This is a genomic window from Collinsella aerofaciens (assembly GCF_015548375.1).
Lineage (GTDB): Bacteria > Actinomycetota > Coriobacteriia > Coriobacteriales > Coriobacteriaceae > Collinsella > Collinsella aerofaciens_AB.
This window is the reverse complement of sequence record NZ_JADMWW010000007.1, coordinates 1-57,671: the sequence shown is the minus strand read 5'-3', so window position 1 is coordinate 57,671 and position 57,671 is coordinate 1. Positions and strand designations below refer to the sequence as shown.

Below are 57,671 nucleotides of genomic sequence, written 5' to 3'. Positions count from 1 at the left end.
GATCGAGTTTTTGATCGGCCGCCTGCTCGACAACTACCTGCTTAACTTTGGCGTGCGCGACATGGTCGCCGAGGCGCTCGACGACATGGGCTTTGACCTGTCCGTCATTGAGAACCAGGAGCCCGATCCGGCACTGGGCAACGGTGGCCTGGGCCGTCTGGCCGCGTGCTTCCTGGATTCCATGGCAGCCGAGGGCATTGCCGGCTACGGCAACGGCATGCGCTACCGCTACGGCCTGTTTAAGCAGGAGATTGTCAACGGCAGCCAGGTCGAGGCCACCGACGAGTGCCTCACCCACGGCTATCCCTGGGAGGTCCGCCGTCAGGACAAGGCCGTGACCATTAAGTTTGGTGGCCACGTCGAGGGCTTTGAGGAGAACGGCCGCACGTTCTACCGCACGGTGGACACGCAGGATATCCTGGCCGTCCCTTATGACATCCCCGTCGTGGGCTATGCCGGCGAGACCGTCAACAAGCTGCGCGTATGGGCTGCCGAGCCGGTCGAGGAGCACTTCGACCTTGAGGCCTTCAACCGCGGCGACTATGCCCTGGCCGATGCCGAGCGCGCCGAGGCCGAGGCCATCAGCGCCATCCTCTACCCCAACGACGCCGGCGAGCACGGCCGTCTGCTGCGTCTGAAGCAGGAGTACCTGTTTGTATCGGCCGGCATCTACAGCCTGCTCGACACCTTTGAGAAGGAGCACGACGCGAACTGGGAGCTGTTGCCGCAGTTTGTGGCCATCCACACCAACGATACCCACCCCGCCATGTGCGGCCCCGAGCTCATGCGCATCCTCATCGATGAGAAGAAGCTCGAGTGGGATGACGCCTGGAACATCGTGACGCAGGTCGTGAGCTACACCAACCACACCATCCTGCCCGAGGCCCTGGAGAAATGGCCCATCGGCACATTCTCCAAGCTCCTCCCCCGCGTGTACCAGATCATCGACGAGATCAGCCGTCGTTGGCATGAGTCGTTCGACACCACGCAGGAGGGCTGGCAGGAGCGCCTGCGCCAGACCGCCATCCTGTGGGACGGCGAGATTCGCATGGCCAACCTGTCCGTGATCTGCAGCCACAGCGTCAACGGCGTGGCTAAGATCCACTCCGACATCATCAAGAACATCGTGCTCAAGGACTTCTATGCCCTTACGCCCGAGAAGTTCAACAACAAGACCAACGGCATCTCGCACCGTCGCTTCTTTGCCGAGGCCAACCCCACCTATGCCAAGCTCGTGACCGAGGCCATTGGCGATGGCTGGCTCAAGGACGCCTTTGAGCTGGAGAAGCTCAAGGAGTTTAAGGACGACACCGAGTTCCTGAAGGCCGTGGGCGCCTCCAAGCGCGCCAACAAGGAGCGTCTGGCCGCCTACGTTAAGGCCGAGACCGGTCTGGTCATCGACCCCAACACCGTCTTCGACGTTCAGGTGAAGCGCTTCCACGCCTACAAGCGCCAACTCATGAACATCATGAAGGTGATGGACATCTACAACCGTCGCATCGCCGATCCCAATTTCCACGTGACGCCGACGACCTTCATCTTTAGCGGCAAGGCTGCCTCGAGCTACACCTTTGCCAAGGAGACCATCCGCCTCATCAACTCCGTCGCCGAGGTCATCAACAACGATGCCCGCGTCAACGAGGTCATGAAGGTCTGCTTTATCCCCAACTTCCGCGTGAGCAACGCCCAGCTCATCTACCCCGCCGCCGAGATCTCTGAGCAGATTTCGACCGCCGGTAAGGAGGCCTCGGGCACGTCCAACATGAAGCTCATGATGAACGGTGCCATTACGCTGGGCACCCTCGACGGCGCTAACATCGAGATCGCCGACCTGGCCGGCCGCGAGAACGAGGCCATCTTTGGTCTGACCGCCCCCGAGGTCGAGCAGCTCTGGGCATCGAACAGCTACTTTGCGTGGGATACCCTCAACGGCGACCGTGAGCGTCTGGGCCGCGTGATGGACGAGCTCAAGGACAACACCTTTGCGGGTCTTTCGGGCAACTTCGAGAGCATCTACAACGAGCTCATGAACAACAACGACCCCGACCTGGTCATGGCAGACTTCCGTAGCTACGTGGATGCGTGGGAGAAACTCACGGGCAGCTATGGCGACCAGGAGACCTGGAACCGCAAGGCCCTGCTCAACACCGCCTCGAGCGGCTGGTTCTCGAGCGACCGCACCATTCGCGAGTACCGCGACGAGATCTGGCACGCGTAAAGGCGCGCGAGCTCCCCTTTGCCAGCACGGCATTAGCGACGGGCGTGACGTTACGCCGCGCCCGTCGCTAATGGGTTTAGGAACATCGATGACAGAAGGAGAAATCGATGAGTAAGAAAGAATGCATCGCGATGCTCCTCGCAGGAGGACAGGGCAGCCGATTGGGGGCACTCACCCAAAAGATCGCTAAGCCGGCGGTTAGCTTTGGTGGCAAGTTCCGCATTATCGACTTTTCGCTCTCCAACTGCTCAAACTCGGGCATCGACACGGTGGGCGTTCTGACGCAGTATCGCCCCTACCTGCTGCATGCCTACGTGGGCTCCGGCGAGGCGTGGGATCTGGACAGCCGCGACGGCGGCGTGTCGATCCTGCCGCCGTACGAGACGCAGACCGGCGGCGCCTGGTATGCGGGCACGGCCGACGCCATTACGCAGAACCTCGACTACATCAAGGCCAACGACCCCAAGTACGTCCTGATTCTTTCGGGCGATCACCTGTATCGCATGGACTACCGCAAGATGCTCAAGACGCACATTGAGAACAACGCCGACCTCACGGTGAGCGTTATGCCCGTGCCGTGGGAGGAGGCCAGCCGCTTTGGCATCCTGACCACCGACCCCGAGGACGGCCGCATCACCAAGTTCACCGAGAAGCCCGATAAGCCCGATTCGAATCTCGCGTCCATGGGCATCTACATCTTCTCGGCAGACGTGCTGATCGAGGCGCTCGAGGAAGACGCTCTGGACCAGCGCTCGAGCCACGACTTTGGTAAGGACATCATCCCCAAGCTGCTCGGCGAGGGCAAGCGCCTGTACAGCTACGAGTTCCACGGCTTTTGGAAGGACGTTGGCACCATCGCCAGCTTCCACGAGACCTCGATGGACCTGCTGGGCAACAACCCCGAGTTCGATCTGTTCGACAAGCACTTCCCCATCATGTCCAACATCACCACGCGTCCGCCGCACTACATTGGCCCGGACGGCCGCCTGGACGACTGCCTGGTCTCCAACGGCTGCAAGATCTACGGCACCGCGCGCCACTCGATCCTTTCGACCGATGTCATCATCGAGGAGCGCGCTGTGGTCGAGGACTCCGTGCTGCTGCCGGGTGCGCACGTTAAGAGCGGTGCGCACATCTGCCGCGCTATTTTGGGCGAGAACTCCACGGTCGAAGAGGGCGTGAAGCTCGGCTCTGTCGATACCACCAAGGATACGGCCGTCGTTGGAAATGACGTCGTTATCGGGAAGGGGGAATGATCCGATGATCAATCGCAAGGCCATCGGTTATATCACCGCTAACTACTCTTCGACCTACGGCAGCGTGCTGCTCATGGACCGCCCCATCGCGTCCGTTCCGTTTTTGGGCCGCTACCGCCTGATCGACTTCCCGCTGTCCAACATGATGAATGCCGGCATTAAGACCGTCGGCGTCGTCATGCCGGGCAATTACCGCTCGCTGATCGACCACGTGGGTTCGGGCAAGGACTGGGGCCTGGACCGCAAGAAGGGCGGCCTGTTCATGGTGCCCGGCAACGCGTATGGCACCACCAAGGGCGGCATGCGCTTCCTGCTGCGCGACATCATCTCCAACAAGACGCTGTTCCAGCGCTCGGACAAGCCCTATGTCGTGATGATGGGCACCAACATCATCTTTAATATGGACCTCAACACCATCATCGACGCGCACGAGAACTCCGGCGCGCAGATGACCGTGGTGTACTGCAAGGCCACGCGCAACGTCGATGACGAGACCAAGCTGCAGATCAACGAGAACGGCCGCCTGACGGGCGTGAGCGCCGGCGTCGTGTACGGCGACAATGCCTCCATGGATTGCTGCATCGTCAACCGCGAGACGCTGCTCGAGATCATCGATCACTACCAGGCCGTCGACTATCTGGACCTGCTCGAGGCACTCCAGGGAGACTTTGGCAACATCGACGTGTGCAGCTACGAGTACAAGGGCGAGGTCGTGGGCGTGTTTAGCGAGAAGTCGCTGTATCGCCGCAGCATGGACCTACTCGACCAGACCGTGGCCGACCAGCTCTTTGACCCCGAGCGCCCGATTCTGACCAAGGCTCACGACGTACCGCCTTCGCGCTACGCGACCGGCGGCCACGCCTGCAACTCGATCATCTCGGCCGGCTGTATCATCAAGGGCACCGTGCGCAACTCGATCCTGTCGCGCGGCGTCGTGGTCGAGGAGGGCGCCTCGGTGACCAACTCGATCATCAACCAGAGCTGCATCATCAAGAGCGGTGCCCGCGTTGAGAACGCCATCCTGGACAAGAACAACGTGGTGCCCGTCAACACCGAGCTTCGCGGCACGCCCGAGAACATCCTGGTGCTGGGCAAGGCTCCGTTAACTTCCGATACCACCATCGTTCGTTAACGTTGGCACCGCAACATCGCTCGTAACATGTAGAATAGCCGCCCGGTTCGCGCCAGGCGGCTATTCTCGAATTGCAACATGGGAGACAATATGGCTGATTCCAGCAAAAAGATGCAGATCGTGTTTGCCTCGGCCGAGTGCGCACCGTTTGTTAAGACCGGTGGCCTGGGTGACGTGGCGGGGTCGCTGCCTGCGGCGCTCGTGCGCGCCGGCGCCGAAGTCATCGTGATGGTGCCCAAGTACGCCACCATCAAGGACGAGTACAAGGCGCAGATGGAGCACTTCTCCGACTTTTACGTGAGCCTGGGCTGGCGCAATGAGTACTGCGGACTCGAGAAGCTCGAGCACGACGGCGTCACCTATATGTTTATCGACAACGAGCGCTACTTTGCGCGCGACTATCCGTACGGCTTCTTTGACGACGGCGAGCGCTTTGCGTTCTTCTCCAAGGCCATTACCGAGAGCCTGCAGCACCTGCCGGCCGGCTTTGAGTGCGACATCCTGCACTGCAACGACTGGCAGACGGCGCTGGCGCCCGTGTTTTTGCGCGAGTTCTACCAAGGCCTGCCGCTGTATGACCGCGTCAAGACCGTGTTCTCGATCCACAACGTGGCGTTCCAGGGCCAGTTTAGCGACACCGTGATGGAGGACATCCTGGGTGTGGCGCATATTCCGGCGGCCGCCTCGCAGCTGCGTTGCGACGCCTGCAGCATTAACTACATGCTGGGCGCCCTGCGCTATGCCGACGCCATCACTACGGTGAGCCCCACCTATGCCAACGAGATCCAGACGCCCGAGTTTGGCGAGGGCCTGGACGGCGTGCTGCGCGAGCGCTCCTATGCGCTGCAGGGCATCCTCAACGGCATTGACGTGGCAGGCTTTGACCCGGCGACCGACAAGCGCATTGCCGCCAACTACACCGTGGAGAACCGTTCCGGCAAGGCTGTGTGTAAGGCCAAGCTGCAGGAGGAGCTGGGTCTCGAGGTTCGCGACGACCGCCCGCTTATGGTGATGGTCACGCGCCTGACGCGCCAGAAAGGCATGGACCTGGTCATGTACGCGCTCGACCGCATCCTGGCTGGCGGCGTTCAGGTGGCCGTGCTGGGCACCGGCGACCGCGACTACGAGGACGGCCTGCGCTATTTCCAGGACAAGTACCCCGGCACCATGGCCGCGCGCATCGAGTTCGATCCGGCGCTGTCGCAGCGCATGTACGCTGCCGCCGACATGTTCCTGATGCCTTCGAAGTTTGAGCCCTGTGGCCTGTCGCAGATCATCGCCATGCGCTACGGTACCCTGCCCATCGTGCGCGAGACCGGCGGTCTGAAGGACACTGTGATCCCGTACAACGAGTTTACCGGCGAGGGCACGGGCTTCTCGTTTAGCAACTTTAACGGCGACGAGATGGGCGATGCGGTATTCCGCGCGGCACGCTTGTTCTGGGATAACCGCGACGCCTGGAACCAGCTGGTCACGCAGGCCATGAGCCAGGACTTTAGCTGGACGCGCTCGGCCGATAAGTATCTGGACCTGTACTTCTTTATGCATCCGGAGATTGAGAGGCCGGCGGCTGTTGTCGACGAGCCTGTGGTTGTGGCCGAGCCTGAGCCCAAGGCCGAGCCGGTTGTTGAGGTGCCCGCTGCTGCTGAGGAGCCCAAGGCTGAGGAGAAGCCGGTTGAAGCGGCTCCCGAGGCTGAGGCTAAGCCGGCTGCAAAGTCTGCCGCCAAGAAGACCACGACTCGTAAGACGACGGCTAAGAAGGCCACTACGACCAAGGCGACGACAACCAAGACCACTGCTACTAAGACAACGACAACGCGCAAGCGCACGACCGCCGCTGCCAAGAAGGCCGCCGAGGCCGAGGCCGCTCCCGAGGTAAAGGCTGAAGCCGCCGTCGAGGCCAAGCCCGCCGTCAAGGCACCGGCCAAGACCACTGCCAAGAAGACGACCGCGACCACCAAAAAGGCAACGGCAACCAAGAAGTCCACGGCAACGAAGTCGACGACCACGAAGGCCGCCACGACCAAGGCAGCCGCAAAGCCGGCCGCCAAAGTCGAGGAGACACCCGCCGAGGCCAAGCCGGCCGCCAAGACCACCACGCGCAAGCGCGCCACGACGACGGCCAAGAAGACCACGACCAAGGCCGCTGCTCCCAAGGCGGAGGCTAAGGTCGAGGCCAAGCCCGCAGTAAAGGCCGAGCCGACACCGAAGACCGCTGAGGTCAAGACCGCTCCGAAGGCTACGGCAAAGACCGAGCCCGCCAAGGAGACCCCGGTCTCCCCCGCCGCTCCGGCAGAGAAAAAGGCCCCGTCCAAGAAGACGTCCGTCCGCAAGGCAACGGCCACCCGCAAGCGCCGCTAGCCCACAGACGATCCAAAACCTAATCAAAACCCTAAACAAGGGGCGCTCCAACCGGGCGCCCCTTCTCTGTAGATAGTGGGTAAAACGATTTTCTAGGACAACCGTTCGCCGATGGTAAACGGATGTTGTTTATACAGCCTGTGTACAACAGATATACTTACATCCTGTGCGTAAAGCCCATGGCCAGCATGCCATGATTCTATTGAACTGGACCGTACTATGAGATTGATACACAACAGCCGTCTGCCGCAGTTTCGCACTCCGTTTGGCGCTGTGACCACAGGAACTACCCTTTCGCTCTCCGTGATTCTGGAGGATGCCGATCCCGCGCAGGCAATGCTTACGCTCCGCACCTGGGTCGATGAGATCGGTGAGTCTCGGTATCCCATGACGCACGAGGGCGATGGCATCTTTACCGCCGAGCTGGAATGCGCCGAACCCTGTCTAATCTGGTACAGCTTTATATGCAATATCGAGGGCCAGCCCGAGGTCCGCTTGGGCGCACCGCAAGGCCGCACCGGCGGCGAGGGCGTAACCTACGACTACGCCGAGGTGCCGTCTTTCCAGATTACCGTCTACAAACACCGCGAAGTTCGTCCCGAGTGGTACGAGCGCGGCATGGTTTACCAGATCTTCCCCGACCGCTATGCACGTGACGAGAACTGGCGCGAGCGCACAATGGCCGAGCTCGAAAAGCCGCGCAAGGGCATTCAGCGTCGCATGGTAGAGGATTGGAACGAGCCGCCCGTCTACGAGCGCGCCGAAGACGGCTCCATTAAGGCCTGGGACTTCTACGGCGGCTCGCTCAAGGGCATCCAAGAAGACCTGCCTCGCATCGCCGAGCTGGGCTTTACGGCCATCTACCTCAACCCCATCTTCGAAGCCGCGAGCAACCATCGCTACGACACGGCCGACTACACTAAGATCGACCCGATCCTGGGCACCGAGCAGGACTTTACCGAGCTGTGCCAGGCAGCCGAGAAGCTGGGCATTTCCATTATTCTGGACGGCGTCTTCAACCACACGGGCGACGACTCCATCTACTTCAATCGCTATGGCAACTACCCCGGCGTAGGTGCATGGCAGAGTGAGGATTCGCCGTGGCGCGATGCGTTTACTTTCCACGAGGACGGTTCGTACGACTGCTGGTGGGGCGTGGGCAATATGCCCGCCATCAACGAGAACTCCGAGCTGGTGCACGAGAGGCTCCTGGGCAAGGATGGCGTGATTCGCAAATGGCTGCGTGCCGGTGCTCACGGCTGGCGCCTGGACGTCGCTGACGAGCTTTCTGACGACTTCCTGGCCGAGATTAAGAAGGCAGTACTTGCCGAAAAGCCCGACGCGCTGCTGCTCGGCGAGGTCTGGGAGGACGCCTCCAACAAGGTCAGCTATGGTCATCTGCGCCGTTACCTGCAGGGCTCCGAGCTCGATTCTGCCATGGACTACCCCTTCCGCGACATGGTCATCGGCTTTTTGATGGGCTACAAGAATGCCTACCAGGCGGCCGAGGATATCGAGACCCTGCGCGAGAACTATCCAAGCGAGGCATTGTCCTGCGCGCTCAATCTGCTGTCGAGCCACGATCGTCCGCGCATTATTTCGGTTCTTGGTGGCGGCCCCGACGAGTCGCAGCTGCCCGAGTGCGAGCGCAGCAAATGGCGTCTGGACGAAGGCGCAATGGGCCTGGCCAAGAGCCGCTTTTGGCTCGCGACGCTCATGCAGATGACCTTCCCCGGCGTTCCCTCGATCTACTATGGCGACGAATACGGCCTGGAGGGCCTTACCGACCCGGGCAACCGCCGCACCATGCCTAAAAAGGAGGACCTGCACGACTTCGACACGCTCGCGATCGTCAAGAACGCATCTGCCGTACGCCGTGCGCTGCCGTTTATGATCGACGGCGAGATCAGGGCGTTCGCACTCAATGACGAGGTGCTCGCCTACACCCGCACGGGCAAAGACGGTGAGTCCGCGACCGTCATCATCAACCGCAGCCTGCGCAATTCGCACCGCGTGACGATTCCAGCGCTCGGCGAATGCGCAAGCGATGTCATTAGCGGCCACGAGTGCGAGATCCACAACGGCACGGTCACGCTCGACCTGTATCCGCTGGGTTCGTCGATCATCTATCACCACGCCGAGCAGCGCCTACAGGAGCCGCTCGACCACGGCGCGGGCGTCGTGTGTCACATCACCTCGGTGCCGACCGACGACGCCAAGCCCGGCACGATTGGCGCGCCCACGCGTCGCTTTATCGACCATCTTGCCGCCATGGGCATGCGCTACTGGCAGGTCCTGCCCGTCAATCCCACGGACTTCTTCCGCTCCCCTTACGCTGGCCCTTCGGCCTTTGCTGGCAATATTGACCTGCTGCCGGAGTCGCACGAGGAGCTGGCCGCCGACTTTAAGGTCTGGAAAGCCCGCGGTGGCGAGGATGCCGACCCGCTCTACACCGCGTTTAAACATCGCAATGCCGACTGGCTCGAGAAGTACTGCGTTTACATGTCCGTCAAAAAGTACTTTGAGGGCGAGTCACGCCACGATTGGCCGGCCGATATCGCGCGCTACAACGAGCATCTGTTTGACGACAAGCGCTTTCACGACGAGGCAGAACTGCAGGCATACATGCAGTATCGCTTCGACCTGGCTTGGTGCGAGCTTATGAACTACGCGCACAAGAAGGACATAGAGGTCATCGGCGATATTCCGATGTATGTGTCCGACGATTCGGCCGACGCGTGGAGCGAGCCCGAGAACTTCTGGCTGTCCGATACCGGCAAGGCGATTGAAATTTCTGGCGCGCCGCCCGACAACTTTGCACCCGAGGGCCAGGTGTGGGGCAACCCGACGTTCCGCTGGGATCACATGAAGGAGAACGGCTATCGTTGGTGGATGGACCGTCTACGTCGTGCGTTCTCGCTCTACGACCGTGTACGCCTGGACCACTTCCTGGGCTTCCACAGCTACTTCAGCATTCCCGCGGGCAAGGCCTGCGCCGACGGTCGCTGGCTGGCAGGCCCGGGCAAGGATCTGTTCCAGACTGCCTACGACGAGCTGGGTCCGCTCAACTTTATCGCCGAGGATCTGGGCTACCTGACGCCCGGTGTTCGTGCCATGGCTTCGACCTGTGGCTTCCCCGGTATGGACGTGCTGGAGTTTAGCGATTACGACGTCCGCAACGGGATTAATCCCACGCCCGGCAAGATCCTGTATACCTCGACGCACGACACCTCGACGCTCGCCGGTTGGTGCACGCGATCCTTTGCGGGCGGCGACGAGCCGAGCGGCAAGGAGTTCGCTGGAAAGCTAATGGGCGACGCACTCGCAAGCGACGCTCCCCTCGTGATGATGCCGCTGCAAGATGTGCTGGGGCTGGGCGACGATGCCCGCATGAACGTGCCGGGTGTCGCCACGGGCAACTGGACCTGGCAGGCCGATGAGGCCGACGTTGAGGCCGCCGAAGATAAAACTGCACAGCTCCTGCGCAACACCCATAGATTCTGGGGCGAAGCGTGATAAAACCCCCGATATAGGGTACAGTTACAGACGTTTGAATTTATGCGGGCAGAGCGATCTGCCCGCTTTGTGCTGAAAAGGAAGTATTATGGCGCGCTACGATTACAAGTGCTCGAGCTGCGGCAACGTGTTTGAGGTTGAGCATCCCATGTCCGAGACCCCCGAGGTCGTGTGCCCCAGCTGCGGTGCCCCGGCGGCCAAGACGTTCTCAGCCAGCGGCATTAAATTTGAGGGCAGCGGTTTCTACAACACCGACCAGCGAAGCGGCGGCTCCAGCACCAGCGCCACGAGCGGCTGCTGCGCCAACTGCCCGCACAGCCACTAGAAACCAAACAGCCCCGCGATCAACGCCGATCGCGGGGCTGTTTCTTTGCTCTATGGGTAGCTAATCAAGCTACCCAGGTTTCCTTGTGAGTTGCGGTGAAATAAGGACTGTTTGGTGGGTGGAAGCCGCTATTCAATCCTTATTTCACCGCAACTTAGTCGTTACTTGTGGACCAGTCTGGCGCAGAAGTGGCCGTCGTAGGAATCGGCGTTTACCGGCACGCTTTGGAAGAGGCCCCGATCGTTCTGGCGTACGGAAACGAGCTTCTTGGCCTGATCGAACTCAGGGAGTTGCAGAATCTGTGCCTCGGAAAGCGGTGCCACGCTAAAGCCGGCGCCCTCAGGAGAAGCAAGGAAAGCATCCACCACCTGCGTGTTCTCCTCGTCGAAGACCGAGCACGTCGCATAGATGAGCTCGCCGCCGGCAGCCACGCGCGCGGCGGCTTCCTTGAGCATCGACAGCTGCAGTTTGGGCAGCTCAACCGTCACATCCTTTTCGGTCAGACGCCACGGGATCTCGGGATGACGACGCATGGTTCCGGTGCCCGAGCACGGCGCATCGATAAAGACCGTGTCGAATTTAACCGGCTCGCCAAGCATGGCATCAAACGATGTGAGCACCTCATCAAGCTCGCATGCATCGCCCGAAACCGTGCGAACGCCCTGAATACCCGCCTTATGCAGGCGAGCAAGATTCAGGTCACACTTGCGATCATGCAAATCGAGCGCCGTATGCTGACGCTCATACCCCGCACGCTTGGCCTGACACATCATCACATAGGTCTTGGTGCCACGACCGGCACCAATCTCAAGACAGCTACCAGGGCGCGTGGCAGCTGTGGCGATAAGCTGCGCGTTAAGGTCCGAGGCCACCGCGGCAGCACGCTCAAACACACCCGAAGCAACGGTAACCTGGGCATCAACCGGGGCATGGCAGCCCGGGAAGACAGGCGCGACGAGCTGCGAGATATACGGATCGGGCTTGGTCGCAAAGGCCTTCTCATGCAGGGCCAGTGGCGCGGGGGCCAGATTGCCGGCAAAGTTAAGCGCACCCTCTGGAGTGTCGAACGATGCCATAATGCGAGCGCACAGCCAACGCGGCAGTCCCATCAGGCGCGACAGACGAACCAGGCGTCGCTCAGACTCATCTACATCGGACGCCGTGGCAAAGTCCTCAACGTTGTCCGCGACCTTATGCAGCACGGCATTGGCCAAACCGGCGGCAGACTTAGCTCCGCTGCGCACCAGCTCAACGCCCTGACTCACCGCAACGCGACCAAGCGTATGCAGATAGAGCATCTCGAAGGCCGAGATACGAAGCGCCATGCGAACACGCGGCGCAACCTTTTTAGGCTTATCGAGAAACTGATCGAGCAGTTCGTCCAAAATACCCTGCGTCGCGGCCACACCAAGCGCCAAGCGAGCTGCAAAAGCGGAATCGCGCTGGTCAATAGCCTTGGCCGATGCGCGAGATGACAGCACGTCGCGCGCATACATGCCGCGGCGATCGGCCTCCATCAGCACATCGAGCGCAAGCTTGCGCGCGGGAGACAGCTTGCTCATGACAAAACACCCCAGATAAGATCGGCGCCTTGCAGCCCAGCAGCCCAAGCAGAAGCGGCCATGGCACGCTTGCCATCGGGCTTAACCTCGAGCAGTTCAACCGCACCATCGGAAAGGCCAAGGAAAACACGCTTGTTCTTAACGTCAACGCCGCCCTTGCCAAGCGAAACATCGGCCAGCGCAGCATCGAGCACACGCACGGTCTTGCCGGCAATCACGCAACGAGCAGGCGCGGTATCGGACGAAGCGAGCACATGACGCACGCAATCGAGCGCAGCCATCTGCGGATCCAGACGCATCTCCAGCTTGGAAATCTTGGCAGCATGAGTGACGAGCGACTCATCCTGCTCAGTCCACACGGCGGTGCCATCGGCAAGAGAAGGAAGCGTATCGGCAAGCAGTTTGCCGCCAAGCTCACCAAGCTCCATGGTCAGCGCCTCAGCGTTCTTACCGGAAACCGACGTGGAAGCCTGAGCACAATAAGCACCAGTATCCACGCCATGTCCAATGCGCATAATGGAAACGCCAGCAACCTCATCACCAGCAAGAATCGCACGCTGAATAGGAGCGGCGCCACGCCAACGAGGCAGCAAAGACGCATGAACATTCACAATACCAAGCGGCGCCATGTGAAGAACCTCATCGGGCAAAATGCAACCATAAGCAGCCACACAGAAAATATCGGCTTGCGCAGCTTGGAGAGCCTCAACAACCTCGGCCGTCATACGATTAGCCTCAATAACCGGCAACTCTAGCTCAAGTGCCTTAGCCTTAACAGGAGACGGCTCCAACTTTTTACCACGCCCACGAACAGCATCGGGACGAGTAACAACAAGCGCAATCTCGTTTCCAGCTTCGACAAGCGAAACCAGCGAAGGCACAGCAAAATCAGGCGTACCCATAAAAACAATACGCATAAAGAACGTCTCCCCTCAACCAAAGCCGAGACGGCTACAAATTAACAGCGGAAAGCCGAGTCACCAGCCCATCCGCAATAACAATTCAACAAGAACAAATATACCCAAAACCAAAGAAAGAGCCGCAATAAAAGCAGCTCTTTCAGCAAAGCAATTATCAGCGAAGACGCCCCTCCCTGGCCCAACGGCACCCGGGCGAACCGAGCCAGAACAACGCAGTCCCCGGTGCTGAGCGCCCACATATCGTCCCGCGCGCAGTTTCGCAGCGCAGCGAGAATGTTTGAGCACGGGATGATATAGGCGGGCGCCCCGGTGACGGACAAACCTACTCCGTCTCGCCCGGTCGAGCGCCGCGGGCCAGGGCGTCCTGGTACTCCTTGACTGCCTTGAGCCTCTGCATCGGCTTCAGTCGCTCGAACATGGTGTTACCGTGCAGGTGATCGATCTCGTGCTGCAGGCACACGCAGAACAGGTCGCCCGAAGCCTCATAGCGAATCAGGTTGGCGTCCAAGTCGTACGCCTCGACGACGATATGATCGGGACGCTCAATCTCGCAGCTAATGCCAGGAATGGAAAGGCAGCCCTCGCTAAAGGGCACAAGATGGTCACTCTGCTCAACAATGACAGGGTTGATGAGCACGTAGGGGTCGTAGTCGTTCTTGTCGCTGTAGTCGCAGTCGATGGTGACGAGCTGAATGAGCTCGCCGATCTGCGGGGCAGCCAGGCCGCAACCGCCGTTCTCGAACATCATCTTCTTCATCTTCTCGGCAAGCGCCTCGATCGCCGGGGTGATCTCCTCGATGACGGTGCACTCCTGGCGCAGACGAGGGTCGGGCGACAGTACGATTCCGTTGGCTTCCATGGCCATCCTTTCGGGTTGTTACATCAAATCATAGGCGTCGACGTCAACGCTCACGCTCACGCCGCGCACAGAGCCCACCTCTTTGAGGCAGGCGTCGATATCATCAGAGACATGGTACCCTACCGGCGACTTTACAAGCAGATGGAAGCGGCAACGGTCCTTGGCTCTCTCGATTACACATGAAGCCGGGCCCAGCACCTGAGGCACGGCGCTCCCCGCCCGCAAAAAGTCGGGCGCGGCGGCATGCCAGCGGCGCTTGAGGAGCTTCGCGATGCGGCCGATGTAGTCCTGCGCGTCGTCTCGGTTCGCCGACCATACCAAGATGTTGACCAGGCGAACAAACGGCGGGTACAGCGCGTCGCGGCGCTGGTCCAGGTCGTAGTCGGTAAAAATCGAGCGGTCGTGCTCGGCGACGGCGCGGATGACCGGGTCCTCGGGCAGGTAGGTCTGGATGATAACCTCGCCGGGGCGATCGCCGCGGCCGGCGCGGCCCGCAACCTGCTCCAGCAGATCGTAGGCGCGCTCCCCTGCGCGAAAGTCGGGCAGCTTGAGGGCGAAGTCGGCATTGACCACGCCTACGAGCGTGACCTCAGGAAAATCGAGACCCTTTGCGATCATTTGGGTGCCCAGCAACACGGCACAATCCGCCGCATCGAACTGCTCGAGCAGCTTTTTGTGCGCATCCTTGCCGCGCGTGGAATCGGCATCCATGCGAATAATGGCGACATCCTCGGGAAGCATCTGATGCAGTGCGTCCTCGATCTGCTGCGTTCCCAGACCCATTTTTGCCAGGTAGCGACTGCCACATTTGGGGCATCGGCTCGTGGGCGCGGGATACGGCTGCACGCGCCAAGACGAACCGCATGTGTGGCACTGCAGCGTGTGCGTGCGCTCGTGATACGTAAGCGCGGTGGAGCAGTGGTTGCAGGTGGGGACGCAGCCGCACTCGCGGCACATCAGGAACGGCGCAAAGCCACGGCGGTTATGCAGCAGCACGGCCTTCTCGCGGCGCTCGACCACACGCTCCAAGCCCTCCATCAAGGGTTTTGAGAACATGGAGCGGCTGCCGTGCGAGAACTCCCGGCGCAGGTCGGCAATACGGACCGTGGGCAGCACGGCGTGTCCCGGGCGCTCGGGCATCTCGACGCGCGTCCAGGTGGCACCGTTATACGTGCCACGGCGGCAGCGGTCGAGGGCCTCAGCAGAAGGCGTGGCCGAGCCCAGCACGAGCGGGCAGCGATAGCGACGCGCCATCTCGGCCGCAACCTCGCGCGCGTGGTAGCGCGGACTAGAGCCCTGCTTATAGCTGGTCTCGTGCTCCTCGTCGATGATGATGAGGCCTAGATCGCCGAGCGGGCAAAAGAGCGCCGAGCGGGCACCGACGACCACGCGCGCCGCACCACTGGCGACCATATCCCACTGGTCTAGACGCTCGCCGGCCGAAAGCCGCGAGTGGAACACGGCGACCGTCTCGCCAAAGCGCGAGCGGAAGCGGCCGACGGTCTGGGCCGTCAACGAGATCTCGGGTACGAGCACGCAGGCCGAGCGACCGGCCGCGAGCACGCGCTCGATAGCTGAGAGGTAGACCTCGGTTTTACCAGATCCGGTGACGCCGTCGACAAGGACCACGTCGCCATGGGCGTCCAGACGGGCGCGCTCAATCTGCGCGAGTGCCTGTTGCTGACCGTTGGTAAGGGAGACCGGCGCCTTACCGCTTGCCGAGGACAGCGTGGTCTGCTCGCTGCAGCCACGCCACGCACGGCGCTCCTCCACCACCACGACGCCGCGTTTTTCAAGCGCTTTGATGGTCGCCGACATGCTGTTATAGAGAAGGTTGAGGTCGCGTGTCGTGACTGGGCCGCACTGGAGCGCCTCGATGAGCTGACGCTGGCGGACCGCGGTCTTGGGCGGCGTATAGTCGAAGCCCTCGGGCGTAAGCATGACCCAGCGGTTTTGGATGGGTTTGACGGCAGGGCGCTCGACAGTCCACACGCCGTCGTCGCTTTTGACCACGCGCGGGCTTCCACCCGGTGGCAAGAACAGGCGCAGGCACTCGGAAAGCGTCGCGACATACTCGCGGCTCATCCAGCGCGCGATACGGGCAGCCTCGGCGGTAAAGAGCGGTTTGCTGAGGATGGCTTCGACGGCTTTAATGCGCGCGGGGTCGAGCGCGCTGTTGCCCTGCAGATCGCCCAGCTCGGGCGCAATGTCGACGATGTAGCCTGCGGCAGCACGGTTGCCAAAATGGACCAGGACCGTGGATCCGATCTGCGCGTCGCTAGCAAGAGGTTGAGGAATGCCATAGGCAAACGGCTCGGACAGCGCACGCGTCGGGATGTCGAGAACCACGCTCGCATAGGCGGCGATGGGCTCAGGTGCAGGCTTAGGCTGAGCCGAGGCAGCGGCAGACACTGGCTTCACCGGAACCTCCTCCGGTTCCGGCGAACCAAACAGCGACAGTTGCTCGGCCACGGCTCCAGCACCTCCTATCCCATACGTCTACAGAAACAAGAGCCCCGCTCGGGTGAACGGGGCTCGGATACATGCGTTTACACGGCTGCTACAGCGCCATCGTGCGGGCGCGGTCGATGCGCGCCAGGCAGTCGTCGCGGCCGACGAGCGCCATGGTCTCGCCCAGCGGAGGGCTCACCATGTTGCCGCAGACGGCGACGCGCACGGCCTGGAACACCACGCGCTTCTTAAGGTCCATCTGCTCGGGCAGCGGCTCAAGCGCGGCGTCGATGTTCGCGGCGGTCCACTCGGTGACACCCTCGAGCGCGGCCTTGGCGGCGTCCAGGATGGCACCCATGCCTTCCTTGGCTAGGCCCTTGTTAACGGACTTCTCGTCATACTCGAGCGTCTCGGCCGTAGCAAAGATGGGAGCGGCGACGGTCACGGCGTCGGCCGGCATCTTGGTGCGCGGTTTAACGATGGCAGCGAGCGCGTCGATCCAATCCTCGCCGAACTCGACATTACCCTCGATGAGACCCGCCTCGTGCAGTTCGGGGACCATGATCTCGTCGGCAAACTGAGCATCGGACATGCCGTTGATGTACTCAGCGTTGACCCAATCGAGCTTCTTGGGGTCGAAGGTCGCCGGGTTCTTGGAGATGCGGTCGAGCGAGAACTTGCTGGCCAGGACATCGCGCGGGATGATCGTGGTCTCGCCGTCGAGCGACCAGCCGAGCAGCGCCAGGTAGTTGACGAAGGCGTCGGACAGGTAGCCGGCGTCGCGGTACTCCTCCACCGAGGTGGCGCCGTGGCGCTTGGAGAGCTTCTTGCCGTCGGCACCCAAGATCATGGAGATGTGGGCGAACGTAGGCACGGGCGCGCCGAGGGCCTCGTAGACCATGACCTGACGCGGGGTGTTGGACAGGTGGTCGTCGCCGCGGATGACATGGGTAATCTTCATCATGGCGTCGTCGACGACGGTCGCGAAGTTGTACGTGGGCGTGCCATCGGAGCGGAAGATGACAAAGTCGTCGAGCTCCTTGGCGTCGAAGGTCACCTCGCCGTGGACGGCGTCGTGGATGACGACGTCGCCGCGGTCCACGGGCACCTTAATACGCAGGACGTAGGACTCGCCAGCCTCGATGCGGCGGCGGGCCTCCTCGGGATCAAGATCGCGGCAACGGCGCTGATAGCCCTGGAAGGGGTCCTTGCGCTCCTGCGCGGCCTTGCGGTCGGCGTCGAGCTGCTCCTTGGTGCAGAAGCAGGGATAGGCCTTGCCTTCGTCCCAAAGCTTCTGGGCGGCCTGCTTGTACAGGTCCAAGCGCTCGGTCTGGGCGTAGGGGCCAAAGTCGCCGCCCACCTCGGGACCCTCGTCCCAGTCCAGGCCCAGCCAACGCATGGCGCGCAGGATGATCTGCGTGTTCTCGTCGGTGGAGCGGGTGGGGTCGGTGTCGTCGATGCGCAGGATGAACGTGCCGCCGTTTGCACGGGCGAAAGCCCAGTTATAGATAGCGGTGCGGGCGCCGCCGATGTGCAGCTTGCCCGTCGGTGAGGGTGCAAAGCGGACGCGAACGTCTGATGCCATGGAAATCTCCTCGATTGCAGGATGGATGTCTAACTGCATCAGTATAAAGCAACAATGCAACCTCCGCACAAAGGGCACCGACCCACTCATTGGGGACAGACTTAAATGACCAGTTTTTGGAAACGTTCTTAGTTTAAGGCTGGTCATTTAAGTCTGTCCCCAATGAGTACCCAATGAGTAGGTGCGGAAAGGGTGTGAATGTTGGATTTACGCGCTATGATGTGCCCTTGCATACAGAGCCCGGCGGAATGGTAACGGTCGCCGGGACACGTTATTCGAAAGGACAATCATGTCAGAAGAGCTTCGTTCCATTCCACCCCAACACGGATCGTTTGTGTTTACGTCGGAGTCGGTGACCGAGGGTCATCCCGATAAGATCGCCGACCAGATCAGCGACGCCGTCCTCGACGCAATCCTCGCCAAAGAAATAGAGCTCCAGGAGCAGGGCTATATTGCGCCCAACGGCGTGCCCGCCAACGTGGAGAACGTCCGCTGCGCCTGCGAGACCCTCGTGACCACCGGCACCGTCATCGTTGCCGGCGAGATCCGCACCCAGGCCTACGTCGATGTGCAGGAAATCGCCCGTGGCGTTATCCGCCGCATCGGCTACAACCGCGCAAAGTTCGGTTTTGACTGCGATACCTGCGGCGTTATGAGCCTCATCCACGAGCAGTCCCCCGATATCGCCCAGGGCGTCGACGAGTCGTTTGAGACCCAGACCGGCGCCACCGCCGACCCGATCGACCTGATCGGCGCCGGCGACCAGGGCATGATGTTCGGCTACGCCTCCAACGAGACCAAGACCTTAATGCCCATGCCGCACTACCTTGCCAGCCGCCTGGCCGAGCGTCTGGCAGCCGTGCGCCACGATAGCACCCTCGCCTACCTGCGCCCCGACGGCAAGACCCAGGTTACCGTGCGCTACGAAGATGGCAAGCCCGTGGAGGTCACGACCATCGTCATCTCCACGCAGCATGCTGCCGAGATCGAGGACATGGGCAAGATCAAGGCCGATCTGATCGAGCACGTCATCACCCCGGTTATGGCTGCCGAGAACATGCCGTGGAACAACGCGGACATCTACGTGAACCCCACCGGTCGCTTTGTCGTGGGCGGCCCCATGGGCGACACGGGCCTGACCGGCCGCAAGATCATCGTCGACACCTACGGCGGCTACGGCCGTCACGGTGGTGGCGCCTTTAGCGGCAAGGACTGCACCAAGGTCGATCGCTCTGCCGCGTACGCCGCGCGCTGGGTCGCCAAAAACGTGGTCGCCGCCGGCCTGGCCGATCGCTGCGAGGTAGAGCTGGCCTATGCCATCGGCGTGTCCAAGCCGCTGTCGATCATGGTCGACACCTTTGGCACCGCGCATGTCGCCGAGGACAAGATCGTCGAAGCCGTCGAGAAGACCTTCGACCTGCGCCCGGGCGCCATCATCCGCGACCTGGACCTGCGTCGCCCCATCTACGAAAAGACGGCAGCCTACGGCCACTTCGGCCGCGAAGACGCCGACTTCACCTGGGAGAAGACCGACCGAATCGAAGAACTCAAAGCAGCCTGCGGCCTGTAAAAAAGAACCTCCAAGGTTTCAATGACATAAGCGCTTTCAAAAGAAGTACCGCCCCCAAGCGGTACTTCTTTTTTATTAATCCGGTGGTGAAGATGTTTAGATATGAGCCTACGCTGCGTCACCAGCTGATGAATTTTGCAGCACGCGCGCCTCTACCATGTATCCTAAGTTCCAAGGGCTTTGGTATTTGGTCGGTCGCGAGTTCCGCACGAGCCGGAGGCCACTTAATGTGGCCTCCGTGCGAGCCAGAACTGTAGAGCAGGCGACCAAATACCAAAGCCCTTGGAACGGCGGGACAGAGTATGCCCCGCCCCTCGGGACGACGGGACAGATTAAAGGAGCACCCATGGCAGGCAAGCCACAAACACTAGCTACGACCTCGGCATTCGAGATCTTGGGCCCCGTCATGGTCGGCCCCAGCTCATCGCACACCGCCGGCGCCCTGCGCTGCGCCCAAGTTGCCGCCAGCCTGCTGGAAGGCCGCATCACCAAAGTCACCTTTGGCCTGTGGAACTCCTTCGCCCACACCTACCGCGGCCACGGCACCGACCGTGCGCTCGTCGCGGGCATACTGGGCCTCGACACCGATGACGAGAACATCAAGCAGGCCTTCGACCTCGCACGCGAGCAGGGCCTCGAATATCACTTTGACATCAAGGGCGACGACGCGTCCATCCACCCCAACACCGTCGACATTGACATGGTCGACGACACGGGCGCCACGGCACAGGTCCGCGGCGAGAGCCTGGGCGGCGGCAAGATGCGCATCAGCCGCATTAACGGCGTCGGCGTCGACATCTCGGGCATGTATTCCACGCTCTTCGTGGCGCACAAGGACGTCCCCGGTGTACTCGCCGCGCTCACCAACCTGCTCGCCTACGCACACGTGAACATCGCCTTCTGCCGCACCTACCGCACCGAAGTGGGCGGCCAGGCTTACTCCGTCTTTGAGACCGACGGTGCGCCCGACGACACCGTCGTCCCCATGCTCCGCAAGCTCGACAATGTCGATTACGCGACCTTTATCGAGCTCCCCGGTTCTGCCTCGTCACTCTCCCCCGGCGTCTCGGCCAAGGAGATCTTCGACGACGGCGAGCAGCTGCTCGATGCGTGCGAGGAACTGGGACTCAGCATCGGTGCCGTCATGGCCGTTCGCGAGGCACGTCTGACCGGCGAGGCCCACGCCGTCGCCGCCATGCGCCGCGTGCTCGACGTCATGCGCGAGGAGACCACGGCCCCCATCGCCAATCCGCAGCGCTCGCTCGGCGGGCTTATCGGCGGCGAGGCCAAGCTCGTCGAAGCAACCCGCTGCAACGATTTGAGTGCAAGCCTGATGGGCACCGTCCAGACCGACGCCGTTGCCCGCGCCATGGCCGTGCTCGAGCGCTCAGCTACCATGGGCGTGATCGTCGCCGCCCCCACGGCCGGCTCCGCGGGTGTTGTGCCCGGCTGCGTGCTGGCGCTCGCCGATCGCCTGCAGCTCGACGACGAGCAGGTCATGGACGCCCTCTACTGCGCAGCCGCCATCGGCCTCAACCTCACCACAAGCGCCTGCGTTGCCGGCGCCGAGGGCGGCTGCCAGGCCGAGGTGGGAAGCGCCGCCGCCATGGCAGCCGCCGCGCTGGTGCAGATGCTCGGCGGCACGCCCGAGCAGGCGCTCGACGCCAGTTCCATCGCGCTGAGTAACCTGCTGGGCCTCGTTTGTGACCCCGTCGGTGGCCTCGTGGAGGTGCCCTGCCAAAACCGCAACGCCATCGGCGTGGCAGCGGCCTTTAGCTCGGCACAACTCGCCCTCGCAGGCATTAAGAGCTTGGTGCCGTTTGACCAGATGGCACATGTAATGCTCTCGGTGGGCCACGCGTTGCCGGCCACGCTGCGCGAGACGGCAAAGGGCGGCATCGCGCAGGCTCCGGCCGCACTTTCGGCCTGTGCAAAATGCGGTGTGTGCGGATAGCGACAAAGAAGGACTCAAAGGTGGGACATTTGTCCCAGCTCTTTCGAATGCCACCGTTTCCGTACCACAAACAGCAGGGCAATCGCTATAATGCAAGCCCAGTAAAAACACGATGAGCCACAAGGCGAAAATCGAAGGATATGCATACGATGTCGCAAAACGATCGAACTCAACTGATTCCCGATCCGCAGCAGCCGAGCAGGCACGCCGGCGGCGTTCAGTCGCCGCGCCCTATCGCGCCGAGCCACGGTCAGCAGCGTAGTGCAGCAAACGCTTCCCAACGCCCGAACCAACAGCGACAGCAGCGTCAACAACGTCAGCAGCGCCAGGCAAACGGCAATGCGCCCAAGCAGCCCCACACGCACGCTCGAGGCGATCGTGGCCCCGCGCGCAAACCCGCCGAGAACAATAAGTCGGGCAAAAAGACGACGCTCTTTGTCGTCCTGGGTCTAATCGTCATTGTCTATATCGTAGGCGTCGTAGCATTTTCGCAGGTAGCCTACCCCAACACCACCATCGCCGGCGTCGATGTCTCGTTCTCCAACGCTTCGTCTGCCGCCACCAAGGTCAACTCGGCTTGGAAGCACTATAAGCTCACCGTGACAGGCGATGACTTTAGCTGGACCTATCAGCCCGAGTCCGATGAACCCATCGTCGACGGTGAAGCTGCTGCAAAAGAAATCATCAACCACAACGAAGCCTTTATTTGGCCGGTCCGCCTTGTGGAATCCTTAAGCGGCAAGACCAAAACAACTGCTACCTCCAACGAAGTCGATCTTGATCAAGACGTCGACCTGTCCATGCTTTCCGACGCCTTTGACCAAAAGAAGTTTGAGAAGGATCTGGGCGCCGCCATCGACGAGTTTAACGAAGGACGTTCGGGCACGTTCGAGGCCAATAGCTCCTATGACGAGCAAGCGGGCAAGTTTACCGTCGAGAAGGCGCGCTCCAACGAAAAACTCAACCGCGAGCATGTCATTAAATATGCCGAGCTCGAGCTCGCCTCGCTGGCCGAGACCGTAGATCTTTCCAAGCTCGGCAACGATGCCTATGAGCCACTCAATGGAACGCTGACCGATGATCAGATTCAGGCCGCATGCGATGCCGCCAACAACTTCCTGGGCGTCAACGTGACCCTCAAGCTCAACGGCGAGGATGCCGGCAAGGTTGATGGCGGCTCCGTATTGCAGTGGATCAGCTTTGCCGATCCGGCCAACCCCACGCTCGATACTTCGCAGATCAGTAGCTGGGCAGCCGAGCTCGCCAACGGCTTTAATACCGTGGGCTCCACTCGCTGGTGGACGCGCGCCGATGGCAAGCAGTGCGCCGTCGAAGGCGGCGACTTTGGTTGGTCCATCGACAGCAGCTCGCTCGCCAAGCAGGTCGAGGACGCCATTAGCAACAAGCAGACCGGCGAAATCGAGATCAAGTACTCCCAGAAGGCCGACACCTTTACCGCAAAGGGAGAGCCCGACTGGAAGGCATACATCGACGTCGACCTGTCCGAGCAGCACGCGCGCTACTATGACGAGAACGGTAATATCGTTTGGGAGGCCAACTTTATTTCCGGCAAACCGGGCGAAGACGCCACCCCCGAGGGCGTGTGGCAGATCAACAGCAACGACGGTGGCAGCACCCTGATCGGAGCCAAGGACCCCGAGACCGGTAAGCCCAAATACGAGAGCCCGGTGAGCTACTGGATGCCGTTTGAGGGCAATATGATCGGCTTCCACGACGCTACATGGCAAAACGACAAGAGCTTCGATAATGCCGAGTCGTACAAGTGGTGCGGCAGCCATGGTTGCATCAACCTGCGCCTGGCAGACGCCAAGGCACTTCACGACTGCATCAAAGTCGGCCTGTGCGTGGTTGTCCACTCGTAGTGCAACGCACGCATTCCTACAACGTGGAACCGCTGCGACCAATCTAACAGTTCCGAAAGAAACCGTCCTATGCGCCCGCCCCAACCGGTGGGCGCATATAATTATCGAGGTTCTTTCTATAAAGGAGACGCTATGCCGAATGTCCCCACGATCACCCCAGGCCCAGATGATACCGAGCGCACGCCCGAAGGTGCCACCGAAACGATTCCTCTGATTTCAAACGTATATGCCGACAAGCAGAGCGGACGCGCGAACGATACGGCCGAGATTTCCGATGAAGAGGCATATGCCAAGCTCAAGGCAAAACGTGCCGATCGTCGACGCAAAAAGCTGATTCGACGCGGTATTGCCGCCGGCGTCGTGGGTGCCATCGCGCTCATTGCCATTGCCGCAACCCTGGTTATCAATGCTCAGCCACAGGGCGCTAGTGGGCCTGTGACCGACATGGTGACCGAGGGTACGTTTACCACAACGGTCGAGGCGAAAGGCCAGCTCAAACCCATTTCGTCCTCAGTGGTCTCCCCTTCTGTCGACGGCACGGTCGATTCGATCAACGTGCAGGCAGGCCAATCCGTCAACGAGGGCGACGTGCTTATGACCATTAAAAATGACGAGCTCGATCGCAACGTTGCCGAGGCGCAGCGTGCAGTTGCAGCCGCTCAGGAAGACCTCGCCAACGCGCAGAAAGCCGCAACCGCCGCGCAGGCCACCCCGACGACGGACGCCGATGGAGCTTCCGCAGCGGCTGGCGTCTCCGCCGCATCGGCGGACACGAACGCCGTATCGGCCGCGCAGCGCAGCCTCGCATCGGCCCAGGCAAACCTAGACCAGGCGAACGCCAAGGCCGCCAGTCGCACGGTCACGGCCCCGAGCTCGGGTAGCATCGTGGAGCTCAACGCCAAGGTGGGCGCCACGGTAACAGGCGGCATGATCATGGGCGAAAGCGATACGAGCGGCGGCAAGCAGTGCATGCAGATCGCCGACCTATCTAAGATGAAGGTGACCGTGCAGGTGGGCGAAAAGGACATCGCCAAGATCGCCGTTGGACAGAGCGCCAACGTCACGTATCCCGCGTTTCCCGATATCGTGAGCCAGGGCACCGTCACGGCTATCGCGTCGGTGGCAAACTCCGATGCCGCCAACGGTGGCGGCGGCAGCGTAACCTTTAACGTCGACATCCTCATCGAGGCGCCCGACGCGCGCCTGAAGCCGGGCATGACGGCCGAGGTATCGGTGGTGACCGAGCAGCTCGACGACGTGGTGATGGTGCCGACGATGGCGCTCATGACCGAAGACGGCGAACACTATTACGTCAACGTGGCAACCGATGACGAGGGCAAGCAAACCCATCGCGTGAAGGTGGCCGTCGTGACGCAAAACGACAACGAAGCCGTAGTCGGCAAGACACAGGTCAAGCGCGACGACCAGGGCAACGAGATCAACCCCAACGTGCCGGTTACCAAGCTGCGCGATGGCGACACGCTCGTCATGGACACCGGAGCGGACGCAACGGCTGACGGCGGCTACAGCGCGGATTCGGGCAGTATGCCTGCCGATGAGGACATGTAATGCGTCCCGTTATCGACATCCGCAACGTGCACCGCATCTTTGAGAGCGAGGCGGGGTGCGCCCACATCCTGCACAACGTGAGCCTGGCGGTAGATCCCGGCGAGTTCGTCGCCATTACCGGCCCTTCGGGCTCGGGCAAGTCAACGCTCATGAACATCCTGGGCTGTCTGGACAAACCGACGGCGGGCGACTATTACCTGCAAGGGCTCAACGTGGCCGAGCTTGACGATGACGAGCTCACCGAAGTTCGCGCCCTGAGTATTGGCTTTGTCTTTCAGAGTTTCAACCTGCTGCCGCGCCTGTCGGTTATCGAAAACGTCATGCTGCCGCTGGCCTACACCAATGTGCCCCGTAGCCAGCGCGAAATGCGCGCCGTGCACGCGCTGCAGGCTGTCACGCTGCCCGTCGACCACTGGGACCACCGCATATCCGAGCTCTCGGGCGGCCAGATGCAGCGCGTCGCAATTGCGCGCGCCCTCGTCAATGACCCGCCCATCATTCTGGCCGACGAGCCGACGGGAAACCTGGACTCCGCCACTGGAGCGCTTGTGATGGAGACCTTCCATAAGCTCCAGAAGCGCGGCAAAACCATCGTGCTTATCACACACGACCCCAGCATCGCCGCCGAGGCCGACCGTGCCATGACCATCCGCGACGGTCGCATTCACGACGGCGCGTATATTCCACATGCACCGCGGACCCTGCGCAGCGCCGTAGATAGCCTGCCCATGATTTCCGCCTCCACCAACCCGCCGAAAGGAGTGGTGGCATGAGCGCCCGCGATCTCATCCAGGAAGCCCTTCACTCGCTCGAAGCCAACAAGGGGCGCAGCCTGCTCACCATCCTGGGCATTGTCATCGGCATCGCCTCGGTTATCGCCATGACTTCGCTCATCGGCGGTATCCAAAACAGCCTGGTCAACAGTCTGGGCCTCAATGCGGCACGCATGGTGCAAATCTATTCGTCGCAAGAACTCACCGAGTCGGACATCGAGAAGCTTCAAAAACTGGTGCCGCAGATAGAGCAGATCGGCATTGTCGACAGCGCGTATACCGAGTATAAGACCGGCGATAAAAGCTATACCGTCATGGCACAGGGTGTCGATAGCGACATGCTCGACGCCGTGGGGGCCAGCAAGCTCGTTGCGGGGCGCACCTATTCCCAGGCCGAGTCCCAATCAGGCTCGCGCGTGGCGCTCATCAGCCGCAACGGCGCCGATCAGCTTTACGGCAACGAACAGGATGCGCTGGGGAAAACCATCAAGGTGTCCAACGGCGAGGTGCAGATTGTAGGCGTGATTGATGGCGGCAGCGACTCCATGGGCTCGCTCACGCTGTATATGCCACGCGAAACTATCTCCGGACTGTTTGGCGACGAGAATCCTTCATTCCCCAGCGTGACGGCACTTGCCGCCGAGGGCACGGACATGGATGAGCTTTGTAAGACCATCGAGTCCAAGGTGCGCGCGATGAAGGACATCGAGGAGGATGAGTACGACAGTGTATCGGCGACATCCATGAAAAGCGCCATCGATGCACTCAACTCCTTTATGGGCGCATTCTCGCTCATCATGGGCGCTGTCGCCAGCATCTCGCTGCTTGTCGGCGGTATCGGCATTATGAATATGATGCTCACCAACGTGACTGAGCGCATCCGCGAGATCGGTATTCGCCGTGCTCTGGGCGCCAGTCGTCGCGATATCACCGCGCAGTTTTTGGCCGAGTCTTCGGCGCTGTGCGTCACCGGCGGACTGTTGGGTGTCCTGATAGGCTATCTGCTAGCCTGGGGCCTCGCGATGTTTGCCTCCGGATCCGGGATTCTTGGCGAGCTCGGAGCCAGCGGGCAAATCACACCGAGCTTTTCAATCGCCACGGTGCTGCTGGCCTTCGCCGTCTCCGTCGGCATCGGCGTAATCTTTGGCTTCTACCCCGCTCGCCGTGCAGCAAAGCTCGACCCGGTGGAATGCCTACGCTACCAGTAAGCCACCACCAACAAGTTGCGGTGAATTAGGGACTGAATATGCTATTTAGCAGCAAAAACAGACGCTATTTCACCGCAACTTATTGAAGGGCTGCTTGCGCCAGTTCCGTGCGTCGTCCTCGAGCGATTGGCGGATGACAGGCTTGTACGGGTCGAGCTTGCTCGGGGCGCTCCTCCTCGCAGGCGGGAGGGCACGCATGCGCGGCGAGCGCCTAGCGCGCGAACTCCCGTAAGAGCGTGTCTTCCACTTCCCTAAGCGAAAGGGCCCCGCCTCCCTCGGCGGGACGGGCGACCACGATACAGCGCGCTCCCACGTCGCGCGCGGAGGCGATCTTCTCGGCCGTGCCGCCTACGGTTCCCGAGTCCTTGGTCACAAGCCACTGGGCGCCCACCTGCCGAAGCATCGCCTCGTTGAGCTCGCGGGTGAAGGGCCCCTGCATGCCGATGACGTGCGACGGCGAAAACCCCGCGTCGATGCACTTCGTTATAGCACCGGGCAGAGGGAGCACACGCACGAAGAAGCGCTCCGCGAAATCGGCGACGCGCGTGTAGGGAGCAAGCTCCTTGCTCCCCGTCGTGAGAAGCGCGCGACCCGGGTTCTCGGAGAGAAAGCGCGCCGCGCAGGCGATCGACGCGACCGACACGACGCCTTTGGGCAGCGCCTCGACCGGGCGCGTAAGGCGCAGGCATCGTGCACCCACGGCGAGCGAAGCGGCCCGGATGTTGCCGCTTGCGAGCGTAGCGAAGGGGTGCGTGGCGTCGACGACGATGCGCGCGCCGGAAAGCTCACGCTCCATGTCGGCCTCGTCGAGCCTACCCGCATGCACCTCGATGCCCGGAAGCTCGCCCAAAAGCTCGCCTCCGTACTCGGTTGCCGCGTAGGCACGGGCGGGGATTCCCGCCCCGCTCGCCCATTCGCACAGGAGGCGGCCCTCGGTGGTGCCGGCGAAGATGCGCAGCGCCGGCGCGGATGCGGGCGCCGTCACTTCGGGCCGCCTGGGCGCGTGATCTGGTAGAGCAGCGCGTTCATAATGGCGGCCGCCACGGTCGAGCCGCCCTTGCGACCCCTCGCGACGATGGCCGGCACGCGTCGCGCGAGTAGCTCCTCTTTCGCCTCGACCACGTTCACAAACCCAACCGGCACCCCTACGACGAGCGCGGGCGCGATCTTCCCCGCGTCCATGAGCTCGGCGAGGCGCAGAAGTGCTGTGGGAGCGTTGCCGACGGCCACGATGAGCGGACCCTCGATGCCGCAAGCTTTGTCCATGCTCGCAACGGCGCGAGTCGTGCCCGCGGCGCGCGCCGTTGCGGCGACATCCGGGTCGGCCATATAGCACACGGCCTGGCAGCCGATCTTCGCGAGCGCGGGCTTGCTTATGCCTGCGAGCGCCATGTTCGTGTCGGTGAGCACCGTGGCCCCTGCGCGCAGTGCGTCGAGCGCACAGTGCGCGGCGTCATGGGTGAACACGAGGGAATCGGCGTACGAGAAGTCGGCAGTGGTGTGGATGACGCGCTTCACGACGGGCTCTTCGAGCGGCGGGAACGTGCGGCCGCCGAGCTCTTCGGTGATGATTTCAAAGCTGCGCCGCTCGATGTCGCCGGGCGCCATCTCCTTGGAATCCATCTAGTACTCCACTCCTTCCCTTGCACATATCCCCTGCTCGTAGGGATGTTTCTCGCACTGCATCTCGGTTATGTAGTCGGCCTTCTCCACGATCTTGCGGGAAGGCGCGCGCCCGGTGAGCGCTACTTCGACGCCGCGCGCGGACATATCGAGCGCGCGGTCCACGAGCGCCTCGTCGACAAGACCCTTCGAAAGCGCGTCGAGCGCCTCGTCGAGCACGAGCAGCCCCTCCTGCGCGCCCTCGAACTCGGCGAGCGCGGAAGCAAGGTTCCCATCGTGCAGCTCGCACGTCGCGGCAAGTTCTTCCGACGTCATGGACCAGGTAAACTTTTCCGACACCTTCCCCGCGAACACGGGCACGCCGAAATGCTCGGCGAGCAGTCGCGCCTCCCCGCTTTCGCCGTCTTTCAGGAACTGCACGACGACGACGCGGCGGCCTGCGGCGAGCATGCGAAGGGCGAGGCCCATCGCCGCCGTGGTCTTGCCTTTGCCGTCGCCATGATACACGTGGATCATACGCCCTCCTCGATAATGCGGTAGACATACTCCATGTCGAGCGCCTCGCGCACGACGTCGGCCAGGCGGTCAAACTCGCGCGCACGGTGATCGGCCGCGGACGCCGCGCCCGCAGCACCCACGACGCTCTCGGGCAGGCCGCGCATGCGCGCGAGCGAGCGTGCGAGGGCGAGCGCCACCCCCGGTTCGTCGAACAGGCCGTGGAGATAGGTTCCGAACACGTTTCCGCAGGCCGCGCCTTCTGGTTTGCCGCCAATCGTGCCCGCAGGGGCGCAAGAGACGGTCGTTTCGCCGTCGTGAATCTCGTACCCGCGCGCCGTCATGCCGTTCCACACCGAGAACGCGCCTTGGGCGCCCGTGATGCGCAGCTCCGACTGGGCGAGGCGCTTTTCCTCCTTGAACACCGTACTTGCAGGGATGAGCCCGAGCCCGCGCGCGGTGCCAGCGCCTTCCCTGCCGTGCGGGTCGGAAAGCTCGTCTCCCAAAAGCTGGTAGCCTCCACATATGCCGAGCACCGGCGTGCCCGCGCCCAAAAGCGCGCGTACACAGGCTCCGATGCCGCTAGCCGCAAGCCAGCGCGCGTCGTCGAGCGTGGTCTTCGAGCCGGGGAGCACCACCAGGTCGGGCCGGCCCAGATCGGTCGTCGAGGAAACGTAGCGCACGCCCACGCCGGGCACGCGCGAAAGCGGGTCGAAGTCGGTGAAGTTCGACAGATGCGGAAGGCGCACGACGGCGACGTCGATGACGCCGCGCGCCTCGCGGGCAGATAGGCGCGGCGCGAGCGAGTCCTCGTCGTCCAGGTCGAGCTTAAGATACGGCACGACCCCCACGACGGGAACCCCGCACATCTTCTCGAGCGGGGCCAAACCCGGGCGCAGGATTTCCACATCGCCGCGGAACTTGTTCACCACAAGCCCCCGCAAAAGCGCGCGGTCCTCGGGCGCAAGGAGCGCGACCGTGCCGTAGAGCTGGGCAAACACCCCGCCTGGGTCGATATCGCCCGCGAGCAGCACGGGGGAGGACACGGCGCGCGCGAGCCCCATGTTGACGATGTCGTTTTCGGCAAGGTTGATTTCGGCGGGGCTGCCGGCGCCCTCGATGACGATGACGTCGTTTTCCACCGCGAGCGAATCGAACGCCTCCAAAATCTGCGGCATAAGCGTCTTCTTTCGCGCGAAGTAGTCCCTCGCAGCGAAGGCTCCCTGCTCCTTGCCGGCCACGATGAGCTGGCTTCGGTGGCCGCTTTCGGGCTTGAGCAGGATGGGGTTCATGCGCACGTCGGGCGCGATGCCGCACGCCTCGGCCTGCATGATCTGGGCGCGCCCCATCTCGAGCCCATCGGCCGTGACACCGCTGTTGAGCGCCATGTTCTGGCTCTTGAAGGGAGCCACGCGCAGGCCGTCCTGCGAAAGCACACGGCACAGCCCCGCCGCAAGCAGGCTCTTCCCCGCGTTCGACATGGTGCCCTGGATCATGATGGGCTTCGCCCTACCCACGGGTATCGACCTCCTTCGCCGAGTCTCGGCCATCCGCGCCCGCCATAGCGTCGCTGCAAGAAGCGCCGCCCCGTTCGTCGGGTTCGCCTTCGCCCGATGCGCCTTCCGCCCGAAGCGCGCGGCTGAACGCCATCGCAAGCCGGGCGTTCTCCTTGCGCGTGCGCACCGCGACGCGGCACCAGAAACGGGACAGTACCGAAAACGAGTCGCACGTGCGGACCAAAACCCCCTGTTTATACAGGCGCTCGGGGATGTCTTTCGCCGGCGTGCGGACTAAAAGGAAGTTCGCATCCGACGGCACGACGGAAAGCCCGAGCGAGGAGAGCTCGTGGGAAAGCCACGATCGCTCGCCCGCCAATACATCGCGCGTGCGCGAGACGTATTCGACGTCTTCCAGGGCGGCGATGCCCGCGGCCTCGGCGACCGAGGAGACGGGCCACGCCTGCCCCGCCCGGCAAATCCCCTCGATGAGTTGGGCGTTTCCGCTGATCAGATACCCCAACCGTAACCCTGCCATTCCGTAGAGCTTGGTGAACGCGGAGAGCACGGCCACATGGTGCGAACACGCGGCGCGTGCGGCCACGCTCCTTTCGCGGGCGTCGGGCGCAAATCCGAGGAAGCACTCGTCCACGACGAGCAGCGCGCCCACCTGCTCGCAGCGGCAAGCCGCCTCGTCGATCACGCGGGGGTCGACGAGGCGCCCCGTCGGGTTGTTCGGATTGCAGAGGTACGCCACGTCTCCCGGCCCCTCGATCGCGCGGGCGAAGGAGGCGGGCACGTCGAAGTCATCCGCTTCGGAGAGCGGGAACTCCTGCACGCATGCGCCGTAGTACGATGCCGCCTCCGCATATTCAGAGAACGTCGGCGCGCACACGACGATGCGTTTCGGGCGCACCGCCGCGGCGAGCCGCCAGATGATGTCGGACGCGCCCGCGCCGCAAACAATAGTATCTTCGGGAATGCCCTGGGCGCGCGCTAGGGCGCGAACGAGGGCGAGGCTTTCCCTATCGGGGTAGGCGTCGATTCGAGAAAGCGCCTTGCAAGCTGCGGCGACGGCGCGCGGCGAGGGGCCTGCCGGATTCACGTTCACCGAGAAGTCAATGAGGTCGGAGACGCCCCCTTCGCAAGCGATGCCGAGCGATTGCGAGCTGCCCCCATGCGTACGGGCGCGCAGGATTCCCCCGGCAGCCCGGGGCGCGGCATGGTCTTCCCTCATGCCATCGCCCCCACGGCGAGCACGACCGCCGCGCGCGCGGCGCCGAAGACGACGAGCGCGCATACGGACGCGGCGAGCATGAGCCTCGTCGCCCGGGCGATGTCGTCCCACTCGATTTCACGGGACGCGTCGCCTATCGTCGGTTTATCAACGAGCTTGCCAAAATACACCGCGGGTCCTGCCAGGCGCAGCCCGAGCGCGCCCGCGCACGCCGACTCGGTCTGCGCCGCGTTCGGGCTCGCATGGCGACGCCTGTCGCGGCGCCAGATGCGCGCCGCCCCGCGCGCGTCGAGCCCGACGATCGGGCACACGGCGATCATGAGCAGGGCCGATAAGCGCGAGGGAATCCAGTTCACCGCATCGTCGAGGCGCGCCGAGGCGCAGCCGAAGTCGATGTAGCGCTCGTTTTTGTAGCCCACCATGCTGTCGAGCGTGTTCACCGCCTTGTACGCCATACCCAAGGGCGCACCCCCGATCATAAGGTAGAAAAGCGGCGCGATGACGCCGTCGCTCGCGTTCTCCGCCACCGTTTCCACAGCGGCGCGCGCGACGCCCTGCTCGTCGAGAACAGACGTGTCGCGTCCCACGATGAGCCCGACTGTTTCGCGCGCCGCGACAAGGCCGCCCTTCGAGAACGCGCGGGCCACGGCCAGGCTCTGGCGGCGCAGCTCGCATGCCGCGAGAATCTGATAGCTCGCCCATGCCTCGGCCACGAAGCGCAAGCCGGAGTGAACCATACCGCAAAGATGCAGGATTCCCCAGGTCAAAAGCCCACACGCAAGCGGAAGCGCCACGGCGAGCACAAGCCCTGCGGCGCGCGTGCCCGCGGGCGTTTGCGGGAATACGCGCCGCAGGCGGCCTTCGGCCCACGTGATCGCGCGCCCCATGGCGACGACGGGATGGGGAAGCCAGCGCGGGTCGCCGAAGACAAGGTCGGCCGCGAACCCGGCGGCGACGGCAAGAATCGTCATCACTGGGCATCGCCCCCCGAAGCGGGGCGAACGTCGCGAAGGCAGCGTCCATCCCAGGTGGCGGCCCATGCGCCGCCTGGCTCGGTATGCACGTCGAAGTATCCCATTTTTGGGACAGCTAGCTCGGAGAGCAGCGCTTTCACGGTACCCGCGTGAACGACGAAGACGGCGCGCCCACTCCCCTGAGCGCGCTCCGATTCGCACGCCTCCCGAAACGCCGCGACGACGCGGCGGGTGAAATCGCTCTTGCCCTCGCCATGCGGGCAGCGCGTCTCGCACCAGGAGTCTACCCAGGCGCGGTAGCGCGCATCCTCTTTAAGCTCGGCGGCGTTTCGCCCCTCGAAGTCGCCGAAATCCATCTCGCGCAGACCGGGGCACGCCATAAGCTCCGCGTTCGGGAAGAGGATGCGCGCCGTCTGGTCGGTGCGGGCCATGCCGCTCGTGATAACACGGAACACGTCACCATCGCACGCGAGATCGCGCAAAGCGCGCTCGCCCGCGCTCGACAGGGGCTCGTCGGTGCCCGCCCCGCTGTAGCGATGGTCTTCCGTGCCCGCCGTGGCACCATGGCGCACGAAGACGACCTCCAAAGGCGCGCCCGCGCCCTGCGTACCTCGAGGCGCATCGGCAAGGTTTCCTTTGATGACCTGGGGAACCCCGCACGTCATGCGCACGACGACGTCGGCGCGCGCAGCAAGCGCGCATCCCAAGCGCCCCGCGCGCTCGCGCCATTGGGCGTCTTCCGCACGCATGGGGACGACCCCCGAGCCGACCAAGGGCAGAATCACTGCGTCGAAGCCAATCAGCCGCTCGAGCGCCCGGTCAGCGTCGAGCGCGCGTACGAGTTCCTCAGCACGGTACGCGACACGGCCGGCAAAAGCCGCGGGCACGCCGCCCTCCGCAAGCTGCGCCGCGTCGACGAAATCGTCCGCCGCGAACCCGAGCTTTTCGCGCACGAAGGTCCTCTTCCCCGAATGCGCGCCACCTACCACGAGAATCATAGGAGCATGCCCCCCGCCACCAGCATGGCAAGCATCGCGAGCTCGGCCCATTGCAGAAACCATCCGGCCAAATCACCCGTCACCCCGCCGAAGCGGGACAGGGCAACATGGCGGTACCACGCGAGCACCAAAAACCCCGCCACCGCTATAAGGGCGCCGACGGCCTGAGCGCACGCGACCATCCCTGCAGCCGAAGCAGCAGCGAAAGCGCAAAGCGGCACGACGATCTCCGCGCGCTTCTTCGCAGGCGAGAGCCCCGCGGCCATGCCGTCCGCCCGCGCGGCAGGCCAGCATTCAACGGCGAGCCCCGAAAGCGCGCGGGAGAACACGAGCGAGCACAGAAGCGCGAGGAACGCCCCCGCCGTAAGCGGCAGCGCGGTGAACAGGGAAAACTGCAGAATAAGGTACACAACAACACCGATGACCCCGAAGGCGCCCGCCCGCGGGTCGTGCATGATCTCGAGCTTTCGCTCGCGCGGGGCCCAACTTGCAAGCGCATCGGAGGTGTCGCAGAGCCCGTCTAGGTGGATGCCTCCCGTCACCGCCACAGGCAGCGCCACGAGCACGGCCGCGACGATGGTCGCGGGCACGCCGAGCAGGTTCGCAACGTGTCCCCACGCCGTCATGAGGAAGCCTTCCGCAAGGCCCACCAGGGGAAACGCGGCAAGCGCATGGGTTGACCCGAAATCGGTCCAGGCCGATTTCGGGACGGGGATGCGCGAGAACGTTCCGAACGCCGCGCCGATTGCCTCTACTATCTTCACCTTGTAGGTCCTTCGCCTTTCATCCACACGGGAATCCCGCATACCACTTCGACTGCGCGGTCGGCCAGCGCCGCCACGCCCGCGTTCACGCGCGCGAGCGCGCGCCTCCATGCCTCGGTCCCTTCATCGTAGCGCATCCCATCGGCGAACACGTCGACGGTGACCACCACCGTATGCGCAGCGGCCTGAGCGAGCCGTTCAATACCTCCGAGCACCTCGCGCGCCGCAGCGTCGGGGTCACGCGGGGACAAGCCGCCTTCCGCGAAGAGCTCGTTCGCAACCAGGTTGCCCACGTCCTCCAAAAGAAGCGTGCAGCCGCGCGGAAGCCCGGACACTGCGGCGCCCACGTCACGCGTGCGCTCGAGGGTGGAAAACCCCTTGCCCTCGCGCAGCGCCCGATGGCGCGCGATGCGGCGGGCGCCCTCTTCCCCGAAGGGCTCCATCGTTGCCAGGTACACGCGAGGGCCGTCGTGCCCAAGGCACAGGGACTCGGCATAGGCGCTCTTGCCGCTCGCGGCGGCGCCGATAACGAACGTCACCGTCATTTCCCAGCCTCGAAATGCTCGTAAGCAGCCATGCCAGTCGCCGTGAACGTCTTCCCATCCCGGTACACGCGCAGCGCCGAATCCAGAAGGGGCAGATACGCCATGGCGCCCGCGCCCTCGCCCAAGTGCATGCCTGCGTCGAGGGGTGCCTTTATGCCGAGCTCGCGAAGAAGCTCCTGGCTTGCGGGTTCGCTTGATGCGTGGGTGCCCACGAGGTAGCCCAAGACATTGGGGCACAGGCGCGCCGCGCACAGGGCCGCCGTGCAGGATATGACCCCGTCGAGGAGCGCCGGCGCCTTCGAGGCCGCGGCCCCCAGGTAGAAACCGCACATCGCCGCGATGTCGAAGCCGCCCACCTTCGAGAGCACGTCGATCGGGTCGGCAGGATCGGGCGAGTTCGCGTCGATAGCGCGCTCGACCACGTCGCGCTTGCGCGCGAGCGAGGCGTCCGAGAGCCCCGCGCCGCGCCCGACGAGGCTCCGCGCGTCCGCCCGGATGAGCACTGCGGCCACCGCCGCCGAGGTGGTCGTGTTGCCGATGCCCATCTCGCCCGCGGCAAGAAGGCGCACGCCGGCGCGGGCAAGCCCGCACGCGACGGCGATTCCGACCTCGATCGCGCGCACGGCCCCATCGCGAGACATAGCGGAGCCGTGCGCGATGTTGCCGCTCCCCCGCCGCACGTTCGCGCGCACCATGCGCGCGTCTTCTATGCCCCGGGCCATACCCACGTCGACGGGCACGACCTCGGCACCCGCGAACGCCGCCATGCGGCAGGCGCTCGTGGCCCCCTCGCACATGTTGCGCGCGACGGCTCGCGTCACGTCTTGTCCGCTTTGCGACACGCCTTCGGCAACGACCCCGTTGTCGGAGAAGAATACCGCGAGCGCACGGGGAAACTCGGCCACCTCGGCGCTCCCCTGAGCTGCGGCGATACACGCGACGGCGTCTTCAAAGTCGCCCAATCCCCCCAAGGGGTGCGCGATGGAGTCCCACGCGGCGTACGCGGCGGCACGGGCGCACTCGTCTGCGGGCGCGATCCGGGAGAGCGCAGCTTCGAGCACGGCGCCCGGCGCCGACGAGAACGCGCGCTCGACTTCCTCGCGGATGCAGGCAAGCGAGGTTTCAGTTGCTTCAGCCATGTCGTTTCCTCTCTGCAAACGACGCCGCGGCAGACGCGAACGCGCGCGCAACGTCGGGGTTCGCAGGATAGTACACATGCGGGAAGCCTGCCACCAAGGAAGGGGTGGTCGTCATGCACGGCCAGCCCTTGTCGCGCCGGGGCTTCTGCGCCCAGAAGTCGCCGCCCGGGCAGGTGGACTGCCAGTAGTGGAACTCGTGCGCGCGGATGCGTGTGCCGCGCGGCCCGTAGAGCCCGTCGCGTTGGGAAGTGAGCTCCACGTACCCGAAATGGGACAGCCTTCCCCCGTTCTCGCTTGCGCCCTCAAGGGCGCCCGCAACAGGCCAGCGCCGCCCCTCGCTATCGGCGATTTCGCGCTGCAGGTACAAAAACCCACCGCATTCGGCGACCGTCGGCATGCCGGATTCCACCGCACGCCGTACCGCCTCGCGTATCGGCGCGTTCTCGGAGAGCTGCCGCGCATTGAGCTCCGGGTAGCCGCCCCCCAGATAGAGGGCGCTTGTCCCCCGGGGCAACTCTCTATCACACAGAGGGCTGAAAAAGGCCAGCTCGCAACCCAGATCCTCGAGCGCGCGCAGGTTCTCCTCGTAGTAGAACGAGAACGCCTCGTCACGTGCGACGGCGACGATGGGCCGCGCTCCCGCGATCGGCTCCAACCGGCAAGGTTCCTCGCGGATATCGGGTGCCGTCGCCGCTATTTCGAGCAAGCGGTCGACGTCGACGCTCTTTTCCACCAGCTCGGCCATCTTGTCGATGCGCGCGGAGAGCTGCTCGACCTCGTCGGCGGTCACAAGCCCCAAATGCCGGCTTTCGAGCGAGAACGCCTCGTCGGCGGGGATATTCCCCAAAACCGCGACGCCCGTGTGCTTCTCGATCGCAGGCGCCGCGTAGGCGCAGGCAGCGGCGCTCGTCTTGTTCAGCACGACGCCGCGCACGTTCGCACAAGGCAGGAACTCGGCGATGCCGCGGATTACGGCGGCGAGCGATAAAGACGCCCCGCGCCCGTTCACCACTAAAACGACCGGCGTTTCCGTGTCGCGCGCAACCTGGTAGCTGCTCGCGTCGGCCACGCCGGGCGCCATGCCGTCGTAGAAGCCCATGACCCCCTCGAGCACCGCGACATCCGCGCCCGCGGCGCCGCGTGCGAGCAGGGCGCGCAGCGTCGGGGCGTCGGTGAAGAAGCCGTCTAAGTTGCCCGAGCGCGCGCCCACGACGCGACGATGAAAGAGCGGGTCAATATAGTCGGGGCCGCATTTGAAGGCCGCGCATGCGAGGCCGCGGCGCGCAAGCGCGCGCAGGAGCGCGCACGTAACGACCGTCTTGCCGCTCCCGCTCGAGGGCGCAGCGACCATGAAACGCGGGATGGTCGTGCTCACCGGGCGCCGCCTTCCTCACCCGCACCACGCGCGCTGACGAGGAACACGGGGTTTTGCGCCTTCATAAGATGGTGCGAGCCTACAGCCTCGGTGCGGGCGGCCGACACCTGGCACGCCTCGAACCCCTTAAAGCGCGAACCCGAGAGAAGCGCGCACGCCTCGGTGAGCGTCTCAACGGTGACGCATGGCACGCACAGGCGAACCTGCGAGTTCTTCTCGAGCGCCGCCTCCACGATAGAGGGAAGCTCGCCCGCGCTCCCGCCGACGAACACGGCGTCGGGGACGGGCAGTTTCGCGAGCGCTTCGGGGGCGACACCGGGGACCGCATGTACGTTGCCGCACCCGAATGCATCCGCGTTCTCTCGGATGAGCCGCACGCCGGCCGCGTTGCGCTCGACCGCCCATACCGACCCCGCTCGCGCGACGAGCGCCGCCTCAATCGACACGCTCCCCGTGCCGGCTCCGACGTCCCACACGGTGTCGGTAGCGGTAAGGCGCAGCTTCGCGAGCGCGACGGCGCGCACCTCCTGCTTGGTCATGGGAACGTCGCCGCGGATGAAGAGCTCGTCGGGAATGCCCGAGGAAGCGTACGGCCAGCGGGAGCTCGCGGCGCGGGATGCGCCCGCAGGGTCCGCCGCGGAAGAAGCCGCCGCGGGCGATGACGCGCCGGCCGGCGCCTCGGAGGCTGCGCTAGAGCCCGCAGGCGACCCGGCGCCGCCTGCGGGCTCGATAAGCATCACGTTCAAGTCGTCGAACGTCTGACCTGCGATTTCACTTGCGGTCGCGCAGGTGATGCGCTCGTCGGGGTACGACAGGCGCTCGGCCACCGTCACGCGCGCGTCCCCGAAGCCCGCCTGCACAAGCTCGCCCGAAAGCCGCGAGGGGTCTTCCCCACCCGACGTGACGAGGAAGAGCTCACCTGCGCGCTCGGCCTCGGCCACGATATCGCACGCCACGCCGTGAGCGCTCGCGAAGCGCCAATCCTGCCATGGACGCGCAAGGCGCGCGGCGAGATACGACGCTGAGCTTATGCCGGGAACAACGCGCACGTCCACCTGCGCGTCGCCGGAGAGCGCCTCCACCAGGCGGCGCGCGCCGCTGAACAGCCCCACATCGCCCGTCATCACGACCACGGCGCGCCGCCACGACGCCGCATCGGTGAGCGCGGCGACGATGTCCGCCGTCTTCACGAGCTCGCATCTCACCACGTCGGGCGGCACGTCGATGCCGGCAAGCGCGCGATGAGCGCCGATGACCACGTCGGCGATGTCGATCGCGTCGAGCGCCGCGCGCGAGAGCAAGTCGGGGTTTCCGGGCCCCGCCCCGATGATCGTTACCTTTCGCATGGAATCTCCCGATACCCGCGCGGCGTGACCATACGGCCGCCTACGAGCTTCGTGTCCGCGTTGCCGACGAACACGGTGGTGAACATGTCGGCGTCGATCTCCCCCAGCTCGGAGAGCCTGCACATGCCCGACTGCTGCCCCTCGCGCCCGATGTTGCGTACCCAGCCGCAGAGCGTGTCGGGGGCCTTCCATTCGAGCATAATCTTCGCCGCGCGCGAGAGCCTGTCGGCGCGCTTTCTGCTGCGCGGGTTGTACAAACAGATGCAGAAGTCGGCACTCGCGACGGCGGCGAGCCTGCGCTCGATGACCTCCCATGGCGTGAGCAGGTCGGAGAGCGACACGACCGCGAAGTCGTGGGCAAGCGGGGCGCCAAGCACCGCCGACCCGCTCTGTGCCGCGGTGGCCCCGGCGATAACTTCCACGTCTACATCGGGGTAGTCCTCCGCAAGCTCCAGCACGGGGCTCGCCATGCCGTACACGCCCGCGTCACCGCTGCACACGAGCGCCACGGCTTCTCCACTCTGCGCGCGCGAAAGCGCAAGGCGGCACCGTTCGACCTCGTGCATCATCGGCGTCGCGAGATGCGCCGCGTCGGGCACGGCGGCGAGCGCGAGCTCCACGTATTTCGTGTAACCCACAACGATGTCGGACGCCTCGAGCGCACGCCGAGCCGCAATCGTCATGCCGTCGGGGCCGCCCGGGCCGATCCCCACCACGAAGAGCTTTCCCATCACCGCTCCTTAAACGAAAGTTTGATAGTTACCTTGGAAAACGCGACGGTCACGCCGCTGTGAGCGAGCTTCGGGAAGATAAGTTTGCCCCCGTCCGCGAGCGCCGCGCGCTCGCACACGTTGTCGACCCCCACCGTCGCGCGCACGAAATCAGATGGCGAAACGCTGCCATCGACTTGCGACAACTCATCTGCGGAATACGTCGCAAGCGGAATATTGCGCGCGCGGCAGAAGGCGAGCAGACCCTCCTCGTGCGCCTTCACGTCGATCGTCGCCGCCTTGCGCACGGCCGAAGGCGAGATGCCCGCCTGCCCGCACGCGAGAAGAAACGCCTCCCCGATCGCTTCGGCGCACGCACCGCGTCGGCACCCTATGCCCGCAACGATGCAGGGCACGACAAGGCGAAGCGGCTCGGGCGCAGGCGCTTGCGCCCGCACGCCCACGGGCTTACCCGTCTCACCGGCGGGCACGACCTCGTCCGTTGTCTCCGCCGCGAGAACGGACGCGCCTGCATTCGCGCCAGCGAACGGCGACACGACGATATCGGCCCGAGCGCGGTCGGACGCAATGTCAACCCCCTCAGGCGGCTGTCCCGAAATCGGCATGTCGGAATAGAGCGCCACGCGGCCGCCCGAAAGCAGCCGCGCCGACACTCGCTTGATGGCCTCGGGATTCGAAACGGGGAGCCCCGCACAGCGCGCCCACGTATCCACCGCCCACACGCCGCGGACGTCGGTCGCCGTGGTGATGACGGGGATGGCCCCTGCCGCGCGTGCCACAGTTTGCGCAAGCTCGTTCGCACCGCCCAAATGCCCCGATAAAAGCGGGACGGCAAAGCGCCCCGCCTCGTCGATCACCACAACCGCGGGATCGTTTGCCTTCGAGGCGACATGCGGCGCGATCGCCCGCACGGCGATGCCCGCCGCGCCCACGAACAGAAGCGCGTCCGACGCTTCCCACGTGAGCGCCGTCCATGCGCGCAGGTCGGCCTTCCCCTCGCCGAACCCGCGCGAAACGGAAACGTCCCAGCCAGGGTCGTCTTCACTTGTCTGCGCGCAATCGGAAAGCGCGTGTGCGGTGCGCTCCGCCAACGCATAACCCCTCTCAGTGAACGCTATGCAGGAAACCCTCATCTAGCGCACCACCATCGTCGAGAAGTAGCTGCCCCGATCGGGCACATCGTCGAGCGAGCGGTACACGCGCTCGCCCGGAAGCCCACAGTCCTCTACAAGCTCGGCACCGTCGAAGGCGCCCTCCTCGCAAAGGAAGCGCTTCGTGTCCGCAAGCGAGCGGCGCGCCTTCATGACCACCTTCGTCCCCGGCCAGCCGATTGCGCGGCCCACCCCGTACAGCACGCCTTTACTCATACGTCGCCCCCAATTCCCCGATAACTGCATCGGCGCCCGACGTACGGAAAAGCTCGCGGCGCTCGGCGTCGAACACGACCGCGGCGATGTCGCATGCGCCCGCCGCGCGGCGGCGCAACCTGTCCTCGATTGCCGCAGCGAGCGAGGCGCGCGCAGCGTCCCCCACGCCGGCGGCCTCGATTACCTCGAGCGCCGCCGTGGTCGTGACCGACGACATGATCTCGCACACGGTCTTCGCGCCCGCGCCGGCCAAGGCCGCGTGGGCGGCCAGAATCTCCGCGCGGCAGTCGGCGGTACGCGAATGGGTGTCCATGATGCCGCCCGCGACCTTCACCAGCTTGCCGATGTGTCCCACAAGAAGGAGATTGGTAAATCCCTCGCGAACGCAGCAATCAATCGCATCGCCCACAAAGTTGGAGATGAAGACCACCGGCGCACCGTTTAGGTGGAAATGCCCCGAGATGAACTGCCCGCCGTAGTTGCCGGGCGTGAGCACGACTCCGCGCCGCCCCATAGCCGCATGCTGCCGGATCTCGAGCTCGATGCTGTCGCGCAAGGCAGCGAGGCTGCGCGGCTCGACGATGCCCGTCGTGCCCAGGATGGAGATGCCGCCCTCTATCCCCAGGTGCGGGTTGAAGGTCTTTTCGGCAAGGGCCACACCCTCGGGTACCGAAATCGTCACAGCAATGTTTCCAGAAAAGCCGTGCGCGGCGCACACCTCACGCACCGCCGAAGTAATCATCGCGCGCGGCGTCGCGTTGATGGCGGCCGCCCCCACCGGCTGCTCGAGCCCGGGCAACGTCACGCGCCCCACGCCCACGCCGCCATCGACGGAAACGTCCGATTCGCGCGTGGGCACGCCCTTGCTGCCCGCAGCGCCCGTGCCCGACCCCGCATGTTCCACGCGCGCGTACACGAGCACACCGTCGGTCACATCGGCATCGTCGCCTGCGTCCTTTCGCACGGCGCACTGGGCGCACCCCTCGCCGATGCATGCGTCGACCACGTCCGTCTCGACGGGCAGCCCGCCGGGGGTGACGATCGACACGCGGCCGACGGGCTTTCGTGACAAGAGCATCTCGCAGGCCGCCTTCGCCGCGAGCGCGGCACAGCTCCCCGTGGTGTAGCCACAGCGCAGGCGGGTCGTCCCGGTATATATGTAGTGCTCGAAGGCCACGCTAGCTGCTCGCCTTCCGATACCCCGTGGCAAACGAAGGGTCGTAAAGCTTGCTGCGCTCGTACGACTCTGCTTGCGCGCCGTTGTGCGAAAACCCGCCGCGAGCTCCGAGCACGCGGCCCACCACCACGAGCGCCGTGCGGTCGATGCCCTCTCGCGCGCCCGCATCGGCGAGCGTGCCCACTGTGCATCGCACCACGCGCTCCTCAGGCCAGGTCGCCTTGTACACGAGCGCGGCCGGCTCGTCGGAGCTGCGGCCCGCGGCCAAAAGCTCGGCGGAAAGCTCGGCGAGCATACCCGAGCTCAGGAAGATGACCATAGTCGAGCCACTTTCCGCCATGGTGCGCATGCCCTCGCCCGCGGGCATGGGGGTACGTCCGGAAAGCCGCGTGATCACGACCGACTGGCTGATTCCCGGCAGCGTGTATTCCTGGCGAAGCGCCGCCGCGGCACCGCAAAAGCTCGACACGCCGGGCACCACCTCGTAGTCCACGCCGCGCGCGTCGAGCGCGTCCATCTGCTCCTGGATGGCGCCGTACAGGCACGGGTCGCCCGTGTGCAGGCGCACCACGTCCTCGCCCCGCGCATCTGCCGCGCACATCACGTCGAGCACTTCCTCCAAGGTCATGTGCGCGCTGTCGTAGACGATGCAGGATTCCTTGCACTCAGCGAGCAGCTCGGGGTTCACAAGGCTTCCCGCCCAAACGACCACGTCGGCTGCGCGCAGAAGGCGCGCCCCGCGCAGCGTGATAAGGTCGGCGGCGCCCGAGCCTGCGCCAACGATATGAATCATCCGAGCCTTCCCTTCCCGTTTCTCATCGCAACCGTTTACGCCGCCATTCGCGCAGCGGGCAAAACACGGCGCCTGCGGCGGCAATCGGCGCAAATACGCAGGCAGGAGGCGCAATGCCGCCCGCCCTGGCTTTGACACGTTCACAAGTGCCCACTATCATAGTAAAAGATTCGGCAACGAGCATATGACAATCGGATAAAAGGAAATGACCGGCGCGGCGCCCGCACAGCCCGCGCTGGCTTGCGGAGGGAACCAGGTGGGAATCCTGGGCAAGGGACATTACTGTATAGGACGCGCGGGCGAACCGCCTCGCGCCCCAAGCCAGACTGCTTCGCCTTTTCCTCACGGCATCGCCGTGGCGTTAGCTCCTTGTGAACCCCGAGGGGTGCGCTTTTCTTTCGCTTGTGCCGACAAGCAACTGTCGCCGGGGGACCGGCAAACCGAGGAAAGGAAAAACCATGTCCGACCAGATGTCACGCCGCGGCTTCATGGGCGCCGCAGCAACCGGAGCCGTCGCGCTCGCCGGAGTCGCGCTCGCGGGCTGCTCCAACACCTCCGCGAGTTCCGAGAAATCGAGTGAAAAGGAGAAGGCCGTGAAGCCGGTCATCCTCGTCACGAGCTTCGGCACGAGCTACAACGACTCGCGCCACATCACCATCGGCGCCATCGAAGACGCTATCCGGGAGAAGTACTGGCAGGACTACGACATCCGCCGCGCCTTCACCGCGCAGATCATCATCGACAAGCTGAAGAAGCGCGACGGCATCACGATCGACAACATGACCGAGGCACTCGACCGCTGCGTGGAAGACGGAGTGAAGGAAATCGTCGTGCAGCCGACGCATCTCATGGGTGGCCTGGAATACACCGACGTGAAAGACGAGCTCGACAAGTACGCCGACAAGTTCGACAAAATCTCGCTCGGCGACCCGCTGCTCACCTCCGACGACGACTACAAGAAGGTGGCCGCAGCCATTAAGGAGAACATGGCGTCCTTCGACGACGGCAAGACGGCGCTGTGCCTCATGGGCCACGGCACCGAAGCCGATTCCAACGCCGACTATGCCAAGATGCAGGAAGTGTTCAAGAACGAGGGCTTGACGCAGTTCTTCGTCGGCACCGTCGAGGCTGAACCGACCTGCGAGGATGTTATCGCCGCCGCGAGCGCCGCAGGCTACAAGAAGGCCGTGCTCGCGCCGTTCATGGTGGTCGCGGGCGACCACGCGAACAACGACATGGCAGACGAGACCGACCCCGACAGCTGGGCTGCGAAGTTCGTGGCCGCCGGCTTCGAAGTGACGTGCCTGCTCCAGGGTCTGGGACAGAACGTCGCGGTCGACGACATCTACGTCTCGCACGTGGACGACGCCATCGCCAAGCTGTAAACTCGCCGCGCACGGGGGCGCCGGTCGCGTCCTCGTGCAACGGGCATGCGCCTTCCCCGACTGACGGCGCATGCCCGTTGCATTCGCATCCCGCCCGCCCGCCGCACGGCGCGGGCGGTCGAAGCGATTGAAAGGAACTCCTCCATGTTGAAGAAAACCCTCGCCTTCGCCCTGTCGGCGGCGCTTTTCGCGTTCTCGCTCGCCGGCTGCGGCGGAAATTCAATCGACAGCGCAAAGGCAAGCGATGCCGATTCCCAGGAAAAGACCGAACAGGCGGCCGATGCGCCCGAGGGCGCAAGCGCTGCCCCCATCACCGCCGACAAGGTGGCCGACGGCACCTATCCGATCACCGTAGATTCCAGCTCGAACATGTTCAGGATTGTGGACGCCCAGCTCATCGTGGAAAACGGCTCCATGCACTGCGTGATGACACTTTCCGGCACGGGCTACGGCAAGCTCTTCATGGGCACGGGTGACGAGGCTGCCGCCGCGAGCGAGGCCGACTTCATCCCCTATGTGGAAAACGCGGAAGGCAAGTACACCTACGACGTGCCCGTTGAAGCGCTCGACGAGGACACCGCCTGCGCCGCGTGGAGTATTAGAAAAGAGCAGTGGTACGACCGCACGCTCGTGTTCGAATCCGCCGGCGTCGATCTGCGCGCCGACGCACTGAAGTAACGCCATGCGGTCGATTCTTCCCAAGGGGGAAAGCAGGAAGCGTCGCAGCATCGCGGTGCGCGCGATCGCCTGCGTTCTCGTCGCCCTGCTCGCGCTTCCCTTCGCGGGGTGCAGTGCGAGCCCGAACGCGACCGGTGGCACGGCAGGCTCTCAGGAATACACTGTGAGCGTCTCGCTCTCCGGCGGGTCAGGGCGCGCAAGCATCGCCTCACCCACCACAATTGTGAAGGATGGCGACACCTACACCGCGACCATCACCTGGTCGAGTTCGAACTACGACAAAATGACCGTCAACGGCGTGGACTACGCGCCCGTAAACGACGGCGGCTACTCCACGTTCGAGATACCCGTCACGCTCGACGAGGACATCGCCGTGTCGGCCGAGACCGTCGCCATGTCGACGCCGCACACCATCGACTACACGCTCCACTTCGATTCATCCACCATGAAGGAGAAATCGGGCGACGAAGCAAGCGGCGGCTCCCCTGCGGGAACGGCTTCAAACGCCGCGGCCGACTTCCACAACGCCGATTTGGGCTGCGGCTGGAAGCCGACGGGGACGCTTCAGCTTGAATACGCCGAGCACTTCACTGTCGACGAGTACGAAGGCGGCCTGCGGCTTATCTGCATTTCGAACGGGGAGCGCTTCCTCGTGGTACCGCAAGATGCAAAGGTACCTGATGGGTTGAGCTCCGACATCGCGGTCATAAGGCGTCCCGCCAACAAGGTGTACCTCGTGTCGTCGGCGACGATGTGCCTGGTCGACGCGCTCGATGCGAACGACAACATCCTCATGTCGGGCACGAAGGCCGACGATTGCTCGGTCGCGGGCTTCAAAAGCGCACTCGAAAGTGGGGCGATCGCCTACGGCGGCAAGTACAGCGCGCCCGACTACGAGCGAATATCGGCCTCGGGCTGCACGCTCGCCATCGAGAACACCATGATCAACCACACGCCCGATGTGAAGGAAAAGCTGCAGAAGCTCGGGCTCGTCGTGCTCACCGAACAGTCGTCGAGCGAGCCCGAAGCACTCGGGCGCGTCGAGTGGATTAAGCTTTTCGGCGTCCTGTTCGACAAGGAAGACGAGGCCGCGCACCTGTTCAACGAGCAGAAGGCCCGCGTCGAGCAAACGTCGAGGCTCGCGTCGTCAGGTAAAACCGTGGCGTATTTCTACATTAACTCGAACGGGGCCGCCGTCACGCGGCGGGCGGGCGACTACGTGGCGCAGATGATCGAGCTTGCAGGCGGCAACTACGCGCTCGATGACGCGCAGACGGCGTCGACGTCAGGTTCGTCAGTAACGCTCGAAATGGAGCGCTTCTACGCGACGGCGAAGGATGCCGACATTATCGTCTACAACGGCACCATCGACGAATCGGTTGCCACCTTGAACGACTTCGTAGGCAAAAACGCGCTATTGTCGCAGTTCAAAGCCGTGAAGAACGGCAACGTCTGGGTCACAAGCGCCGACATGTACCAGCAGATGACTTCCACCGCCGACATTATCGACGAGCTGCACGGGGCGTTCACCGGCGATGACGCGAGCAACTTCCATTATCTGAGGAAGCTCGGCTAGCGCCATGAGAAGCCGGCTTTCCATGACATACGACGAATCGGGGCGCGCCGCGCGGTGTCGCGTCGTGACGGCGCTGCTCGCTGTTGCCCTCATCGTGCTCGTCGGGGCCAACCTGTGCATCGGGAGCGTGCTCGTGCCCGCAGACCACATCCCCGGCATCCTTTCGGGAGGCGCGGCCAATTCCATGGAAATCCAGATCATCTGGGAGATTCGTCTGCCGCGCGTGCTTTCAGCCGTGCTTCTCGGCGGGGCACTTTCGCTCTCCGGGTTCCTGCTGCAGACGTTTTTCAACAACCCCATCGCCGACCCGTTCATCTTGGGCGTCTCCTCGGGCGCAAAGTTCGTCGTCGCGCTTACGATGATCGTACTTCTGGGCGCGAACCAGGCCATGTCCTCGCCGGCCATGGTGGCCGCAGCGTTTCTGGGATCGCTTATCACCATCGGCTTCGTGCTCCTCATCGCACGGCGCATAAGTTCCATGGCCATGCTCATCGTGGCGGGCGTCATGGTGGGATACATCTGCTCGGCGGCGACGAACTTTCTCATCGCCTTCGCCGACGACCAGTCCATCGTGAACCTGCACAACTGGTCTTTGGGTAGCTTCTCGGGTTCGAGCTGGGACGACATCGCGGTCATCGCGGTCGTGGTGATCACCGTGAGCGCATGCGTATTCGCGATATCGAAGCCCCTTTCCGCCTTCCAGCTGGGAGAAGCCTACGCGAAAAGCGTCGGCGTGAACGTCGCACGCTTCCGCGTGGTGCTCGTCCTTCTAGCGAGCATGCTCTCCGCCTGCGTGACCGCGTTCGCTGGTCCGGTGTCGTTCGTAGGCATCGCGGTTCCGCATCTCGTTAAGTCGGCGCTGAAGTCGTCGAAGCCCATCCGCGTGATTCCTGCGTGCTTCTTGGGAGGCGCCATCTTCTGCGCGGGCTGCGATTTGATCGCGCGCACGCTGTTCTCCCCCGTCGAGCTTTCCATCAGCGCCGTCACCGCCATCTTCGGCGCGCCGGTGGTTATCGCACTCATGTTGAAGAAACGAGTGAGGTAGATGGGGGAATTCATGCCGCGGCCCAAAACGCTCAGAGGGGAGTCGAACCTCGAAACCCCGGTCGCAACGAAGGCTGACGGAGCGCCGCTTTTCCGCATAAGCGACCTGTCGGCGGGCTACGACAAGAAGGTCGTAGTCGAAGGCGTCGAGCTGGAGGTTCGCGCGGGCGACGTCGTGGCGCTCATCGGGCCGAACGGCTCGGGCAAGTCGACCATCTTGAAAACCATCACACGCCATCTGGCACCGCTTGCCGGCGCGGTCGAGCTCGACGGGCGGGAGATTTCCCGATGGAAGACGGCGGAGTTCGCAAGGAACCTTGCCGTTATGCTGACAGATCGACCGCGGACCGAGCTCCTCACCTGCCGCGATATCATAGAGGCGGGAAGGCATCCCTACACCGGGCGAATGGGCACACTCTCGCCCGACGACCATAGTCGGGTCGACGAGGCCATGAAAACCGCACATGTGGAAGAGTTCGCCGAGCGCGACTTCATGCAGATAAGCGACGGGCAACGCCAGCGCGTCATGCTCGCACGCGCCATCGCACAGGATCCGCGTGTGCTCGTGCTCGACGAGCCCACGTCATATCTCGATATCCGCTACCAGATCGACCTGCTGCGAATACTTCGCCACCTTGCGAAATCGCGGAATGTGGCTGTCATCATGTCCATCCACGAACTCGAGCTCGCGCAGAAAAGCGCCGACAAGGTGATTTGCGTGAAGGACGGCCGGGTCTTCCGCGCCGGCGCACCCGAGGACATATTCACGCGCGAGACGATTGGCGAGCTCTACGGCCTTCAACATGGCACCTTCAACGAGCGCTTCGGCAGCGTGGAAATTGGGCGCCCACACGGCGATGCGCACACGTTCGTCATCGCCGGCGCAGGTACGGGGTCAGCTGTGTTTCGCCAGCTAATCCGGCAGGGCAAGGCGTTCTACGCGGGCGTTCTGCACGAAGGGGACATCGACTGCGAGCTTGCGCGCGACCTGGCGACGGAATGTGTGGCCGAGCGCGCCTTCGAGCCGATCGGGGATAAAACCATAGCCCGCGCCAAAGAGCTCCTCGTCCACTGCGCGCGTCTTATCGTGTGCCCCGCCGCCTTCGGCACCATAAACGCCCGCAACGCAGAGCTCGTCGAGTTCGCACGCTCGCATGGTATCGAGGTCATGCGAGCGTGCGAAGGCGCATCGGAGGATTCCAAAATTGGAGTGGGAAGGATAAACTGGACTTTCTTTTAAGGATCCTCAGGCTACAGCTCCTACGCCGGCAAGCTCTCCAAGGCGCCGGAGAACCTCAGGAACAGGAATTTCCACGCCGACGAGCCCAACTAGGCCTAATCCAAGCGAGATTCCAGACTCGACAGACCATTGAGAGTCAGATCGTTGGCGACCTCAGAGACGCGCTCGATAGGAACCGAGCCGTCAGACAGCGCCCACGTGCGATAGATACCGATAATACCCGACAGCAAAAACGCCAGATAGTAGTCGAACATTTCGTCCTTGAGACCTTGGGGCAGCAGATCTCGCTCGGCAATCTCGTGCTCGAGCGGCGCACGAAGACGAGCCATGAAATCATCGAGCGGAATATTCTCGATCAGCTGACGATTGAGCACCAAGTTGTTGCACAGTGCCTCGTTAACGGTTTTAAAGAAGGTCGCCGCCGCGCTCAGGGCGCGCTCGTTGGTGTCGCCGTCCATGGAAGCAAGCGTTTTCTCGACTGAGTCGACAATCATCTCCACCACATCGACGGCAATGGCATCGAGCAGGCCGTCAACCGTACCAAAGTGAACGTAAAAGGTCTTGCGGTCGACATTGGCCTCGCGCGCGATGGCACTCACCGTAATGTCTGCCAGCGGCTTTTCCATGAGCAGGCGCTCGAAAGCCGAAAGGATGGCATTACGGCTGCGAACGATGCGACGATCAAGACGCGGTTTGCTGGTTGCCATGGGCGTGTCCCTTCGATATGCGAGCATTCATCAACAGATGAGAGATAATCTACGTAAGAGGATTATCCCCCATACAGCACAAATATGCCTCGCATCATGAAGAACGCACGACTGCCCTACTGCGACTTAGGGTGCTTCTTCTTATTGAGTGCCGACGGAGATACGCGAATACCGTCTCCTGTCTGACGCACATAGGCCTTATGAGCCGGCTTTGCGGTCCCAGAAGCCTTCTGAGCGTGCTTCTTGGGATCAACGGTAACAGCATTCGTGGGGTGCGGCTTAGTGGGCGCAGAGGGCGTCTGAGGCGTGCGGCCGAGCTTGCGCATCACGCGATCCCAGCGCGCATGGATGCTCTCGTTGTGGGCGCTCTTAAGTCCCAGCAGGGGCGCAGCCAAAATGGTAGGCGCAATAAACGTAATGAGACGCCACAGCAGATAGCCGGCGGTCGAAGCCGAACCGAAGAAATGACCCAAGAACAATGCAAAGCCGCCCTCAGCGCCACCAGTTCCACCGGGCAAGGGAACCGCAGAGCTTAACAGCTGGACAAAGGCGCTCGCGGCCATGACCGAGAAAAAGTCGACCTCGTGGTGGCCAAAGGCAAGCATCAGGAAATACGGAACCAGATAGAAAAACGCGAGCTGCAGCATGGTGATAAACACGGTGAGCAGCATGGAAGAAAAATGTCCGGCCGAAAGCTTGAACTTCTCGGAGAAGGAGTAGATCTCGCCATCGACAAACGTGCGCCAACCCTCGATCTTAGTGGCCGAGACACCAATGCGCTCGAGCCAATTGATGATGCAATGGGCGACGCGCGTGACGGTCTTAGGCATGAGCGCGACGGCGAAGATGCCAAGCAAGATGCAGCAGTGTCCACCAAAGCTAAAGACGCACAGCAGCGTCATGTCGCCGTAGCGTTCGGCAAAAAACGGCATACGGGCGAGCAGCAGGATAGCGCCCCAGGCGACCAGGCCAAACTGGTACACGATAAAACGCGTGAATTGCGTGGCGCCGGCCTCGCCCACGTTTTGGCCCGCCTTGGTCAGGCGGTAGATCTGGGCGGGAGTCGAGCCCATCATCATGGGCGTCAGGTTGCCAAAGAAGATGCCACTCGCCTCGACCGAGATCAGGTCGCGGATGCCGACGGGCGAATTGGGATCGAGCCAGACGGCGATCGCATAGGCCACAATGCCAAAGAACAGGTACATGAACATGCAAAGACACGCGACAACGAGCCATGACGCCTGGACGCTCGACATAGCGGCCCAGAACTGCCCCATCTGCCCGGTTACCACCAGATAGACGATATAACCTACCAGCACGACGCCGATAAAGATGGCGCCGCGGCGTGCGCTCTTATTGTCATCTCCGCCCGAGGCCTCAACCTCGACCTGGGGCTTAGACGTATGCTGAGAGGACTCCGTCATGAGACTCCTTCTAACAGTCAAAATATCTTGGTTATTGTACCCGTAAGGGCCATAGGCAGAACGCAAAGCTCTGGTTCAAACGGGAATTGCAGACGGTTGTTTGAAAATAAAAAACCCGGCCTTCCATGGGAAGCCCGGGTATCAAATGCGTGGTAGCCCGTACCAGATTCGAACTGGTGATCTCCGCCTTGAGAGGGCGGCGTCCTAAACCGCTAGACGAACGGGCCACATGACATCTGCACTGCCGTGCTGCGAAGAAATATATTACGGGACAAAAAACGTCAGCGCAAGAAGAAATTCCAAATTGCCAAAAAATTGTCGGCAGGTTATGGAACACGCAGGTAAACTGGGTAGCTAATTCAAGTTGAGATGGACCAAAAGAGCTTCGCGCTCGTTGGGGATTTTGTCTTCGATCACGGCGTCGAGGGCGGAGTTGAGTAGCTGCCCCAGTTCCGGCCCGGGCTTGACTCCGGCACGGATCAGGTCGCCGCCGTTGATGGCGAGCATCTTGAGCGTATAGGGCTCCCCCGCCTTCAGCAGCTCGTGCGCCATCGCGCGCATCTCCTCAATCGTCTCAACGTAATAGAAGCACGACGGGGCCTTGCCAAGTGTGTCGGCACGCTTAAGGTCCATGAGCTCGTCAATCAGGTGGGCCGTGTCGACTCCCTCACCCGAAAGCGCGCGCATCATATTGAGCAGGCAGGAGCGCTCGGGGCGCAGCGGCTTGTCATGGTATTTGATGAGCAGGCACACGTCGCGCACCAAGTCGTGCGAGAGCGCCAGGCGATCCATAATGACGCGCGCCTTCTTGGCACCGAGCTCGGGATGACCGTAGAAGTGTCCGCTGCCGGCGTGATCGACCGTAAAGCACTCGGGTTTGGACACATCGTGCAAAAACGCCGCCCACATAAGACTCGACGAGGGCGCGACGCCGTCACACAGCGCGAGCTCCCCCGCCACCGTCAGCACACGGGCGATATGCTCGTAGACGTTAAAGGCATGGTAGACGCTACGCTGGTCAAAGCCACGGGCCGGGGCCAGCTCGGGCACAGCGGCGCAGATGAGCTCGGGATAGCGGAGCATCGCGTCTCCCCCATGACCGGTCGAAAGAATGCCCTCGAGCTCAATACCCACACGCTCACGCGCCACGGCATCGAGCAGCGGCGCGCACTCGGCAAGCGCGCGCTTAGTCTCGGGCTCAATCATAAAGTCCAGGCGGCAGGCAAAGCGTACCGCACGCAGCATGCGCAGGGCGTCCTCGTTAAAGCGACGCTTGGGATCGCCGACAGCGCGAATCAGCTTGCGCTCCAAGTCACCCTGGCCGTCGTAGCGGTCGACAAGCCCGCGCTCGGGATGCCAGGCCATGGCGTTGACGGTAAAGTCGCGGCGCGCCAGATCGTCCTCGAGCGAGGCGGCACGCTCCACACTCTGGGGATGGCGACCATCGGTGTAAAAGCCATCCAAACGGTACGTGGTGACCTCGATACGCTCGCCATCGGAAATAGCCGTGATTCCGCCAAATTTAATGCCCGACTCCACGACCGCGATGCCGGCGGCCTCGAGCGCCGCTTTGGACTCCTGCCACAGGCCGCTACAGCACATATCAACATCGTGGCTGGGGCACCCCATCAGGGCGTCGCGCACCCAACCGCCCACGTACCAAGCCTCAAGACCAGCCGCCTCAAGCGCGCGCAGGACGCGCAGGGACGCATCGGACGGTTGCGTACCGTTGAGCGAAACATTGCACATGCCTATGGCCTCCTGCACTTGTGAGCGTAAATCGATGGTTCTCAAGAAGTCTAACAAGAAACGAGAAAGCACGCACACGCAATCGCGTCGTCGATTAGATAAAACGAGACAGCAGACGCCACATACGTTCAGCGCGCAAAAAACACCCGCTTTGGTAATCCAAAGCGGGTGTTCGGCAACGACGTATCGATGCTGCTAGCAGACCTGGCGAACCTCAATGTGCTTCTTATATTCGTCCACCTTGGCAAAATCGCCCAGACCGGGGCACTCGACCACGTTGGCGCCGGTGGCCATCGAAAGACGCAAGGCATCCTCGACGCGCTCGGGGGCGTCGTGCCACACGGACAGGAAGGCAGCGAGCGAGGAATCGCCGGCGCACACCGTCGACAGCAGCTTGACGTCGAAGGTGCGGTTGGCAAACCAAATATGCTCGCCGTTGGAGAAGTACGCGCCGTCGCCACCGAGGGTCAGCAGCACGTTCTTGGCGCCCTTTGCATGCAGCTCGGCCATAGCGCCCTTGACGGACTCGTCGTCGCCACCGCTCACCTTGATGCCAAAGATGTCGAGCAGCTCGTCGTCATTGGGCTTGATCAGCAGCGGCTCCATGGCAATGAGGTCAGCCAGCTGATGGCTCGAGATATCGAGGACGAACTCGGCCCCCTTGGCCTTGACGCGGCGCAGGACCTCGGCCAGGAAGCCCTCGGAAGTGTTGGGAGGCAGCGAGCCGCTGATGACCAGGCAGGTCATGTCATCGAGCGAATCGATGAGCTCAAACATCTCCTGCTCGTTGGCCTCGTTGATGGCGGCACCGGCGTTGACCATGTTGTACTCGGTGTCGGGGCCGGCGTTGAGGAACACGTTGACGCGCGTGATGCCGTCGGTCCACACGGGCTTGACGGGCACACCCAGGGCCTCGGCGCCCTTGACGATGAACTCGCCCGAGAAGCCAGCGAAGAAGCCCAGGATCGTGGTGTCGACACCGTAGTGATCGAGAGTGAACGAGACGTTAAGGCCCTTGCCGTTGGGCGTATAGACCGCGTTGCGGGTACGCGTTACGGTGTTGGCAGCAAGACTGTCGCAGGCGATGTTGTAGTCAATGGCGGGATTTGCAGTGAGCGTGTAAATCATGAATGTTCCTTTCACGAAGCAACGTGTTGATGAAAGTATATTCCACGCATCGACAAAAGGCTACAACAACTCGGTGAACGGTGTGGAAGCGATGAAGTACGGCAGAACATCTCTCCCCCATGACGGAACAAAAAAGGCGCCCCGGCCGAAACCGGGGCGCCGCATGCGCACGAATATGTCGCGTTTCGATTACTGACGATCGAGCTTGCGGACAGCAACGCGTTTGCTGTACTCGTCGACGTGACCGAAGTCGCCAATGCCGACGGACTCGGCAACGTTGGCGCCGGTGGCCATAGCGAGCTTCATGGCCTCCTCGACGTTGTCGCGATCCCTGTACCACTTGTGCAGGAACGCAGCGAGGGTGCAGTCGCCGGCGCAGACGGAAGAAACCAGCTTGATGTTGAACTCACGCTTGGCGTACCAGATGTCCTCGCCGTTGGAGAAGTAAGCGTCGCCGCGGCTACCACGGGTAAGCAGCACGTTCTGAACGCCAGCGTCGTGAGCCATCTTCATGGCAACGCGGACCTCGTCGTCGGTGTCGACCGGCACGCCGAAGATGGCCTTCATCTCGTGATGGTTCGGCTTGATGAGCAGAGGCTTCTTGTGAGCGAGCTCCTTGAGCTTGTCGGAGGACAGGTCCAGGACGACATCAGCGCCACGAGCCTGAGCGTGCTCCATGACCTGAGCCAGGAAGTCAGGCGTAGCTTTGGGAGGCACGGAGCCGGAAACGATCAGGCACTCGAGATCGCCCGCGGTGTCCAGGATGTTGTAGAGCTCCTCCTGGTGCTGCGGCGTGATCGGAGCACCCGGGTTCAGGATGCCGTACTCGTGCTGGCCATCGTTGACGTAGGTGTTGATGCGCGTGATACCGTCGGTCCAGACCGGGCGGCAGAGGCAACCCAGGTTCATGACCTCCTCGACGATGAACTTGCCCGTGAAGCCGGCGAAGAAGCCGAGCGCGACGGTGTCGACGCCCATCTTCTTAAAGGCGAAGGACACGTCGAGGCCCTTGCCGTTAGCCGTGTAGCTGGCCGAGCCGGTGCGGACGTTCTCGTCGGGCTCGAGCGGAGAGCTCGAAACCGTCATGTCGACAGCCGGGTTAGCGGTTAGCGTGTAGAACATTTACAGTACCCCCTGTATATGTGAGGGCCGCGTGGCCGGCCCATTCCAACCACGCGGTTACCTCTGATACCAAATTAGCGAGCTGCGGACTCGAGCAGAGCCTTGACCTCGGCGGCGGTGTTGCAGGCGAGCGCCTTCTCGGCGAGCTCGTCGCACTCGGCCTTGGTCCACTGACTGATGGTCTTGCGGGCGCGCAGGATCGACGGAGCGCTCATCGAGAACTCCTCCAGGCCCCAGCTGATCAGCAGCGGCTCGAGCAGCGGATCGGCAGCGGCCTCGCCGCACATACCGACCATGATGCCGGCCTTCACGCCGCTCTCGATGATGTTCTTGAGCGACCGGAGCACGGCGGGATAGTACACCTGGTACAGGTTGGAGATGGTGTCGTTGCCACGGTCGGCGCACATGGTGTAGCCGATCAGGTCGTTGGTGCCGATGGAGAAGAAGTCGGCGACCTCGGCAAGACGGTCTGCGAGCAGCGAAGCGGCGGGCGTCTCGACCATGATGCCGACCTCGATGTTCTCGTTGAACTTGCGCCCCTCTTCGGTCAGCTCGGCCTTGCACTGCTCGACGAGCTCCTTGACAGCCAAGACCTCCTCGACGCAGGTGACGAGCGGGATCATGATCTTGACGTCACCGAAGGCGCTAGCGCGCAGCAGAGCGCGGAGCTGGACCTTGTACTGGTCGGGATTGGCCAAGCAGTAACGCACGGCGCGGAAGCCCATGAAGGGGTTGTCTTCCTTGACCATATGCAGATACGGAATCTCCTTGTCGCCACCCACATCGAGCGTGCGGATGATGACCGGAGCACCCTTGAGCGCGCTGGCGACCTTACGGTAGGCGTTGAACTGCTCCTCCTCGGAAGGAAGCTCAGCAGAGTCCATGAACAGGAACTCGGAGCGGAACAGACCGATAGCCTCGGCGTCGTGATCGAGCGCGTTGGGCACGTCATCGGGGTTACCGATGTTGCAGGCGATGATCTTCTTGATGCCATCGGCAGTCACGGACGGCTTGCCACGGAAGGCCTCGAGGGCTGCCTTCTCGGCAGCGAAGGCCTCGGCCTTGGCGGTGTAGGCAGCGAGCGTCTCCTCGTCGGGATCGGCCTCGACGATACCCTTGCCGCCGTCGACGACGACGGTCATGCCGTTGCGCAGTGCGGTGCAGCTGTTGGAGACCGAAAGGACAGCCGGGATCTCGAGGGCGCGCGCAATGATCGCGGAGTGCGACGTGCGGCCACCGGTCTCGGTGACGATACCGGCAACGTGGGCCTTATCGATCGTGGCGGTCATGGACGGCGTGAGGTCATGCACGACAACGACGGTGTTCTCGGGCAGGACGGAGAGGTCGACGACCTCCTTGCCCAGCAGCTCGGCCAGAATACCGGTGCGGATGTCGGCGATGTCGGCCGCGCGCAGACGGAACATCTCGTCGTCCATGGACAGGAACATGTTCTCGAACATGGTCGAGGTGTCCATGAGCGCCTGCTCGGCGCAGGTGCCGCCGTCAATGGCGGCGTTAATGGCGTCGGTCATGCCCGGGTCCTGAGCCAAGACAATGTGTCCGCTCATGATCTCGGCCTCGGCCTCGCCCACCGTCTCCTTCATGTGGTCGGCCTGAGCCTGGGTCTTCTCGCAGAAGACCGAAAGAGCGGACTGATAGCGCTCCTTCTCTGCTGCCGAATCAGCAACCTCGTGCGGCTCAAACGTCAAGTCGGGATCGACGGCGACCATGACGGTGCCGATACCGATGCCCTCGGAAGCGTTGACTCCCTGATACATTCCCATTCCTCTCTCCGTGTCATGTGATAAAGCGTTTTGCCATATCCATGACAAAAGAGCGCAGCTACCTTACAACAGGTCACTGCGCCCCCAAATATGAACTTAGTTGTTCAACATGCGACCCGTTTGAGTTCTACTCGCCAAGACCGCTCTTGATGAGCTCGATGGCAGCAGCCAGAGCCTCGGCCTCGTCGGCGCCGTCGCACTTGACCTCGACCTCGGTACCGCAGGGGATACCAGCAGCCATGAGGGCCATCGGGGACTTGCCGTTGACCTCCTTCTCGGGGGTGACGACCGTCACGTCACAGGCGTACTTGCCCATGGTGGAGGCGAACAGACCAGCCGGACGCATGTGCAGACCCTGAGGATTAACGAGGGTAGCCTTCTCAGAAACCATAGTTGACTCCTTTTTTGTGTTTAACCCCTGTCATGCATGTGGCAGGAGTCAGATTCACGACGTTGTTTATATTAACTCACATCAAACGGTTTTTCATTGTGTTTCGCACGAATTGTTGGACAGATGTCGTTCGCTGTCCGCTCGCCTGCCGGGCGGGGCGGTTAAGTTTGCTGCTCTACAGTCCTGCGCAAGACGGAAAGCACATTAAGTGCTTTCCTTTGCGTGCGGAACTCGCGACAAA

The 57,671-nt window shown here is 63.1% G+C and carries 46 protein-coding genes and 1 tRNA gene (1 of these 47 running past the window's edge); 17 read left to right on the top strand and 30 right to left on the bottom strand.

Going from position 1 to position 57,671, the window contains the following annotated elements; translation table 11 throughout:
* The 6 genes from I1969_RS04505 to I1969_RS04480 form a co-directional block, all read left to right on the top strand.
* Positions 1 to 2,218, top strand: the 3' portion of a protein-coding gene (locus I1969_RS04505; protein ID WP_195233235.1) for a glycogen/starch/alpha-glucan phosphorylase. The gene continues 209 nt to the left of window position 1, outside the view; the window shows 2,218 of its 2,427 coding nt (coding positions 210-2,427); its start codon lies beyond the left edge, outside the window; its stop codon occupies positions 2,216 to 2,218.
* A 107-nt stretch (positions 2,219 to 2,325) separates the two neighbouring features.
* A complete protein-coding gene (locus I1969_RS04500) occupies positions 2,326 to 3,474 on the top strand; it encodes a glucose-1-phosphate adenylyltransferase (protein ID WP_006233920.1) in 1,149 nt (382 codons plus the stop codon).
* A gap of 4 nt (positions 3,475 to 3,478) precedes the next feature.
* Positions 3,479 to 4,606 (top strand): glucose-1-phosphate adenylyltransferase subunit GlgD, encoded by a 1,128-nt coding sequence (glgD, locus tag I1969_RS04495; RefSeq protein WP_195233233.1) that lies wholly within the window; start codon positions 3,479 to 3,481, stop codon positions 4,604 to 4,606.
* Positions 4,607 to 4,696: 90 nt separating this feature from the next.
* Positions 4,697 to 6,967 (top strand): glycogen synthase GlgA, encoded by a 2,271-nt coding sequence (gene glgA, locus I1969_RS04490; RefSeq protein WP_195233231.1) that lies wholly within the window; start codon positions 4,697 to 4,699, stop codon positions 6,965 to 6,967.
* Between the two features lie 219 nt (positions 6,968 to 7,186).
* Positions 7,187 to 10,483 carry a 4-alpha-glucanotransferase gene (locus I1969_RS04485; protein ID WP_195233229.1) on the top strand — a complete coding sequence of 1,099 codons (3,297 nt, stop codon included), beginning with the start codon at positions 7,187 to 7,189 and terminating at the stop codon, positions 10,481 to 10,483.
* 88 nt (positions 10,484 to 10,571) lie between these two features.
* Positions 10,572 to 10,808, top strand: a complete 237-nt coding sequence (locus I1969_RS04480; protein WP_055310612.1) for an FmdB family zinc ribbon protein — start codon at positions 10,572 to 10,574, stop codon at positions 10,806 to 10,808.
* 161 nt (positions 10,809 to 10,969) lie between these two features.
* On the opposite strand, the gene I1969_RS04475 is transcribed toward I1969_RS04480, so the two are convergent.
* The 5 genes from I1969_RS04475 to gltX all read right to left on the bottom strand — a co-directional run bounded on the left by I1969_RS04475 (position 10,970) and on the right by gltX (position 18,185).
* Positions 10,970 to 12,370 carry an RsmB/NOP family class I SAM-dependent RNA methyltransferase gene (locus tag I1969_RS04475; RefSeq protein ID WP_195233226.1) on the bottom strand — a complete coding sequence of 467 codons (1,401 nt, stop codon included), beginning with the start codon at positions 12,368 to 12,370 and terminating at the stop codon, positions 10,970 to 10,972.
* Positions 12,367 to 13,287: a methionyl-tRNA formyltransferase gene (gene fmt / locus I1969_RS04470; protein WP_195233224.1), complete on the bottom strand. Its 921-nt coding sequence runs from the start codon at positions 13,285 to 13,287 to the stop codon at positions 12,367 to 12,369. The genes I1969_RS04475 and fmt overlap by 4 nt, the downstream gene beginning before the upstream one ends.
* A 325-nt stretch (positions 13,288 to 13,612) precedes the next feature.
* Positions 13,613 to 14,149 (bottom strand): peptide deformylase, encoded by a 537-nt coding sequence (gene def, locus I1969_RS04465; protein WP_195233222.1) that lies wholly within the window; start codon positions 14,147 to 14,149, stop codon positions 13,613 to 13,615.
* An 18-nt stretch (positions 14,150 to 14,167) separates the two neighbouring features.
* Positions 14,168 to 16,621 carry a replication restart helicase PriA gene (priA, locus tag I1969_RS04460; RefSeq protein ID WP_411161029.1) on the bottom strand — a complete coding sequence of 818 codons (2,454 nt, stop codon included), beginning with the start codon at positions 16,619 to 16,621 and terminating at the stop codon, positions 14,168 to 14,170.
* 88 nt (positions 16,622 to 16,709) lie between these two features.
* A complete protein-coding gene (gltX, locus tag I1969_RS04455; protein ID WP_195233220.1) occupies positions 16,710 to 18,185 on the bottom strand; it encodes a glutamate--tRNA ligase in 1,476 nt (491 codons plus the stop codon).
* A gap of 289 nt (positions 18,186 to 18,474) precedes the next feature.
* Between gltX and metK the strand changes: the two genes are divergently transcribed.
* The 6 genes from metK to I1969_RS04425 all read left to right on the top strand — a co-directional run bounded on the left by metK (position 18,475) and on the right by I1969_RS04425 (position 27,142).
* A complete protein-coding gene (gene metK / locus I1969_RS04450; RefSeq protein ID WP_195233218.1) occupies positions 18,475 to 19,755 on the top strand; it encodes a methionine adenosyltransferase in 1,281 nt (426 codons plus the stop codon).
* Between the two features lie 346 nt (positions 19,756 to 20,101).
* Complete coding sequence (gene sdaAA, locus I1969_RS04445; RefSeq protein ID WP_161160217.1) at positions 20,102 to 21,709, top strand: L-serine ammonia-lyase, iron-sulfur-dependent, subunit alpha; 1,608 nt, start codon at positions 20,102 to 20,104, stop codon at positions 21,707 to 21,709.
* A gap of 149 nt (positions 21,710 to 21,858) precedes the next feature.
* Positions 21,859 to 23,592 carry a L,D-transpeptidase gene (locus tag I1969_RS04440; RefSeq protein WP_195233215.1) on the top strand — a complete coding sequence of 578 codons (1,734 nt, stop codon included), beginning with the start codon at positions 21,859 to 21,861 and terminating at the stop codon, positions 23,590 to 23,592.
* Between the two features lie 132 nt (positions 23,593 to 23,724).
* Positions 23,725 to 25,161, top strand: a complete 1,437-nt coding sequence (locus I1969_RS04435) for an efflux RND transporter periplasmic adaptor subunit (protein ID WP_195233213.1) — start codon at positions 23,725 to 23,727, stop codon at positions 25,159 to 25,161.
* Positions 25,161 to 25,934, top strand: a complete 774-nt coding sequence (locus I1969_RS04430) for an ABC transporter ATP-binding protein (RefSeq protein ID WP_161115673.1) — start codon at positions 25,161 to 25,163, stop codon at positions 25,932 to 25,934. The genes I1969_RS04435 and I1969_RS04430 overlap by 1 nt, the downstream gene beginning before the upstream one ends.
* A complete protein-coding gene (locus I1969_RS04425; protein WP_195233211.1) occupies positions 25,931 to 27,142 on the top strand; it encodes an ABC transporter permease in 1,212 nt (403 codons plus the stop codon). Before I1969_RS04430 ends, I1969_RS04425 begins: the two co-directional genes overlap by 4 nt.
* A 211-nt stretch (positions 27,143 to 27,353) precedes the next feature.
* On the opposite strand, the gene cobK is transcribed toward I1969_RS04425, so the two are convergent.
* From cobK to cobM, 17 genes are read right to left on the bottom strand one after another with little or no spacing between them, the layout of a single operon-like run.
* Positions 27,354 to 28,127, bottom strand: coding sequence for a precorrin-6A reductase (cobK, locus tag I1969_RS04420; RefSeq protein ID WP_195233208.1), 774 nt, complete (start codon positions 28,125 to 28,127; stop codon positions 27,354 to 27,356).
* Positions 28,124 to 28,765, bottom strand: coding sequence for a precorrin-8X methylmutase (locus I1969_RS04415; protein WP_195233206.1), 642 nt, complete (start codon positions 28,763 to 28,765; stop codon positions 28,124 to 28,126). The genes cobK and I1969_RS04415 overlap by 4 nt, the downstream gene beginning before the upstream one ends.
* On the bottom strand, positions 28,766 to 29,281 hold the full coding sequence (locus I1969_RS04410) for a cob(I)yrinic acid a,c-diamide adenosyltransferase (protein ID WP_195233204.1): 516 nt from the start codon (positions 29,279 to 29,281) through the stop codon (positions 28,766 to 28,768).
* Positions 29,278 to 30,777 carry a cobyric acid synthase gene (locus tag I1969_RS04405; RefSeq protein WP_271747937.1) on the bottom strand — a complete coding sequence of 500 codons (1,500 nt, stop codon included), beginning with the start codon at positions 30,775 to 30,777 and terminating at the stop codon, positions 29,278 to 29,280. Before I1969_RS04405 ends, I1969_RS04410 begins: the two co-directional genes overlap by 4 nt.
* A complete protein-coding gene (locus I1969_RS04400) occupies positions 30,770 to 31,993 on the bottom strand; it encodes a pyridoxal phosphate-dependent aminotransferase (RefSeq protein WP_195233200.1) in 1,224 nt (407 codons plus the stop codon). The genes I1969_RS04405 and I1969_RS04400 overlap by 8 nt, the downstream gene beginning before the upstream one ends.
* Complete coding sequence (cbiB, locus tag I1969_RS04395) at positions 31,990 to 32,964, bottom strand: adenosylcobinamide-phosphate synthase CbiB (protein WP_195233317.1); 975 nt, start codon at positions 32,962 to 32,964, stop codon at positions 31,990 to 31,992. The genes I1969_RS04400 and cbiB overlap by 4 nt, the downstream gene beginning before the upstream one ends.
* A complete protein-coding gene (locus I1969_RS04390) occupies positions 32,964 to 34,028 on the bottom strand; it encodes a histidine phosphatase family protein (protein ID WP_229028255.1) in 1,065 nt (354 codons plus the stop codon). The genes cbiB and I1969_RS04390 overlap by 1 nt, the downstream gene beginning before the upstream one ends.
* Entirely contained in the window at positions 33,962 to 34,729 is a 768-nt protein-coding gene (cobS, locus tag I1969_RS04385) for an adenosylcobinamide-GDP ribazoletransferase (protein ID WP_195233198.1), read from the bottom strand. Before cobS ends, I1969_RS04390 begins: the two co-directional genes overlap by 67 nt.
* The gene (locus I1969_RS04380) at positions 34,726 to 35,274 is read right to left on the bottom strand and encodes a bifunctional adenosylcobinamide kinase/adenosylcobinamide-phosphate guanylyltransferase (RefSeq protein WP_195233196.1); all 549 of its coding nucleotides are present in this window, start codon (positions 35,272 to 35,274) and stop codon (positions 34,726 to 34,728) included. Before I1969_RS04380 ends, cobS begins: the two co-directional genes overlap by 4 nt.
* Positions 35,271 to 36,431 carry a nicotinate-nucleotide--dimethylbenzimidazole phosphoribosyltransferase gene (cobT, locus tag I1969_RS04375; RefSeq protein ID WP_229028253.1) on the bottom strand — a complete coding sequence of 387 codons (1,161 nt, stop codon included), beginning with the start codon at positions 36,429 to 36,431 and terminating at the stop codon, positions 35,271 to 35,273. Before cobT ends, I1969_RS04380 begins: the two co-directional genes overlap by 4 nt.
* The gene (locus tag I1969_RS04370) at positions 36,406 to 37,788 is read right to left on the bottom strand and encodes a cobyrinate a,c-diamide synthase (RefSeq protein WP_271747936.1); all 1,383 of its coding nucleotides are present in this window, start codon (positions 37,786 to 37,788) and stop codon (positions 36,406 to 36,408) included. The genes cobT and I1969_RS04370 overlap by 26 nt, the downstream gene beginning before the upstream one ends.
* Positions 37,785 to 39,134, bottom strand: coding sequence for a precorrin-6y C5,15-methyltransferase (decarboxylating) subunit CbiE (gene cbiE / locus I1969_RS04365; protein ID WP_195233194.1), 1,350 nt, complete (start codon positions 39,132 to 39,134; stop codon positions 37,785 to 37,787). Before cbiE ends, I1969_RS04370 begins: the two co-directional genes overlap by 4 nt.
* The gene (cobJ, locus tag I1969_RS04360; RefSeq protein WP_195233309.1) at positions 39,122 to 39,865 is read right to left on the bottom strand and encodes a precorrin-3B C(17)-methyltransferase; all 744 of its coding nucleotides are present in this window, start codon (positions 39,863 to 39,865) and stop codon (positions 39,122 to 39,124) included. The genes cbiE and cobJ overlap by 13 nt, the downstream gene beginning before the upstream one ends.
* Entirely contained in the window at positions 39,865 to 40,956 is a 1,092-nt protein-coding gene (locus I1969_RS04355) for a cobalt-precorrin 5A hydrolase (protein WP_229028252.1), read from the bottom strand. The genes cobJ and I1969_RS04355 overlap by 1 nt, the downstream gene beginning before the upstream one ends.
* 42 nt (positions 40,957 to 40,998) lie before the next feature.
* Positions 40,999 to 41,232: an SAM-dependent methyltransferase gene (locus I1969_RS04350; protein WP_195233182.1), complete on the bottom strand. Its 234-nt coding sequence runs from the start codon at positions 41,230 to 41,232 to the stop codon at positions 40,999 to 41,001.
* A complete protein-coding gene (gene cbiD / locus I1969_RS04345) occupies positions 41,225 to 42,409 on the bottom strand; it encodes a cobalt-precorrin-5B (C(1))-methyltransferase CbiD (protein WP_271747935.1) in 1,185 nt (394 codons plus the stop codon). Before cbiD ends, I1969_RS04350 begins: the two co-directional genes overlap by 8 nt.
* Before the next feature lies 1 nt (position 42,410).
* Positions 42,411 to 43,202: a precorrin-4 C(11)-methyltransferase gene (gene cobM / locus I1969_RS04340; protein ID WP_055286466.1), complete on the bottom strand. Its 792-nt coding sequence runs from the start codon at positions 43,200 to 43,202 to the stop codon at positions 42,411 to 42,413.
* Between the two features lie 458 nt (positions 43,203 to 43,660).
* Between cobM and I1969_RS04335 the strand changes: the two genes are divergently transcribed.
* The 5 genes from I1969_RS04335 (at position 43,661) to I1969_RS04315 (ending at position 49,125) form a co-directional block, all read left to right on the top strand.
* On the top strand, positions 43,661 to 44,587 hold the full coding sequence (locus I1969_RS04335) for a sirohydrochlorin cobaltochelatase (protein WP_022094564.1): 927 nt from the start codon (positions 43,661 to 43,663) through the stop codon (positions 44,585 to 44,587).
* Positions 44,588 to 44,731: 144 nt separating this feature from the next.
* Positions 44,732 to 45,265 carry a hypothetical protein gene (locus I1969_RS04330; protein WP_035138217.1) on the top strand — a complete coding sequence of 178 codons (534 nt, stop codon included), beginning with the start codon at positions 44,732 to 44,734 and terminating at the stop codon, positions 45,263 to 45,265.
* 4 nt (positions 45,266 to 45,269) lie between these two features.
* Positions 45,270 to 46,841, top strand: a complete 1,572-nt coding sequence (locus I1969_RS04325; protein WP_195233180.1) for an ABC transporter substrate-binding protein — start codon at positions 45,270 to 45,272, stop codon at positions 46,839 to 46,841.
* Between the two features lie 22 nt (positions 46,842 to 46,863).
* Positions 46,864 to 47,886, top strand: coding sequence for a FecCD family ABC transporter permease (locus tag I1969_RS04320; protein ID WP_035138214.1), 1,023 nt, complete (start codon positions 46,864 to 46,866; stop codon positions 47,884 to 47,886).
* Positions 47,887 to 49,125 carry an ABC transporter ATP-binding protein gene (locus tag I1969_RS04315; RefSeq protein ID WP_229028251.1) on the top strand — a complete coding sequence of 413 codons (1,239 nt, stop codon included), beginning with the start codon at positions 47,887 to 47,889 and terminating at the stop codon, positions 49,123 to 49,125.
* A 95-nt stretch (positions 49,126 to 49,220) separates the two neighbouring features.
* On the opposite strand, the gene I1969_RS04310 is transcribed toward I1969_RS04315, so the two are convergent.
* From I1969_RS04310 to I1969_RS04275, 8 genes are all read right to left on the bottom strand, one after another.
* The gene (locus tag I1969_RS04310) at positions 49,221 to 49,832 is read right to left on the bottom strand and encodes a TetR/AcrR family transcriptional regulator (protein WP_052044155.1); all 612 of its coding nucleotides are present in this window, start codon (positions 49,830 to 49,832) and stop codon (positions 49,221 to 49,223) included.
* A gap of 116 nt (positions 49,833 to 49,948) precedes the next feature.
* Entirely contained in the window at positions 49,949 to 51,256 is a 1,308-nt protein-coding gene (locus tag I1969_RS04305) for a lysylphosphatidylglycerol synthase transmembrane domain-containing protein (RefSeq protein ID WP_006233965.1), read from the bottom strand.
* 150 nt (positions 51,257 to 51,406) lie between these two features.
* Positions 51,407 to 51,483 (bottom strand) — tRNA-Glu (locus tag I1969_RS04300).
* A 127-nt stretch (positions 51,484 to 51,610) separates the two neighbouring features.
* Positions 51,611 to 53,005 carry a CCA tRNA nucleotidyltransferase gene (locus tag I1969_RS04295; protein WP_195233178.1) on the bottom strand — a complete coding sequence of 465 codons (1,395 nt, stop codon included), beginning with the start codon at positions 53,003 to 53,005 and terminating at the stop codon, positions 51,611 to 51,613.
* Between the two features lie 195 nt (positions 53,006 to 53,200).
* Entirely contained in the window at positions 53,201 to 54,133 is a 933-nt protein-coding gene (locus tag I1969_RS04290; protein WP_195233176.1) for a 1-phosphofructokinase family hexose kinase, read from the bottom strand.
* A gap of 189 nt (positions 54,134 to 54,322) precedes the next feature.
* Complete coding sequence (locus I1969_RS04285; protein ID WP_006233969.1) at positions 54,323 to 55,255, bottom strand: 1-phosphofructokinase family hexose kinase; 933 nt, start codon at positions 55,253 to 55,255, stop codon at positions 54,323 to 54,325.
* Between the two features lie 74 nt (positions 55,256 to 55,329).
* Positions 55,330 to 57,033, bottom strand: coding sequence for a phosphoenolpyruvate--protein phosphotransferase (gene ptsP, locus I1969_RS04280; RefSeq protein ID WP_035138206.1), 1,704 nt, complete (start codon positions 57,031 to 57,033; stop codon positions 55,330 to 55,332).
* Positions 57,034 to 57,166: 133 nt separating this feature from the next.
* Entirely contained in the window at positions 57,167 to 57,430 is a 264-nt protein-coding gene (locus tag I1969_RS04275) for an HPr family phosphocarrier protein (protein WP_022094575.1), read from the bottom strand.
* Positions 57,431 to 57,671 lie beyond the last annotated feature (241 nt).

Bases quoted from the DNA above. Each gene is read 5' to 3' on its own strand.
- I1969_RS04390 (WP_229028255.1), bottom strand. From the start codon at position 34,028: ATGGTTTCTGCAATGGGCCGAGCTCGCGATGCTTGCCATGCTGGTGGC.
- I1969_RS04320 (WP_035138214.1), top strand. From the start codon at position 46,864: ATGACATACGACGAATCGGGGCGCGCCGCGCGGTGTCGCGTCGTGACG.
- fmt (WP_195233224.1), bottom strand. From the start codon at position 13,287: ATGCGTATTGTTTTTATGGGTACGCCTGATTTTGCTGTGCCTTCGCTG.
- I1969_RS04415 (WP_195233206.1), bottom strand. From the start codon at position 28,765: ATGGATTCCAAGGAGATGGCGCCCGGCGACATCGAGCGGCGCAGCTTT.
- I1969_RS04485 (WP_195233229.1), top strand. From the start codon at position 7,187: ATGAGATTGATACACAACAGCCGTCTGCCGCAGTTTCGCACTCCGTTT.
- I1969_RS04330 (WP_035138217.1), top strand. From the start codon at position 44,732: ATGTTGAAGAAAACCCTCGCCTTCGCCCTGTCGGCGGCGCTTTTCGCG.
- I1969_RS04500 (WP_006233920.1), top strand. From the start codon at position 2,326: ATGAGTAAGAAAGAATGCATCGCGATGCTCCTCGCAGGAGGACAGGGC.
- I1969_RS04380 (WP_195233196.1), bottom strand. From the start codon at position 35,274: ATGACGGTGACGTTCGTTATCGGCGCCGCCGCGAGCGGCAAGAGCGCC.
- I1969_RS04325 (WP_195233180.1), top strand. From the start codon at position 45,270: ATGCGGTCGATTCTTCCCAAGGGGGAAAGCAGGAAGCGTCGCAGCATC.
- I1969_RS04315 (WP_229028251.1), top strand. From the start codon at position 47,887: ATGGGGGAATTCATGCCGCGGCCCAAAACGCTCAGAGGGGAGTCGAAC.
- I1969_RS04400 (WP_195233200.1), bottom strand. From the start codon at position 31,993: ATGAGGGAAGACCATGCCGCGCCCCGGGCTGCCGGGGGAATCCTGCGC.
- I1969_RS04275 (WP_022094575.1), bottom strand. From the start codon at position 57,430: ATGGTTTCTGAGAAGGCTACCCTCGTTAATCCTCAGGGTCTGCACATG.
- I1969_RS04410 (WP_195233204.1), bottom strand. From the start codon at position 29,281: ATGATCCACGTGTATCATGGCGACGGCAAAGGCAAGACCACGGCGGCG.
- I1969_RS04440 (WP_195233215.1), top strand. From the start codon at position 21,859: ATGTCGCAAAACGATCGAACTCAACTGATTCCCGATCCGCAGCAGCCG.
- ptsP (WP_035138206.1), bottom strand. From the start codon at position 57,033: ATGTATCAGGGAGTCAACGCTTCCGAGGGCATCGGTATCGGCACCGTC.
- cobJ (WP_195233309.1), bottom strand. From the start codon at position 39,865: ATGGGAAAGCTCTTCGTGGTGGGGATCGGCCCGGGCGGCCCCGACGGC.
- glgD (WP_195233233.1), top strand. From the start codon at position 3,479: ATGATCAATCGCAAGGCCATCGGTTATATCACCGCTAACTACTCTTCG.
- sdaAA (WP_161160217.1), top strand. From the start codon at position 20,102: ATGGCAGGCAAGCCACAAACACTAGCTACGACCTCGGCATTCGAGATC.
- gltX (WP_195233220.1), bottom strand. From the start codon at position 18,185: ATGGCATCAGACGTTCGCGTCCGCTTTGCACCCTCACCGACGGGCAAG.
- I1969_RS04425 (WP_195233211.1), top strand. From the start codon at position 25,931: ATGAGCGCCCGCGATCTCATCCAGGAAGCCCTTCACTCGCTCGAAGCC.
- I1969_RS04350 (WP_195233182.1), bottom strand. From the start codon at position 41,232: ATGAGTAAAGGCGTGCTGTACGGGGTGGGCCGCGCAATCGGCTGGCCG.
- cobM (WP_055286466.1), bottom strand. From the start codon at position 43,202: ATGATTCATATCGTTGGCGCAGGCTCGGGCGCCGCCGACCTTATCACG.
- glgA (WP_195233231.1), top strand. From the start codon at position 4,697: ATGGCTGATTCCAGCAAAAAGATGCAGATCGTGTTTGCCTCGGCCGAG.
- I1969_RS04480 (WP_055310612.1), top strand. From the start codon at position 10,572: ATGGCGCGCTACGATTACAAGTGCTCGAGCTGCGGCAACGTGTTTGAG.
- I1969_RS04290 (WP_195233176.1), bottom strand. From the start codon at position 54,133: ATGATTTACACGCTCACTGCAAATCCCGCCATTGACTACAACATCGCC.
- I1969_RS04285 (WP_006233969.1), bottom strand. From the start codon at position 55,255: ATGTTCTACACGCTAACCGCTAACCCGGCTGTCGACATGACGGTTTCG.
- I1969_RS04335 (WP_022094564.1), top strand. From the start codon at position 43,661: ATGTCCGACCAGATGTCACGCCGCGGCTTCATGGGCGCCGCAGCAACC.
- I1969_RS04475 (WP_195233226.1), bottom strand. From the start codon at position 12,370: ATGAGCAAGCTGTCTCCCGCGCGCAAGCTTGCGCTCGATGTGCTGATG.
- I1969_RS04305 (WP_006233965.1), bottom strand. From the start codon at position 51,256: ATGACGGAGTCCTCTCAGCATACGTCTAAGCCCCAGGTCGAGGTTGAG.
- def (WP_195233222.1), bottom strand. From the start codon at position 14,149: ATGGAAGCCAACGGAATCGTACTGTCGCCCGACCCTCGTCTGCGCCAG.
- cbiE (WP_195233194.1), bottom strand. From the start codon at position 39,134: ATGCGAAAGGTAACGATCATCGGGGCGGGGCCCGGAAACCCCGACTTG.
- metK (WP_195233218.1), top strand. From the start codon at position 18,475: ATGTCAGAAGAGCTTCGTTCCATTCCACCCCAACACGGATCGTTTGTG.
- I1969_RS04430 (WP_161115673.1), top strand. From the start codon at position 25,161: ATGCGTCCCGTTATCGACATCCGCAACGTGCACCGCATCTTTGAGAGC.
- cbiB (WP_195233317.1), bottom strand. From the start codon at position 32,964: ATGACGATTCTTGCCGTCGCCGCCGGGTTCGCGGCCGACCTTGTCTTC.
- I1969_RS04295 (WP_195233178.1), bottom strand. From the start codon at position 53,005: ATGTGCAATGTTTCGCTCAACGGTACGCAACCGTCCGATGCGTCCCTG.
- I1969_RS04310 (WP_052044155.1), bottom strand. From the start codon at position 49,832: ATGGCAACCAGCAAACCGCGTCTTGATCGTCGCATCGTTCGCAGCCGT.
- I1969_RS04435 (WP_195233213.1), top strand. From the start codon at position 23,725: ATGCCGAATGTCCCCACGATCACCCCAGGCCCAGATGATACCGAGCGC.